At 64.8% G+C, this 54538-nt stretch carries 60 protein-coding genes and 1 tRNA gene (1 of these 61 cut by a window edge); 40 read left to right on the top strand and 21 right to left on the bottom strand.

The window, feature by feature from the left end; genetic code table 11:
• The 3 genes from ribH to DIE12_RS17750 form a co-directional block, all read left to right on the top strand.
• Window positions 1-224, top strand: the 3' portion of a protein-coding gene (ribH, locus tag DIE12_RS17760) for a 6,7-dimethyl-8-ribityllumazine synthase (protein WP_124521635.1). Its footprint begins 295 nt before the window's first position; the window shows 224 of its 519 coding nt (coding positions 296-519); its start codon lies off the left edge, out of view; its stop codon occupies window positions 222-224.
• A complete protein-coding gene (nusB, locus tag DIE12_RS17755; RefSeq protein ID WP_044846225.1) occupies window positions 221-658 on the top strand; it encodes a transcription antitermination factor NusB in 438 nt (145 codons plus the stop codon). The genes ribH and nusB overlap by 4 nt, the downstream gene beginning before the upstream one ends.
• Window positions 659-727: 69 nt before the next feature.
• Window positions 728-1924 carry a pyridoxal phosphate-dependent aminotransferase gene (locus DIE12_RS17750; RefSeq protein WP_124521633.1) on the top strand — a complete coding sequence of 399 codons (1197 nt, stop codon included), beginning with the start codon at window positions 728-730 and terminating at the stop codon, window positions 1922-1924.
• Between the two features lie 119 nt (window positions 1925-2043).
• On the opposite strand, the gene DIE12_RS17745 is transcribed toward DIE12_RS17750, so the two are convergent.
• Complete coding sequence (locus DIE12_RS17745) at window positions 2044-3171, bottom strand: lytic transglycosylase domain-containing protein (RefSeq protein WP_124521631.1); 1128 nt, start codon at window positions 3169-3171, stop codon at window positions 2044-2046.
• A 597-nt stretch (window positions 3172-3768) separates the two neighbouring features.
• Between DIE12_RS17745 and DIE12_RS17740 the strand changes: the two genes are divergently transcribed.
• Together DIE12_RS17740 and DIE12_RS17735 are read left to right on the top strand one after the other, a co-directional pair.
• Window positions 3769-5325, top strand: a complete 1557-nt coding sequence (locus tag DIE12_RS17740; RefSeq protein WP_124487762.1) for a UbiD family decarboxylase — start codon at window positions 3769-3771, stop codon at window positions 5323-5325.
• Window positions 5326-5359: 34 nt separating this feature from the next.
• Window positions 5360-6034 (top strand): LysE family translocator, encoded by a 675-nt coding sequence (locus tag DIE12_RS17735; protein WP_124487761.1) that lies wholly within the window; start codon window positions 5360-5362, stop codon window positions 6032-6034.
• Window positions 6035-6137: 103 nt separating this feature from the next.
• On the opposite strand, the gene DIE12_RS17730 is transcribed toward DIE12_RS17735, so the two are convergent.
• Complete coding sequence (locus tag DIE12_RS17730) at window positions 6138-6431, bottom strand: hypothetical protein (RefSeq protein ID WP_044846230.1); 294 nt, start codon at window positions 6429-6431, stop codon at window positions 6138-6140.
• A 512-nt stretch (window positions 6432-6943) separates the two neighbouring features.
• On the opposite strand from DIE12_RS17730, the gene DIE12_RS17720 reads away from it, so the two are divergent.
• Both DIE12_RS17720 and DIE12_RS17715 read left to right on the top strand, forming a co-directional pair.
• The gene (locus tag DIE12_RS17720) at window positions 6944-7873 is read left to right on the top strand and encodes a Rossmann-like and DUF2520 domain-containing protein (protein ID WP_124521629.1); all 930 of its coding nucleotides are present in this window, start codon (window positions 6944-6946) and stop codon (window positions 7871-7873) included.
• A 76-nt stretch (window positions 7874-7949) separates the two neighbouring features.
• Window positions 7950-8513: a YggT family protein gene (locus DIE12_RS17715; RefSeq protein ID WP_044846232.1), complete on the top strand. Its 564-nt coding sequence runs from the start codon at window positions 7950-7952 to the stop codon at window positions 8511-8513.
• Between the two features lie 14 nt (window positions 8514-8527).
• Here DIE12_RS17715 and DIE12_RS17710 read toward each other — a convergent pair whose 3' ends face one another.
• Window positions 8528-8878 (bottom strand): DUF190 domain-containing protein, encoded by a 351-nt coding sequence (locus DIE12_RS17710; RefSeq protein ID WP_124521627.1) that lies wholly within the window; start codon window positions 8876-8878, stop codon window positions 8528-8530.
• 24 nt (window positions 8879-8902) lie between these two features.
• Window positions 8903-9289: a fluoride efflux transporter CrcB gene (gene crcB / locus DIE12_RS17705; RefSeq protein ID WP_044846234.1), complete on the bottom strand. Its 387-nt coding sequence runs from the start codon at window positions 9287-9289 to the stop codon at window positions 8903-8905.
• A gap of 53 nt (window positions 9290-9342) precedes the next feature.
• Here crcB and DIE12_RS17700 point away from each other — a divergent pair, with 53 nt between their 5' ends.
• Complete coding sequence (locus DIE12_RS17700; protein ID WP_124521625.1) at window positions 9343-9561, top strand: hypothetical protein; 219 nt, start codon at window positions 9343-9345, stop codon at window positions 9559-9561.
• Between the two features lie 137 nt (window positions 9562-9698).
• Window positions 9699-10910, top strand: a complete 1212-nt coding sequence (locus tag DIE12_RS17695) for a S53 family peptidase (RefSeq protein WP_124521623.1) — start codon at window positions 9699-9701, stop codon at window positions 10908-10910.
• Window positions 10911-11038: 128 nt separating this feature from the next.
• On the opposite strand, the gene DIE12_RS17690 is transcribed toward DIE12_RS17695, so the two are convergent.
• Window positions 11039-11923, bottom strand: coding sequence for a Sir2 family NAD-dependent protein deacetylase (locus DIE12_RS17690; RefSeq protein WP_124521621.1), 885 nt, complete (start codon window positions 11921-11923; stop codon window positions 11039-11041).
• A gap of 79 nt (window positions 11924-12002) precedes the next feature.
• Window positions 12003-12608 (bottom strand): NUDIX domain-containing protein, encoded by a 606-nt coding sequence (locus tag DIE12_RS17685; protein WP_124522144.1) that lies wholly within the window; start codon window positions 12606-12608, stop codon window positions 12003-12005.
• A gap of 81 nt (window positions 12609-12689) precedes the next feature.
• Between DIE12_RS17685 and DIE12_RS17680 the strand changes: the two genes are divergently transcribed.
• The 3 genes from DIE12_RS17680 (at window position 12690) to DIE12_RS17670 (ending at window position 14719) form a co-directional block, all read left to right on the top strand.
• Complete coding sequence (locus DIE12_RS17680) at window positions 12690-13445, top strand: DeoR/GlpR family DNA-binding transcription regulator (RefSeq protein WP_044846306.1); 756 nt, start codon at window positions 12690-12692, stop codon at window positions 13443-13445.
• A 129-nt stretch (window positions 13446-13574) separates the two neighbouring features.
• Window positions 13575-14186: a chromate transporter gene (locus DIE12_RS17675; RefSeq protein WP_124521619.1), complete on the top strand. Its 612-nt coding sequence runs from the start codon at window positions 13575-13577 to the stop codon at window positions 14184-14186.
• Entirely contained in the window at window positions 14183-14719 is a 537-nt protein-coding gene (locus DIE12_RS17670) for a chromate transporter (RefSeq protein ID WP_124521610.1), read from the top strand. Before DIE12_RS17675 ends, DIE12_RS17670 begins: the two co-directional genes overlap by 4 nt.
• Before the next feature lie 83 nt (window positions 14720-14802).
• Here DIE12_RS17670 and DIE12_RS17665 read toward each other — a convergent pair whose 3' ends face one another.
• Both DIE12_RS17665 and DIE12_RS17660 read right to left on the bottom strand, forming a co-directional pair.
• On the bottom strand, window positions 14803-15963 hold the full coding sequence (locus tag DIE12_RS17665; RefSeq protein WP_124551319.1) for an enolase C-terminal domain-like protein: 1161 nt from the start codon (window positions 15961-15963) through the stop codon (window positions 14803-14805).
• A gap of 589 nt (window positions 15964-16552) precedes the next feature.
• Window positions 16553-16897 carry a cupin domain-containing protein gene (locus DIE12_RS17660; protein WP_124522149.1) on the bottom strand — a complete coding sequence of 115 codons (345 nt, stop codon included), beginning with the start codon at window positions 16895-16897 and terminating at the stop codon, window positions 16553-16555.
• Window positions 16898-17626: 729 nt separating this feature from the next.
• Here DIE12_RS17660 and DIE12_RS17655 point away from each other — a divergent pair.
• A complete protein-coding gene (locus DIE12_RS17655; RefSeq protein WP_083286579.1) occupies window positions 17627-18679 on the top strand; it encodes a ParA family protein in 1053 nt (350 codons plus the stop codon).
• Window positions 18672-19271 carry a hypothetical protein gene (locus DIE12_RS17650; RefSeq protein WP_124551318.1) on the top strand — a complete coding sequence of 200 codons (600 nt, stop codon included), beginning with the start codon at window positions 18672-18674 and terminating at the stop codon, window positions 19269-19271. The genes DIE12_RS17655 and DIE12_RS17650 overlap by 8 nt, the downstream gene beginning before the upstream one ends.
• A gap of 182 nt (window positions 19272-19453) precedes the next feature.
• Here the strand turns inward: DIE12_RS17650 and DIE12_RS17645 are convergent, their stop codons facing one another.
• Window positions 19454-19762, bottom strand: coding sequence for a hypothetical protein (locus DIE12_RS17645; protein WP_124551317.1), 309 nt, complete (start codon window positions 19760-19762; stop codon window positions 19454-19456).
• Between the two features lie 718 nt (window positions 19763-20480).
• Between DIE12_RS17645 and DIE12_RS17635 the strand changes: the two genes are divergently transcribed.
• The 5 genes from DIE12_RS17635 to DIE12_RS17615 all read left to right on the top strand — a co-directional run bounded on the left by DIE12_RS17635 (window position 20481) and on the right by DIE12_RS17615 (window position 26175).
• Window positions 20481-20957: a hypothetical protein gene (locus DIE12_RS17635; protein WP_124551316.1), complete on the top strand. Its 477-nt coding sequence runs from the start codon at window positions 20481-20483 to the stop codon at window positions 20955-20957.
• A 96-nt stretch (window positions 20958-21053) separates the two neighbouring features.
• The gene (locus tag DIE12_RS17630; RefSeq protein ID WP_059460702.1) at window positions 21054-22598 is read left to right on the top strand and encodes a signal recognition particle; all 1545 of its coding nucleotides are present in this window, start codon (window positions 21054-21056) and stop codon (window positions 22596-22598) included.
• Between the two features lie 67 nt (window positions 22599-22665).
• Complete coding sequence (locus DIE12_RS17625; RefSeq protein ID WP_059460701.1) at window positions 22666-24180, top strand: plasmid replication protein, CyRepA1 family; 1515 nt, start codon at window positions 22666-22668, stop codon at window positions 24178-24180.
• Window positions 24181-24461: 281 nt separating this feature from the next.
• Window positions 24462-24902: a hypothetical protein gene (locus DIE12_RS17620; RefSeq protein WP_124551315.1), complete on the top strand. Its 441-nt coding sequence runs from the start codon at window positions 24462-24464 to the stop codon at window positions 24900-24902.
• A gap of 124 nt (window positions 24903-25026) precedes the next feature.
• Window positions 25027-26175, top strand: coding sequence for a site-specific integrase (locus tag DIE12_RS17615; RefSeq protein WP_059460700.1), 1149 nt, complete (start codon window positions 25027-25029; stop codon window positions 26173-26175).
• 115 nt (window positions 26176-26290) lie between these two features.
• On the opposite strand, the gene DIE12_RS17610 is transcribed toward DIE12_RS17615, so the two are convergent.
• The 3 genes from DIE12_RS17610 to DIE12_RS17600 are packed head-to-tail and all read right to left on the bottom strand — an operon-like array spanning window position 26291 to window position 27570.
• Window positions 26291-26650, bottom strand: coding sequence for a hypothetical protein (locus tag DIE12_RS17610; protein ID WP_124551314.1), 360 nt, complete (start codon window positions 26648-26650; stop codon window positions 26291-26293).
• A 2-nt stretch (window positions 26651-26652) separates the two neighbouring features.
• A complete protein-coding gene (locus DIE12_RS17605; protein ID WP_124551313.1) occupies window positions 26653-27000 on the bottom strand; it encodes a hypothetical protein in 348 nt (115 codons plus the stop codon).
• Between the two features lie 21 nt (window positions 27001-27021).
• Window positions 27022-27570, bottom strand: coding sequence for a MarR family transcriptional regulator (locus DIE12_RS17600; RefSeq protein ID WP_260429027.1), 549 nt, complete (start codon window positions 27568-27570; stop codon window positions 27022-27024).
• Window positions 27571-27699: 129 nt separating this feature from the next.
• On the opposite strand from DIE12_RS17600, the gene DIE12_RS17595 reads away from it, so the two are divergent.
• Complete coding sequence (locus DIE12_RS17595; RefSeq protein ID WP_059460698.1) at window positions 27700-28098, top strand: helix-turn-helix domain-containing protein; 399 nt, start codon at window positions 27700-27702, stop codon at window positions 28096-28098.
• Between the two features lie 107 nt (window positions 28099-28205).
• Window positions 28206-29288 (top strand): HNH endonuclease signature motif containing protein, encoded by a 1083-nt coding sequence (locus DIE12_RS38660; RefSeq protein ID WP_230945359.1) that lies wholly within the window; start codon window positions 28206-28208, stop codon window positions 29286-29288.
• A 5-nt stretch (window positions 29289-29293) separates the two neighbouring features.
• On the opposite strand, the gene DIE12_RS17585 is transcribed toward DIE12_RS38660, so the two are convergent.
• The 3 genes from DIE12_RS17585 to DIE12_RS17575 form a co-directional block, all read right to left on the bottom strand.
• Window positions 29294-29524, bottom strand: coding sequence for a hypothetical protein (locus DIE12_RS17585; RefSeq protein ID WP_081055517.1), 231 nt, complete (start codon window positions 29522-29524; stop codon window positions 29294-29296).
• Between the two features lie 103 nt (window positions 29525-29627).
• Window positions 29628-30191 (bottom strand): YkgJ family cysteine cluster protein, encoded by a 564-nt coding sequence (locus DIE12_RS17580; protein WP_185641245.1) that lies wholly within the window; start codon window positions 30189-30191, stop codon window positions 29628-29630.
• A gap of 19 nt (window positions 30192-30210) precedes the next feature.
• Entirely contained in the window at window positions 30211-31641 is a 1431-nt protein-coding gene (locus tag DIE12_RS17575) for an SIR2 family protein (RefSeq protein WP_059460696.1), read from the bottom strand.
• A gap of 418 nt (window positions 31642-32059) precedes the next feature.
• On the opposite strand from DIE12_RS17575, the gene DIE12_RS17570 reads away from it, so the two are divergent.
• The 3 genes from DIE12_RS17570 to trmB all read left to right on the top strand — a co-directional run bounded on the left by DIE12_RS17570 (window position 32060) and on the right by trmB (window position 33843).
• Window positions 32060-32641, top strand: a complete 582-nt coding sequence (locus DIE12_RS17570; RefSeq protein ID WP_124551312.1) for a hypothetical protein — start codon at window positions 32060-32062, stop codon at window positions 32639-32641.
• Window positions 32642-32858: 217 nt separating this feature from the next.
• Window positions 32859-32933: transfer RNA gene (locus tag DIE12_RS17565), tRNA-Gly, on the top strand.
• Window positions 32934-33075: 142 nt separating this feature from the next.
• Entirely contained in the window at window positions 33076-33843 is a 768-nt protein-coding gene (gene trmB, locus DIE12_RS17560; protein WP_059605632.1) for a tRNA (guanosine(46)-N7)-methyltransferase TrmB, read from the top strand.
• A gap of 124 nt (window positions 33844-33967) precedes the next feature.
• Here the strand turns inward: trmB and DIE12_RS17555 are convergent, their stop codons facing one another.
• The 3 genes from DIE12_RS17555 to DIE12_RS17545 form a co-directional block, all read right to left on the bottom strand.
• Complete coding sequence (locus DIE12_RS17555; RefSeq protein WP_044846253.1) at window positions 33968-34798, bottom strand: undecaprenyl-diphosphate phosphatase; 831 nt, start codon at window positions 34796-34798, stop codon at window positions 33968-33970.
• A gap of 78 nt (window positions 34799-34876) precedes the next feature.
• Window positions 34877-35458: a DUF1439 domain-containing protein gene (locus DIE12_RS17550; RefSeq protein WP_044846254.1), complete on the bottom strand. Its 582-nt coding sequence runs from the start codon at window positions 35456-35458 to the stop codon at window positions 34877-34879.
• 141 nt (window positions 35459-35599) lie between these two features.
• A complete protein-coding gene (locus tag DIE12_RS17545; RefSeq protein WP_044846310.1) occupies window positions 35600-35911 on the bottom strand; it encodes a YkgJ family cysteine cluster protein in 312 nt (103 codons plus the stop codon).
• A 170-nt stretch (window positions 35912-36081) separates the two neighbouring features.
• Between DIE12_RS17545 and hemN the strand changes: the two genes are divergently transcribed.
• The 16 genes from hemN (at window position 36082) to ureG (ending at window position 50884) form a co-directional block, all read left to right on the top strand.
• The gene (gene hemN / locus DIE12_RS17540) at window positions 36082-37473 is read left to right on the top strand and encodes an oxygen-independent coproporphyrinogen III oxidase (RefSeq protein WP_124551311.1); all 1392 of its coding nucleotides are present in this window, start codon (window positions 36082-36084) and stop codon (window positions 37471-37473) included.
• Between the two features lie 72 nt (window positions 37474-37545).
• Window positions 37546-37803, top strand: coding sequence for a hypothetical protein (locus DIE12_RS17535; protein WP_044846256.1), 258 nt, complete (start codon window positions 37546-37548; stop codon window positions 37801-37803).
• Window positions 37804-37907: 104 nt separating this feature from the next.
• On the top strand, window positions 37908-38564 hold the full coding sequence (locus DIE12_RS17530; RefSeq protein ID WP_124487749.1) for a protein-L-isoaspartate O-methyltransferase: 657 nt from the start codon (window positions 37908-37910) through the stop codon (window positions 38562-38564).
• An 11-nt stretch (window positions 38565-38575) separates the two neighbouring features.
• Window positions 38576-38899: a rhodanese-like domain-containing protein gene (locus DIE12_RS17525; protein WP_006758748.1), complete on the top strand. Its 324-nt coding sequence runs from the start codon at window positions 38576-38578 to the stop codon at window positions 38897-38899.
• Between the two features lie 549 nt (window positions 38900-39448).
• Window positions 39449-40756, top strand: a complete 1308-nt coding sequence (gene urtA, locus DIE12_RS17520) for an urea ABC transporter substrate-binding protein (RefSeq protein ID WP_124551310.1) — start codon at window positions 39449-39451, stop codon at window positions 40754-40756.
• 133 nt (window positions 40757-40889) lie between these two features.
• Entirely contained in the window at window positions 40890-42509 is a 1620-nt protein-coding gene (gene urtB / locus DIE12_RS17515) for an urea ABC transporter permease subunit UrtB (RefSeq protein ID WP_124551309.1), read from the top strand.
• Between the two features lies 1 nt (window position 42510).
• On the top strand, window positions 42511-43698 hold the full coding sequence (urtC, locus tag DIE12_RS17510; RefSeq protein WP_044846260.1) for an urea ABC transporter permease subunit UrtC: 1188 nt from the start codon (window positions 42511-42513) through the stop codon (window positions 43696-43698).
• A complete protein-coding gene (gene urtD / locus DIE12_RS17505) occupies window positions 43695-44552 on the top strand; it encodes an urea ABC transporter ATP-binding protein UrtD (protein WP_044846261.1) in 858 nt (285 codons plus the stop codon). The genes urtC and urtD overlap by 4 nt, the downstream gene beginning before the upstream one ends.
• 4 nt (window positions 44553-44556) lie before the next feature.
• On the top strand, window positions 44557-45249 hold the full coding sequence (urtE, locus tag DIE12_RS17500) for an urea ABC transporter ATP-binding subunit UrtE (protein ID WP_124521600.1): 693 nt from the start codon (window positions 44557-44559) through the stop codon (window positions 45247-45249).
• 173 nt (window positions 45250-45422) lie between these two features.
• Window positions 45423-46298, top strand: coding sequence for an urease accessory protein UreD (locus DIE12_RS17495; RefSeq protein WP_124551308.1), 876 nt, complete (start codon window positions 45423-45425; stop codon window positions 46296-46298).
• Between the two features lie 236 nt (window positions 46299-46534).
• Window positions 46535-46837, top strand: coding sequence for an urease subunit gamma (gene ureA, locus DIE12_RS17490; RefSeq protein WP_006406310.1), 303 nt, complete (start codon window positions 46535-46537; stop codon window positions 46835-46837).
• 14 nt (window positions 46838-46851) lie between these two features.
• Window positions 46852-47157, top strand: coding sequence for an urease subunit beta (locus DIE12_RS17485; RefSeq protein ID WP_044846264.1), 306 nt, complete (start codon window positions 46852-46854; stop codon window positions 47155-47157).
• A gap of 28 nt (window positions 47158-47185) precedes the next feature.
• Window positions 47186-48892 carry an urease subunit alpha gene (gene ureC, locus DIE12_RS17480; protein ID WP_044846265.1) on the top strand — a complete coding sequence of 569 codons (1707 nt, stop codon included), beginning with the start codon at window positions 47186-47188 and terminating at the stop codon, window positions 48890-48892.
• Window positions 48893-48910: 18 nt separating this feature from the next.
• The gene (gene ureE / locus DIE12_RS17475; RefSeq protein WP_124551307.1) at window positions 48911-49555 is read left to right on the top strand and encodes an urease accessory protein UreE; all 645 of its coding nucleotides are present in this window, start codon (window positions 48911-48913) and stop codon (window positions 49553-49555) included.
• On the top strand, window positions 49542-50222 hold the full coding sequence (locus DIE12_RS17470) for an urease accessory protein UreF (RefSeq protein WP_124551306.1): 681 nt from the start codon (window positions 49542-49544) through the stop codon (window positions 50220-50222). The genes ureE and DIE12_RS17470 overlap by 14 nt, the downstream gene beginning before the upstream one ends.
• A gap of 14 nt (window positions 50223-50236) precedes the next feature.
• Window positions 50237-50884, top strand: coding sequence for an urease accessory protein UreG (gene ureG, locus DIE12_RS17465; protein WP_124551305.1), 648 nt, complete (start codon window positions 50237-50239; stop codon window positions 50882-50884).
• A 61-nt stretch (window positions 50885-50945) separates the two neighbouring features.
• Here ureG and waaA read toward each other — a convergent pair whose 3' ends face one another.
• Genes waaA through waaC form a run of 3 tightly spaced genes read right to left on the bottom strand, consistent with a single transcriptional unit; the run spans window position 50946 to window position 54271 of the window.
• Window positions 50946-52301: a lipid IV(A) 3-deoxy-D-manno-octulosonic acid transferase gene (waaA, locus tag DIE12_RS17460; protein ID WP_124551304.1), complete on the bottom strand. Its 1356-nt coding sequence runs from the start codon at window positions 52299-52301 to the stop codon at window positions 50946-50948.
• A 37-nt stretch (window positions 52302-52338) separates the two neighbouring features.
• Window positions 52339-53223, bottom strand: coding sequence for a Kdo hydroxylase family protein (locus DIE12_RS17455; protein WP_124551303.1), 885 nt, complete (start codon window positions 53221-53223; stop codon window positions 52339-52341).
• Window positions 53224-53275: 52 nt separating this feature from the next.
• Entirely contained in the window at window positions 53276-54271 is a 996-nt protein-coding gene (gene waaC / locus DIE12_RS17450; RefSeq protein WP_124487740.1) for a lipopolysaccharide heptosyltransferase I, read from the bottom strand.
• Window positions 54272-54538: the final 267 nt, after the last annotated feature.

Here is a 54538-nt window from a genome sequence, read left to right as displayed (position 1 = left end):
GCGCGGGCATCACCCGCATCGGCCTCGACTTCAACCTGCCGATCGCGAACGCGGTCCTGACGACCGAAAACGACGAGCAGGCCGTCGCGCGCATGACCGAAAAGGGTCGTGACGCCGCGCGCGTCGCGGTCGAGATGGCCAACCTGACGATGGCACTCGACCAGCTCGGCGACGATGAGGACGAGGACGAAGAAGACGAAGACGACGAAGAGGAGCGCGCATGAAGAAGAGCGCCCGCCGACAATCGCGCGAGCTGGCGACGCAGGGCCTGTATCAGTGGCTGCTGTCGAACGCGGCCCCCGGCGAGATCGACGCGCAACTGCGCGGCGCGCTCGGTTACGACAAGGCCGACAAGGAGCTGCTCGACGCGATCCTGCACGGCGTGATTCGCGAGCATGCGACGCTCGTCGAAGCCCTCACGCCGTCGCTGGACCGTCCGGTCGACCAGCTGTCGCCGGTCGAACGCGCCGTGCTGCTGATCGCGACGTTCGAGCTCACGCATCATGTCGAAACGCCGTACCGCGTGATCATCAACGAAGCAGTCGAACTCGCGAAGACGTTCGGCGGCTCCGACGGCTACAAGTACGTCAACGGCGTGCTCGACAAGCTCGCCGCGAAGCTGCGCCCCGCCGAAACGCAGGCGCGCCGCAACGGCTGATTCCGCAGGTAGACGGGCGCGCGAGCGCCCGTTTTTCGTTCTCCCTCCCCTCCCCGCTCCGCCCGACCGATGAATACCACTGCCGATTCGCTCGTCACGCTCGCCGCACGCGTCGACGCGATCCAGCCCTTCTACGTGATGGAACTGATGAAGGAGGCACAGCGGCTCGAGTCCTCCGGGCGCGACGTTATCCACATGGGCATCGGCGAGCCGGACTTCACCGCACCGGAGCCCGTCGTCGAGGCGGCGGCGGCCGCGTTGCGCCGCGGCGTCACGCAGTACACGAGCGCGCTCGGCATCGCGCCGCTGCGCGAAGCGATCGCCGCGCACTACGCGCGCGCGTACGGCCTCACGATCAGCCCCGAGCGGATCGTCGTGACGGCCGGCGCGTCGGCCGCGCTGCTGCTCGCGTGCCTCGCGCTCGTGGGCCGCGACGACGAGGTGCTGATGCCCGACCCGTCGTACCCGTGCAACCGGCACTTCGTCGCGGCGGCCGAAGGCCTCCCGGTGCTCGTGCCGAGCGGCCCGGAAGCGCGCTTCCAGCTCACCGCGGACGACGTCCGCACGCGCTGGGGCAGCCGCACGCGCGGCGTGCTGCTCGCGTCGCCGTCGAACCCGACCGGCACGTCGCTCGAGCCGGACGAACTGAAGCGGATCGTCGAAGCCGTGCGCGCACGCGGCGGCTTCACGATCGTCGACGAGATCTACCAGGGGCTCAGCTATGATGCGGCGCCCGTGTCGGCGCTGTCATACGGCGATGATGTCGTCACCGTCAACAGCTTCTCGAAGTACTTCAGCATGACCGGCTGGCGGCTCGGCTGGCTGGTCGTACCGCCCGCGCTCGTGAGCACGTTCGAAAAGCTGTCGCAGAACCTGTTCATCTGCCCGTCCACGCTCGCGCAGCACGCGGCGCTCGCGTGCTTCGAACCGGCGGCGCTCGACATCTACGAGGCGCGTCGCCTCGAATTCAAGCGTCGCCGCGACTTCATCGCGCCGGCGCTCGAACGGCTCGGCTTCACGGTGCCGGTGATGCCGGACGGCGCGTTCTACGTCTATGCGCACTGCGGCGGCGTCGCCCATCCGGCGGCCGGCGACAGCGCGGCGCTCACGCAGGCGATGCTGCACGACGCGGGCGTCGTGCTGGTGCCGGGCATGGATTTCGGCGTGCATGCGCCGCGCGACTATATCCGGCTGTCCTATGCGACCGCCTATTCGCGCCTCGAAGAGGCCGTCGAGCGGCTCGCGACGCTGTTCGGCCAGCACTGACGTCCGAGCGGCCCTCCCGGCCGGCGTGCCGGACGCTACCGTCCACGCCAAAACGAAAAGGCACCCGAACGGGTGCCTTTTTGCTTGAGTCCTGCCGGAACCGCGGGGCGTTGCGTGACTTACGCGCCGAGCTCCGAATGATCGCCGTGCGCCTGCTTCGCGGTGTCGACGCTTGCGTCGTCCTGCTGCGGCGCGCCCTTCGGCGCCGCGGCGGCCTTCGCGGCGATCGGCTGCGCTGCGTCGAGCGTCGCGTGCATGCGCTTCGTGCTGCCTGCCGCCGCCGTCACGGCCGCGGTGACGATCGGCTTCGACGGCTGGGCCGGCGCCTGCGGCGCATTGACCGGCACGCTGCGGCCGTGCGCGACATCGCGCAGGCGGCCGCGCTCGGCCATGACCTTCGAGCCGTACACGGTGTCGTCCGGGTTGGTCGAGCCGTTGTACAGACGCAGGCCGTTCGCAAGCGAGCCGCCGCGGGCGATGCAGTCCTTCAGCACGAGCGCGCCGACCTGCAGGTTCGCGAGCGGCTGCAGTGCGGTGTCGGTACCGCCGAAATATTCGAACTTGTCGGAATGGACCTTCGACATGACCTGCATCAGGCCTTGCGCGCCGACGCCGCTTTCCGCGTACGGGTTGAAGCCCGATTCGATCGCCATCACGGACAGCAGCAGCAGCGGATCGAGGCCGACGTCGTGGCCGGTCTGGAACGCGGCCTTGACGAGCTGGCCGAGCGGCTCCTGGGCGACCCGGTAACGGCGCGACAGGTAGGTGGCGACGAGCGCCTGCTGGCGGTTCGACGCGAGCGCACGGTCGTCGCGCGCATCGGCCGGGACCCGCTGGGACGGGATCAGTTTCGCGAGCGCGACAGGCGACGGGCCGTTGCGGGCCGGATCGGACGCATCGCTCTGCGCGGCGGTTTCCGGTGCCACGTCGAGACCGACGGCGAGCGCATCCGTCTCGGGAGCCTCTTCCTGCTGCGGCTGCGCGCCGGCGGGCGCGAAGTTCGGCAGCGGATGGCCGGTCAGCAGACGGGCCGGACCGGCCTGCACGGCCGCGGATACGACCGGCATCAGCTTCGCGGCGAGGTTCCCGCGCACGGTCGGCAGCAGCCACAGGGCCAGTGCGATCGCGACGGCGAAACAGCCGACGACGCTGAATAAATGGTGACTGACACGCGTCCCGCGACGCAGCATGTTGCGCACGATCTGTGCATGCTGCTCACTGGGACGCCACGATAACCAAGCGTTCATTCAGATCATCTCCCATGAACATGACTCGTGCGACTCGCTCGGCTCGATGGCGAGACAGAAAACGCGCCGCGGAATCACGACGCCGCACGCCTTGGTCGGGGCATGCAGGCATCGGGGAAACGGTATAAGTACCGTTCGAGGCCACGGTATAAGACGGCCGGCACCTTCGCACATTGGGCGAGGCGGGCATACGCGGTGGCACCCACGCAAAAAACCAGCGTCTGGTGGCGCTGGCTGGGACTACGACAAAGGCCGTCGAATACGCCGTGCAGGTTTCGGCGGACGGTGACGCGCTGCGTCAAAGATCGGTGATTGGCGGCTCGAAGCCTTTTACCCTGCAGCCAATGTGAGCGGATTCTAGCAGGGTTTTATAGATCGTCAACACTATAAAACCTTCAAATTATAACAAAAAGTAATTTTGAACCGCCCTTCAGATCGCAAGCCCCCTGCCGTAGGGGCTCTCCGCGCGGTCCACTTTTTTCTCCGCCCGGGCGTGCGCGCGGCGGCCCGGGTAAAATCTGCGCTCGATTCGGGGCCGCAGCCGGCCGCTGCGCCCGCCCATCGCTGCCCGCCTTGCGGGCGGCCCGGACCTTGTTCATGAAATACAAAGACTTACGCGATTTCATCCAGCGCCTCGAGGCGCTCGGCGAACTGCGGCGCGTCACGCAACCCGTGTCGCCCGTGCTCGAAATGACCGAGCTGTGCGACCGCGTGCTGCGCGCCGGCGGCCCGGCGCTGCTGTTCGCCGCGCCGCCCGGCAATGCGTTCCCGGTACTCGGCAACCTGTTCGGCACACCGCGCCGCGTCGCGCTCGGGATGGGCGTCGATGCCGGCGACGACGCCGCGCTCGGCTCGCTGCGCGACCTCGGGCGGCTGCTGTCCGCGCTGAAGGAGCCGGATCCGCCGAAGAGCCTGAAGGACGCCGGCAAGCTGCTGTCGCTCGCGAAGGCCGTATGGGACATGGCGCCGAAATCGGTGTCGTCGCCGCCGTGCCAGGAGATCGTCTGGGAAGGTGCCGACGTCGACCTGCACAAGCTGCCGATCCAGACCTGCTGGCCCGGCGACGCGGGGCCGCTCGTCACGTGGGGCCTCACGGTCACGCGCGGGCCGAACAAGCCGCGCCAGAACCTCGGCATCTATCGCCAGCAGCTGATCGGCCGCAACAAGCTGATCATGCGCTGGCTCGCGCATCGCGGCGGCGCGCTCGACTTCCGCGAATTCGCGTTGAAGAACCCCGGCAAGCCATATCCGGTCGCGGTCGTGCTCGGCGCGGATCCGGCCACGACGCTCGGCGCGGTGACGCCGGTGCCCGATTCGCTGTCCGAGTATCAGTTCGCCGGCCTGCTGCGCGGCAGCCGCACCGAGCTCGCGAAGTGCCTGACGCCCGGCGTCGACACGCTGCAGGTGCCCGCCCGCGCGGAGATCGTGCTCGAAGGTTTCATTTATCCGCAGGAAGGCGCGCCCGCCCCCGCCCCGGCCGGCGCACCGCCGCGGCCGGCCGGCAACGCGTCGGCCGCTTATGAGCATGCGCTCGAAGGCCCGTACGGCGACCACACCGGCTACTACAACGAACAGGAGTGGTTCCCGGTGTTCACCGTCGAGCGCATCACGATGCGTCGCGACGCGATCTATCACTCGACCTATACGGGCAAGCCGCCCGACGAGCCGGCCGTGCTCGGCGTCGCGCTCAACGAGGTGTTCGTGCCGCTGCTGCAGAAGCAGTTCACCGAGATCACCGACTTCTACCTGCCGCCGGAAGGCTGCAGCTACCGGATGGCGATCGTCCAGATGAAGAAGAGCTACGCCGGCCATGCGAAGCGCGTGATGTTCGGCGTGTGGAGCTTCCTGCGGCAGTTCATGTATACGAAGTTCATCGTGGTCGTCGACGAGGACGTGAACATCCGCGACTGGAACGAGGTGATCTGGGCGATCACGACGCGCGTCGACCCCGTGCGCGACACCGTGATGGTCGACAGCACGCCGATCGACTATCTGGATTTCGCGTCGCCCGTCGCGGGCCTCGGCTCGAAGATGGGGCTCGACGCGACCAACAAGTGGCCCGGCGAGACGAACCGCGAATGGGGCCGCCCGATCGAGATGGACGCCGCCGTGAAGGCGCGCGTCGACCGCCTCTGGCAGGAGATCGGACTGTAAGTCCGCGCGCTGAACGCACCCGACAAGAACGACGATGAGCTTTCCTCCCGCCTCGATGCTGTCCGACGGATTCTTCCTGTCGCTTTCGCTATGTCTCGACATCGGCCTCGTCAACGTCGCGATGCTGTCGCTGACGCTGTCGCACGGCTTCCGGCCCGGCTTCTGGCTCGGCGTCGGCTCGTGCGTCGGCGACCTCGTCTACGCGGCGCTCGCGCTCGCCGGCATGGCCGTGCTGCTGCAGTTCGAGACCGTGCGCTGGATCGTCTGGATCGGCGGCGGTGCGGTGCTGCTGTTCCTCACGTGGAAGATGGCGCGTGAAGCGCTCGCGCCGGCCGGCGGCACCGACGACGGCGATGCGGACGACACGCCGCAGCCGCGTGCCAGTGCGCGGCGCAGCTTCATGCGCGGGATGCTGCTCGCGATGTCGTCGCCGAGCGCGATCCTGTGGTTCGCGGCGGTCGGCGGCGCGCTGATCGCGAAAGCCGGCGCGACCACGCCGGCCACGGCGTCGGTGTTCCTGTCCGGCTTCTTCCTCGGCGGCCTCGCGTGGACGCTGTTCATGTGCACGCTCGCGAGCCAGGGCCGCAAGCGCGCGGGCGCGGGGCTGATGCGCGCATGCCACGTCGCGTCGGCGCTGCTGTTCGCGTATTTCTCGTACAGCGTGATCGTCGGCGGCTATCGCGACCTGATCGCGCACGCCGTGTCGTAACCGGCGCGCACCGGATCGCGCGCCCAATGAAAAACGGCGCAACGCCCCACGCGGGACGTTGCGCCGTTTTGCCGCGCGCGGTCAGGCCGCCGCGCGGAATGCGTCAACGACGCCAGTAGCCGTGGTGGCCCCAGCCGCCGTAACCGTGACGCCAGTACGGACGGCCGTAGTAGCCGCCGACGACCACGGGGGGCGGTGCATAGTAGGCCGGCGCCGGCGCGTAATACACGGGCGGGGGCGGCGGTGCGTAGTACACGGGCGGCGGCGCCGCATACACGGGATACGCAGGTGCGATCGGAACCCCGATGCCGACCCCGATCGACACGTGGGCCTGCGCGGCGCTCGCGGCACCCAGGCCCAGCGCGGCGGCGGCGATGAACGGAATGAGCTTTTTCACTTCGATTCTCCTGCTGGAGCGGTAATTTGTGCGCTCCTGTCGGCAACGGCGGGCATGCACGTCGCATGCAAGCAATGTAGCGAAAACCCGCCGCGCGCGTATCGCGCATTTGTTGCAAATTGCAATTCCATCCGGCTGCAAACACCGTGCGGCGTGGCCTTGCGGATCCTTGACATCGCTTGCCGGTCGCGTGATTCCGTCCGACCAGTGAAAGCGCGACACATTGTCCGGTCAGTCTTACCGGATCCGGCAAGCACGGCGGGCACGCTTCCGTAATGAACGATTACAAATTTGAGACAAGACGCCGACAATTCAACGGGGATGTGGCCCCCGCGTGATTCGGGGCCGAATCACGCGATCGTCGCGGGCGGCGAAAACGGCCGCGCGAATTTACCGCTACCCCGTGTCGCACGCGGTCTTCCAGGTCGTCCTCGCCCGACGCCGCCCTTGCGCGGCCGCCCCGTCATTCCTGCGATACTGGCGGCTGCTCCGTTTTCGCTTCGTGACCCACCATGTCCCTTCCCGACACGCCCCGCCTCGGCTTCATCGGCGCCGGCCGCCTGGCGCGCTGCCTTGCCCTGCGTTTCGCGGCGGCCGGCTTTCCGGTCGTCGCGATCGCGAGCCGCACGGCGGAATCGGCCACGGCGCTCGCCGCGCGCATCGACGGCTGCCGCGCGGTCGACACGCCGCAGCAGGTCGTCGACGCCGCCGACCTGATCTTCCTCACCGTGCCCGACGACCATCTCGCGTCGACCGCCGCGGCGTTGCGGTTCGACGCGGCGCGCGCGGCGAGCCAGGCGCTCGTCCACTGCAGCGGTGCGTCGGCGGTCGAGCTGCTCGATCCGGCCAAGCGGCAAGGCGTGGCCACGGGCGGCTTCCATCCGCTCTACCTGTTCGGCGGCACCGACGCCGATCTCGCCCGCATCGACGGCTGCTCGGTCACGCTCGAAGCCGACGGCGCGCTGCACGCGACGCTGCTGCGGCTTGCTGACGCACTCGGCTGCCATCCGCTGTCGATTCCGGCCGGCGGCCGGATGCTCTATCACGCGGCCGCCCATTACGCGGCGAGCTTCGCGCTGTGCGGGCTGTCGGAGGCGGTCGAGCTGTGGCGCGGCCTCGGCTTCGACGAGGAAGCGGCGCTGCGCGCGCTGCTGCCGATGCTCGCCGGCACGATCGAGACCGCGCGCGACAAGGGCCTCGCGAACGCACTCGCGGGCCCGGTATCGCGCGGCGACACCGGCATCGTCGAGCGTCAGCTCGCGCTGCTCGAGGCGCGCGGCGGCGATCACGCGACGCTGTACGCGCTGATGACCCGCCGCGCGGTCGCGCTCGCGGCGAAGCGCGCCGCGCCGCCGGCCGCGCTGCCGGCGCTCACGCAGGCCGTCGAAACGTCGCTCGCGCGCACGACCGGGCACCCCTCCCCGCCGCGGGACGAGGCGTGATAAGGTGTCGGCCGATGCGCCGCCATCCGGCGTTGGCGGCCGCACGCTACTCGACTGTATAAAAAGGATGCCAACGATGTTCGGCGAGATCGCCCGTTTTCTGCTCAATACCGTCTTCACGCTGTTCGGCGCCGCGCTGATCCTGCGCGTCTGGATGCAGGCCGTCCGCGTGCCGCCGTACAACCCCGTCACGCAGGCCGTGCTGCAGGCGACCAACTGGCTCGTGCTGCCGCTGCGCCGCGTGATCGCGGGCGTGCGCGGCATCGACTGGGCAAGCGTCGTCGCAGCGCTGCTCACCGCGCTCGTCTATGTGGTGCTGATGGTCGTGATGGCCGGCTTCGACCCGGCCTCGGTGATCGCGACGCTCGTCGTGGTCGCGCTGCTCACCGTCGTGAAGTGGGCGCTCAATCTCGTGATCTGGATGACGATCCTGATGGCGCTGCTGTCGTGGCTCAATCCGCGCTCGCCGGCGATGCCGATCCTCTACCAGCTCACCGCACCGTTCCTGAACCCGCTGCGCCGTGTGATCCCGAACCTCGGCGGCATCGACCTGTCGCCGATCCTGCTGTTCGTGATCGTGCAGGTGCTGCTGATGATCGTCACGCGCGCCGCCGTGTCGCTGACGATCTTCGGCATCTGATCCGACGTGTCGCGCTACGCTGCCGGCCCCTGCGCCGGCGGCGCCTCGAGCGTGTCGATCACGCCGAAATTCGCCGGAATCATCGCGTAGCACACGCGCACTTTCTCGCGCGACACGCGCTCGAGCAGCCGCTTCGCCTCGTCGTCGGTGACGATGAACTCGACCTCGACCGCGAGCGAACCCTGCAGTTCGAAAAAGCGGTCCTCGTGCAGCACCCGATGCCGGCCGAAGCCGGCCATCGCGCGAAACGCCGAACCGCCCGCGACCCCCATCCGGTTTCCCTCCTCCAGCAACCACTCCCACAGCGGCTTCCAGTGCAGCCGGTGCTGCTCGTGCACGTAGAAGCGCAAGAAGACCCTGTCCATCGCGTCCTCCCGGTGCCGGCGCGCTCAGGCCGCCGCGAACCACGCGCGCGCGGTCCACATGCCGAGCGCCGTCAGCGTGAACGATCCAGTCAAGTGTAGGGCAGCCACCGCGAACGCCCATCCGAATTCGCCCTGCACCGCGTGCGTCATCACTTCGACCGAATAGGTCGAGAACGTCGTGAGGCCGCCGAGGAAGCCGGTGATCACGAACAGCCGCCACTCGGGCGGCAGCCCGACGCGGGTGGTAAAAACGACGGCGGCAACGCCGATCACGTAGCCGCCGATCAGGTTCGCGGCGAGCGTGCCGAGCGGCACGGCGGGAAAGAACGCGTTGAGCGCAAGGCTCAGAAACCAGCGCAGCAATGCGCCGAGCCCGGCGCCGACGAAGATCGCGACCATCGAATAGAACAAGGGAGCTCCTCGCTGACGAGCCCGCATCGCGGATGCGGCCTACGCCGAACTGTATGCGCAATCGCGCCGCGACGGCAATGCCGGAGGACCGGCGGACGGGGCCCGCATCGCGTCGCACCGGCATCACGCATTTCATTGTTCCGGCATCCGTGCCGCAATCGATTTTTTCCAATCGATTACGCCGGACATTACAAATCAAACCGGCGTCGATTATTTATCAGATTTTTAATACCGGAAAGATCAGCTTCGTCGGGCGGCACGCCAGCGCTTGAACGCCGCATTCCATTGGTATTTCACGTATTTACCCTCATCAGATATTCCCGTATTCGTTCGATATCCGATGCAATTTACGCAGCCGATTTCGTAGAATTGTTTCGCCCGCTACTCCATCGACATGGAGATTCGAAGAATGAACAATATCCGCCTGTCTTCCATGTTGATACCGGCGCTGTGCGCGTCGCTGCTCGCGTCGAGCGTCGCGCTCGCCGCGGACAACGGGCCGCCGCCCTACGTCGAGGGCGCCCGTGCACCCAAGGGATTCGCCCGTCCGCCGTTCCATACGAAACCGCGCGCAAGCACGGCCACGGTGGCCGGCCTCACGCCGGCGCTCACCCGGCACGCGTACGGATTCGACACGATCGCCAACCAGGGCGACGGGATGGTCGTTGCGATCGTCGACGCATACGACGACCCGCGGATCGAGTCCGATCTCGGCGTGTTCAGCAACGCGTTCTCGTTGCCGGCCTGCACCACGGCGAACGGCTGCTTCACCAAGGTATATGCACGCGGCGCGCGGCCCAGGGCCGATTCGGGCTGGGCGCTCGAGATATCGCTCGACGTCGAATGGGTGCATGCGATCGCACCGAAGGCGAGAATCGTGCTCGTCGAGGCCGCGTCGGCCAGCTTCAACGACCTGATGGCCGCGGTCGACGTCGCGGTCAAGCGCGGCGCGTCGGTCGTGTCGATGAGCTTCGGCGGCAACGAGTTCAACAGCGAAACCGGCTTCGACAGCCACTTCAACGTATCGGGTGTCACGTTCGTCGCGTCGTCCGGCGACAGCGGCACCGGCACCGAGTACCCGGCGGCGTCGCCGTACGTGGTGGCGGTGGGCGGCACGACGTTGTCCACCGACGTATCCGGCGCCTACGTCGGCGAGGCCGCGTGGAGCGGCAGCGGCGGCGGCGTGAGTTCCGTCGAGGGCGAACCGGCCGGCCAGACCGCCTGGCCGGTGCCGGTCGCCGGCAAGCGCGGCGTGCCCGACGTCAGCTACGACGCGAACCCGTCCAGCGGTTTCGCGGTGTACGACTCGGTCACCTACCAGGGGCAGGCGGGCTGGTTCCAGGTCGGCGGCACCAGCGCAGGCGCGCCGCAATGGTCGGCACTCGTCGCGATCGCGAATTCGCTGCGCGCGGCGGCCGGCAAAAGCCCGTTGAGCGGTACCTACAACACGCTCTATACGGTCGGGAAAAACGCCTACGGCAGCGACTATCACGACGTCACGACCGGGTCCAACGGCAGCTGCGGCAGCATCTGCAACGCCGCGGGCGGCTACGACTACGTGACCGGCCTCGGTTCGCCGCAAGCACCGGCACTCGTGCAGGCGCTCGTCGGCCAGCCGTAACGGGTGAACGCAGGCCGTGCCGGGGTGCGGCGTTCAATCGCCGTGCCGTGCGACAAGCCCCGGCACTCGTGCAGGCGCTCGTCGGCCAACCGCAACGGGCGAACGCAGCCCGTACCGGGGTGCGGCGTTCAACCCCCGTGCCACGCGCGGTCGAGCGCGGCGAGCGTCGCGAGCGCGCCGCCCTTCAGCCCGATCACGTCCGCGCGGCGCGCATGGGCTTCGCGTGCGTTGATGCGGATCACGTCGGCGCCGAGCCGTTCGCTCAGCAGCCGCACGGTCGGAATCGCGGTGCCCGCGCCGATCTCGACGACGCTCACCCGTCCTGCCTGCGCGATCCAGTCGTGCAGCGCCCGCTCCTGCGCGTCGTAGCGTTCGCCGAGCCAGCCGTGGTCGCCGAACATCAGGATGTTCGGCCGCGCGAGGCCGCCGCACCGCGGGCAGCGCGGCAACTCGCCGACCAGCCGACACGCGGCTGCGTCGACGTCGGGCGTGAACGGCGCGGCGTCCCACGTGTCGTCCGAGCAGGGTCGCAGGCATTGCATCGAATGAATCGAACCGTGAATCTCGACGACACGCGCCGGATCGAAGCCGGCCTTCTGGAACTGGCCGTCGACATTGCTCGTCAGCACGAAGCCGCCGTTCGGCATCGCGTCCATCCAGCGCCGCAGGATCGCGAAGCCCGCGTGCGGCACCGTCCGACGGTAGAGTTCGAGACGGTGCCCGTAGAAGCCCCACGCAAGCTGCGGATGCGCGCGGAACGCCTGCGGCGACGCGATCTCGTGGAATTCGAAACGCTCGTGGCGCAGCGCCGGATACGCGCGCCAGAAGCCGTCCGTGCCGCGGAAATCGGGCAGCCCCGAATCGACGCCGATGCCGGCGCCGGCCGTCACGAGCAGCGCATCGGCCCGCGCGAGCGCCTCGACGGCGGACGCGACCAGATGCGCCGGCAGTGGCGCGGCAGCGGCATTGGAATCGGCGGAACCGATGGAGTCGGGCGAATCGGAAATCGGCATGATGGCGCAGCGGTAGCGTCGAACGGTGTACGAATGGCGTCGCGCGATCATACGCCCGTTCGAGTGCCGCGCCGCGGCCTCATCCCGTCGTTGCGCGCCCGCCCGCGGGTTCACGCAGCGCGACGTACTGCAGCAGCATGATCGTCTTCGCGTCGACGATCTCGCCGCGCTCGACGGCATCCAGCGCCGTGTGCAGCGGCATCTCGACGACCTCGAGATCCTCGCCCTCCTCCGCGATCCCGCCGCCGTCGCCCGTGCGCAGCGACGCATCGTATTCGCCGACGAAGAAATGCAGCTTCTCCGTCACCGAGCCCGGGCTCATGAACGCCTCGAACACCTTGCGCACGCCGCGCACGCGATAGCCGGTTTCCTCTTCGGCCTCGGCACGGATGCGTGCGTCGGGCGTCGCGTCGTCGAGCAGGCCCGCGGCGGCTTCGAGCAGCATCCCGTCGTGTCCGTTGACGAACGCCGGCATCCGGAACTGCCGCGTGAGCAGCACGTCGCCCGTCGCCGCGTTGCGCAGCAGGATGGTCGCGCCGTTGCCGCGATCGTAGGTTTCGCGGCTGAGGCGCTGCCACGTGCCGTCGCGGCGCAGGAAATCGAACGTGACCTTCTTCAGCACATACCAGTCATCGGACAGCACCGTCGTATCGACGATGCGGACGCGGTCCCGCGTTGCGGCCATGGCGGCCTCCCATTCGACAAGTGATGGCACTCATGGTAACGTGCATATTCGTGCAATTTCAAGAAATTTCGTGCAAACACGATGCTGACGACCCAACGCAAGAAAGCGATCCTCGACGCGCTCGCCCGCGACGGCCAGGTGCTGGCTGTCGAACTGAGCGCGCAATTCGGCGTGTCCGAGGACACCGTGCGCCGCGACCTGCGCGAGCTGGCGGCCGAAGGCCTGCTGCAACGCGTGCACGGCGGCGCGCTGCCGGCGTCGCCGGCCGTCGCGCCGTTCGCGCAGCGCGAGACGCTCGACACGGCGGAAAAGCGGCGTATCGCACGCCGCGCCGCGCAGATGATCGCGCCCGGACAGGTCGTGATCGTCGACGGCGGCACGACCTCGGCCTTGCTCGTCAGCCAGTTGCCGCCCGACCTGCGCGCGACGATCGTCACGCACAGCCCGAGCGTCGCCGTCGCGCTGGCCGCGCATCCGTCGATCGACGTGATCCTGATCGGCGGACGGTTGTACAAGCATTCGATCGTCGCGGTGGGCGCCGCGGCGATGGAAGGCATCGCGCGCATCCACGCCGACCTGTATTTCATGGGCGTCACGGGCGTTCATCCGGTCGCGGGGCTCAGCACCGGCGACTTCGAGGAAGCGGCGATCAAGCGCGCGCTGGCCGCGCGAGCCGGCGAGACGATCGTGCTGGCGTCGCAATCCAAGTTGCGTGCGGCGTCGCAGTTCGTGATCGGCGAGCTCGCGCTCGCACAGGCCATCGTGGTCGAACGGGAAACCGATGCGGCGCTGACCGAGCCGATCGAGGCCGCGGGCGTGACGGTCGTGCGGGCCTAGCCGCGCGCCGGTTTCGGCGGGCGCGCCGACGTCGTTGCGCAAGCATCCTCGCCGGCCCGATGTCAGCGTGCTGACAGGCACCGCTTGCTACCATGGGCGACTGCCCACCCGCCGCGCCTTGTCCGTCCGATGTCTTCGCCCGCCACCCCGATCGCACCCGCGCCGCCCGACGGCGCTGCCCCGCCCCCCGGCGTCCTCGCGCTGTTCATCGCGTTCGCGCAAATCGGCCTCACCAGCTTCGGCGGCGGGCTGAGCGGGCGCATGATGCGCGACTTCGTGCACGAGCGGCGCTGGCTCGACGAAGAGGCGTTCCTCAACGGCCTCGCGCTGTCGCAGGCGCTGCCGGGCGTCAACGTGAAGAACCTCTCAATCTGGATCGGCTACCGGCTGGCCGGATGGCGCGGCGCGGTGGCCGGCTTCACCGGCATCATCGCACCGCCGGCCGTGCTGATCGTGCTGTTCGGCGTCGCGTTCTCGACGCTCACGCGTTTTCCGCTCACGCATGTCGCACTCGCGGGCGCGGCCGCCGCGGCGATCGGGCTGTCGATCTCGATGGCGATCACCGCGGTGCGCCGGCTGCCGCGCCGCGCGCTGCCGTTCGCGGTGACGACGCTCACGTTCGTGTCGGTGGCGGTGCTGCACTGGCCGCTCGTCTGGACCGTGCTGATCGGCGGCACGCTGAGCGTCGCGCTCGAATACCGCCGTGCGGGCGCCGCCACCGGCGGGAGCGCCGAACGATGACTGCCCCGTCACGCTACGCCGCCCTGTTCGGCGTATTCGCGCCGCTGTCGATCGCGACGATCGGCGGCGGACAGGCGATCATCGCCGACATCCAGCGGCAGGTCGTCGACGTGCATCACTGGATGACGGCCACGCAGTTCGTGAACGACTTCGCGATCGCGCGGATGGCACCCGGCCCCGGCTCGCTGCTCGCGACGCTGATCGGCTGGCAGGTGGCGGGCTTCTGGGGCGCGGTGATCGCGACGCTCGCGCTGTTCGGGCCGACCGCGTTCCTGATCTACGGCGTCGCGCATCTGTGGCGGCGGCACCAGGGCGCACGCTGGCAGATCGCACTCGAAGCCGGCCTGCGCCCGGTCGCGGCCGGCATGATCCTCGCGTCGGTCTGGGTGCTGCTGCGCGCGCTCGACGGCGGCTGGGCCGCGCGGGCGATCGCGGTCGGGTCGACCGTGTGCGTGATGGGCACGCGCATTCATGCGTTGCTGCTGATCGTCGTCGGCGCGTTGCTGCTGGTCGGCGTGCACGCGATCGGCTGACGGCGGCATCCGCGCCAAGCCGGCCCGCCAAAGCATGCACGGCCCGCTTCGCGATCGACGCGCGCTGACACCGGCGGCGCCGGTCAGCGGCCCGCGACCGAGCGAAACGCGCGACAGGCATCGGCATGCAGCTCGAAACCGATGCCCGGCGCCTGCGGCACGGGCGTGTAGCCGGCGTCGACCGTTGCGCCGTCCGCCAGCCCGCTGAACGGATGGAACGCGAACGGGCTGACTTCCGCGCCGCCAAGCCCGAGCGCCGACACGACGTGCAGCGAGAACAGATGACCGCCATGCGGCCAGAACGCATCGCGCCGCCAGCCGTTCGACACGAAATGGTCGACGATCTGCAGGTAGCCCGGCAGGCCATAGCAATGCACCGGATCGAACACGAGGACGTCGCGGTCCGGGCGCAGGCCGCCGTAGCGCTCGAGCAGCTTCGCTTCCGCGAGCGAGAACAACGCCTCGCCGGCCGCGACCGGCGGCGTGTATTGCGCAGTCAGGTCCGCGTGAAGCGGCAGGTCGAGCGGGTCGCACAGATCCTCGAACCACCAGAGTTCGAACGGGGCCAGCCGCGCGGCGGCAGCGGGGCCGCTCGTCGCGTCGTACGCGTTCATCGCGTCGACCGCGAGATGCGAGCTGTCGGCAAGGCAGGCCGCGGCGGTTTCGACGCGGCGTGTGTCCTGGTCGATATCCGGGCCGCCGATCTTGATCTTCGCGTGCGTGTAGCCGAGATCGGCGATGCGGCGCATCTCGTCCGACAGGTGCGGGAGATCGTCGTGCGGATAGCGGTAGCCGCCGCCCGCGTAGACGCGCACGCGGGGCGCCGCGTGGCGCGCGAGCCGGTCGGCGACGAAGCGATGGAGCGGCAGGCCCGCGATCTTCGCGGCGGCATCCCAGATCGCCATGTCGAGCACGCCGACCGCGACACAGCGTTCGCCGTGCCCGCCGGGCTTCTCGCCCGCCATCATCGCGCGCCATGCGCGAAACGGATCGAGGTTCGTGCCGGCGTCGTCGGCGATGGCGTGCGCGGCGGCCAGCAGACGCGGCGCGAACCGTTCGCGAATCAGCCCGCCCTGCGCATGGCGGCCGACCGACGCGTAGCCATAGCCCGTGACCGGCCGGCCATCGCGCACGACATCGGTGACGATCGCGACGACGCTCGTCGTCAGGCCGCCCGACGGAATCGCCGGATCGGCATAGCGGGAAACCGGGATCGCCTGCTCGCGGATGTCGGTGATGCGCATGGTCGGGGTTCCGGGAAAACGTTCGGCGTTCGCGGGCCATGCACGCGCGGCAGCCGGCGTGACGGGCGGATCGCTGCATCATAGGCGCTTGCGCGATGCCCTGCATGCTCGCGATCGTCGCGATGCCGTGAAGTCATGCGACTTGAGCGACAGCGTCCGAATCGTGCCGTACTGCATCGGTGCGCGCATGCGTGCTCCGTCATGCGCGAGGCGCGTGACACGTGCACTTGCGCGTCGGCCATGCGCGGCCTCGGCAACGTGCGCCGAGATCCAATGGCGCCCCCGCGATTTACGCTTGTACCGCGGCACCGCCGCGCCGATCGGCATCGCATGCGAAACATGTCGCTGCCGGTGAACAGGCGGGTGAACAGCGCGTCACCCGGCGCGATCCGCGCGATAGTGGAACCGGCCGGGCGTGCGACCACGCTCGGGAGCTGTTTCCGACCCGGAACGCGTTTTATTTTGTTGGGCCGGGGTTCGCTGCTGGCGATCCCCGGCTGAATCCGCTGTTCGTCGGTATCGGCTGAAGGTGCGGCTCAACGCGTCGGTGCGACCGGCGCGTTGGCGCAGCCCGAACCGATCCACACGCTCAGGCGAAGACGAAGTACTTGCGCACCGTCTCCACCACTTCCCACGTTCCTTTCATGCCGGGTTCGATCACGAACACGTCGCCGGCCCTCAGGTGCACAGGCTCCTCGCCTTCCGGCGTGATGATGCAGTAGCCGTCGAGGAAGTGGCAGTACTCCCATTTCTCGTAGTTCACCTCGAACTTGCCCGGCGTGCAGATCCAGGTGCCCATGATCTTGCTGCCGTCCTTGGAGACGTAGGCGTTGAGGTTCACGGTGTGCGGATCGCCGCCGATGCGCTTCCACTTGGTCGCGTCGACGACCGGGGTCGGGCAGGTTTTGCGCAGAACGGTGATGAAATCGGACATGTCAGCTCCAGACTAACGATCGGGTAAGAGGTCTGTCACGTTAGTTCGAAAGCTGCACCGCAGCTTGTATGCGTCCGACACCGACTCGTCCATTTTCGACACGGGCCCGCATGCAGGCGCGCCGCCAGCGCATTTTCCGGACGGCCTTGCGTTGACGGACCGCTGCAGACCGATCCTTGACGCTCGTTACCGGCGATCGATCGCACCGCCACCGGGCCACGCCGGTTTCAAGGCCGGCGGCCAAAACGCCTCAAAACGCCTCGCTTGCAACATCCGCGCCAAACCCTGTAGAATTACCCGTTCTGCGGGCGTCGTATAATGGCCATTACCTCAGCTTCCCAAGCCCCAGCGCGTTAATTAGAACCACTATTCATGCGCGTTTTCACGTCACGCTTTCTCGCTGCTCCACGCAAAACCACTGTTCATGTGGGATTCACTGCGATGCCAGTTTTCACGCCAGCACCGACATCAAGAAGCTGACGATATAGGTTCAGTATTGAATCGAATCCGACGTCCGACCACGATCAATCGTAACGCGACACTCAACTCCAAACACGCCCTAGACGTTTGGATCGCCGATCCTGCCTGCAACGCAGGCATCGCGGACCGGCCGCCGGCCCGAGGTAGCTTTTGTAAGCCGCGGAGGATTCGGTATCTCACAGTCTTCCGCTGAGGCATAATTCTTACCTGTACCGCTTCGCCCCCGTGGATGTCAAAAAAGGATCTGCTATGACTGCCAGAATTTCGCTATTCAATCATAAGGGCGGGGTCAGCAAGACGACGACTACGTTCAATCTCGGGTGGAAACTAGGGCAGATGGGGCACCGAGTACTGCTTGTCGATGCTGATCCACAATGCAATCTGAGTGGACTAATTCTAGGAGCCCCCGACGATGAGCAGCTAGTGACGTTCTATCGTGGTGACTCATCTCAACGCAATATCCGCGCAGGGCTGGCCCCTGCTTTCGAGTCTCAGCCACGGCCGATTCAAGCCGTCGAGTGTGTCGATGTCCCAGGACAAGCAAACATGTTTTTGCTTCCCGGGCATATTCGACTGTCTGAGTACGAAGTAACGCTTGGGATCGCTCAGGAATTGTCGGGCTCCATACAAACCCTGCAAAATCTCCCCGGAGCTCTCAGTCACCTGATTGATGCTACTGCGGAACGCTACAACGCTGATTTCGTTCTCATTGATATGAACCCCGGCCTCGGCTCAATCAATCAGAATCTGTTAATGACGAGTGATTTTTTTATCGTGCCAACAACCCCGGATTATTTCTCCGTAATGGCACTTGAATCTCTAACGTCAATTCTTCCCCGTTGGCGCGCTTGGTCGATCCGTGCTCAACAGAATAATGTTCTGCAATCGGCGGCATACCCGTATCCAACTAGAACGCCCAAGTTCCTTGGCACAGTCGTTCAAAAATATCGACCACGCGGCGGGGCGCCGACAGCGGGATTCCAGCGCTGGATAGACGATATTAACAGAATGGTTTCAGGCCCTTTTCAGACAGAACTCTCCAACGCTGGAATGATGCTGCCGTTACCGAGATATCAAGAAGCATATGGTACAGACACTAGCCTATGCCTTTGCCAGATCGCGGACTTCAATACACTAATAGCAAAGTCACAAGACAAACGCACACCGGTTTTCGCTCTCACCGATGAACAGTTCGAAACGGAAGGTGTAGTCCTAGAGAGTTACAAACGTCAGGCGCGTGATTTCGATGAAGTCTTCACTCAACTCGCAAACCGGATATGTCAGTTGACTAGAGATGAATGATGCACTGAGTAATTTTAAAGCGAACCTCAATCGTGCACGAGACCTCCTAGCATTGGCGGACCGTATCTCACTGTTGACCACGAGTGCCGTGGATGTGAGCGATTGCCTTCGTGCGGCGTTAGTCCAAGGAGTAAGCGCCCTAGACCACTTCGTCCACGAAGTCGTTCGAATTGGCATGCTTGAAGTTCAGCGAGGGGTTCGGCTACCTACTCCGGCACATCTCTCATTCAAGGTACCGATATCAGCAACAAGACGTGCCGTAGCGGACGCCACAGATGTCGGGTGGCTAAATGAGGCGATCCGCGAAACACACGGATGGCTGTCTTTTCAACATCCCGATAAAATCGCCGATGCTATCCGGTTAATGTCATCCGTCGCATTCTGGGATGCACTTAGCGCCCATCTCGGCGTACCAAAGCGCGAGCTTAAGGCGGAATTGATTTTAATTGTTGACCGCCGCAACAAAATTGCTCACGAAGCCGATGTAGACCCTACGAATCCACCAACGCGATGGCCTATCGACACCGCCATGGTGCGTGAGGCGCTAGATTATCTCGACCGCCTGGGTTCCGCTATGATCGTCATCATCTAGACGAAGCGCACGGATAACTCGTCTTAGCAGACTCGCCCACTAGGCACCGGATTACATCACTCAATCCGTCAGGACCAGCTTATGGCGGGAATTACACCCGCCGGAATGCGTTCATGCCGAGCGTACAGACAAAAAGAGGCTTCCGGGGAAGCCTCTCATCGAAAGATGCATCCAACTGCAGGTCACTTCTTGCTCATCGGTTCGTGCTTGTCCTTGATCAGTTGATAGTAGGTACTCGCGCCGGCCTTCGTCAGCTTCACCTCCGCGATGAATTTCTCTATGACGTCCTTCCGGGTCACATCCTTGACGGCCCGCATCCGCTTGTAAATTTCCGTCGCCAACTCCATCTTCGTCGGCGTAGCCGGTACCGCCGTCGCTGCGGGATCATTTCCCGTCGAGCTGGCCGTCGGGGTCGCCTGCTTCTGGTCCACGGCAACCGGCTTGCTCGCTTTCTCGTCCTTGCTCGTTACGCCCTGCTTTTGATCGACCATGATCGCACTCCATTCGTTGAAAGTGCGGCCAGCGTCCAGCGGATCGCCCTTCAGGGCAACGGCGAGCGAGCAATCACGACCGACACGACGGCAACCATCGCGAAATCCGACGAGGAACAGTGACAGTTTTCACGTCACCCTCGTCTGCATCTCTCCTATCCCCTTGATCTACCGGGGATTTCCGGGGCAGATCATCAGCTTTCCTAGATTCTGCCGTAGGGCCAACTCGTGGTTCGATCCGACAAGTCCGCTCTTTTTCAATCTTCAAAAAAACAATCTCAACAGTTGTCGCTTGTCGCCAAAAACGGACCAGCGAAAAGTCGAACACGAACATATTGTGTTGTTGTTTTGGCACATCGGATTTTTGTCCCCGCTGAACCGCGATTTGACACCCGACCTCGATTCATGGAAAGATTCATCCCGTTGAGGAAGCAAACTCAATCAAGGAAGCAAGCTCAGATTTCGCGAAAGCGGAGATTGGGGCGAAGTACAACTACCTGAAAGAAATCGAGCCGGGTAGTTGGGTCGTAGTCGCAACAACTACGATCGTCGATTTCGATCGATTGCTTGGCCTGTATAACCTTGGACTAGGCTTTTATAAGAATTCGTTCTATCGAGTCCTTATAAAAGTTTGGTTCAAGCGCGTTATACAGGCCAGAACCAGACTTTGATCGTCCTGTATAGCAAATTTCAATTTTTGCCCTTACAGGAGATCATAATGTATCAGACCACCTCTACCACGACCACCCACGATCAGGGCGGCTATCTCTATCCGGCGACTCGCCCGGAATCTCCCGAATATATCTTCGCTATGGATGCCGTTCATCTTGAACGCGCATCGCATCCCAAGCGCAAGAAAGGCAAACTGCCGGAAATTCCCTCCGGCTATAGCGCCTCTTTCACGCTTCATCCCAATGCCTACATTCACACCGCAAGGCCGGATGGAACACCGCTGGGTCGTCATCGCATCAACACACTGCCTGCCGGAGTTTTGACGCTGTGCCCCATTATTCACAAGCGCGCTCGTCATCGCGTAGGTTATACGGTTGGTCGTGAAGGCGGCCATGCAGAGGGCGTTCTTTGCCCGATGTGCAAACACATCTACTACTTCATGTCACTGGCCCCGGCCAATAACCCGAGGTTCTCAAACATCGGCGAATATTACGAGGACATTCGCAAACAATTGGGCCTGTGATATAGCCGCCACAAGCTAACTAACGTTCTGCACTAACTCGGGAGATAGTCTTCGTCCGCCAGCTTCTCCCGGGCATTCAATATGGATTCCTAAATTATGACGCTCAATTCCATCCAAAAACATCCTGACTATTCGCCGGAAATGACTAGCCAGATATCGGTCGAGAATGATGCACGTGAACCGTCCGTTTCGCTCAAGCAGTCTCCGTCGGACGCAATGAAGCTCGCCGTCAATCGCCAGGTCAAAAACAAGGCCCGCCCCGGCACGGATGATTTCAAACTTCTCGCGACAGAATTCGAGAACGTCACTTTCACGCTGAATGAAATCGCGGTCGCAATCGCGGCTGGCTTTAGCTGGTGCGCACAGCACGTTGACCGTCGTAAGGCCGTGAACTTCGTCTGCACCGACGTTCTCGGCGTCGATCTCGATGAGGGTTGGACCTTCGATTCGCTGCTGGCACATGATCTTGTGGCGAACCATGGGCTTCTGATCTACGAAACCTACAGTTCCACACCCGAACGTCCGCGTCTGCGGGCTATGTTCCGCAGCCCGTACACGATCATCGACGCTGACGAAATGCGGAAGATCCTCCGTGGGCTTGTGCGTATGTTCGGTTCGGATGAATCCTGCGTCGATCCTTGCCGCATGTTCTACGGCAACGAAGGATGCGAACCGTACATCATCGACAAGACCCTGACCGCCGAACAGATCGAATACCTCAAGGAACTCGGCGCGACGCAAGGGGATGATGACCGGCAAGACGGCGGCAATCGGAACGCGAACAACTTCGTCCGCTCGTCCCTGCATGTCGCCGAAGATCAATTGTTGCGCGCCCGTGACGGGAAACACGTTCCCCTCTCTGTCCTCGCGAGCGGAACCCCGGTGCATTGCCCACACCACGCCGACCGGAACCCGAGCGCTTTCGTAACGATGTCGTCTCAGGGCATCCGGGGCGTCCATTGCAGCAAGTGCCAGCAAACGTTCTGGCCGGAGACCATGCGCCGCAGCGATCTCAAGCAGCACGACTTCGAGCAATTCGACCGGGCGCTTTTCGCGGGCGAATTGTCGGACGCCTCGCATAACGTCGTCGTCAAGGAACTGGACGCCCAGTATCTTTCGCCTGAACTGATTGCCTTCCATCCTGGCGTACATCTCATCAAAAGTCCGAAAGGCAGCGGGAAAACCCACCTCCTGCGCCCGTTCGTCCAGCACTGCATTGACGTCGGCGAATCCGTCCTGCTCGTCTCGCACCGGATCGCTCTCGCGTCAGCCAGCGCAAATCGCCTCGGGATGTTTTGCTATCTCGACAAGTACGACCGGGAAATCGGAAACGACCGGTACATGGCCTATGCCGTCTGCCTCGATAGCCTGCGCAAAAAATTGAGGCCGGGCGTTCACTCCTTCGATCACGTCATCATCGATGAGTCGGAACAGCTCTTCTCGCACTTCCTGTCCTCAACGCTGGACGGCAAACGCGCAACGGTGTTTCACACACTGAGCTTCTACGTGCGCGAGGCGAAAACCGTCGTCGTCTGCGATGCCGATCTCGGCCGGCTGACGTTCGAGGCAATCAAGTGCTGCCGCGACGGCATGGGCATCAGGGGCCATCTCCGCGAAGACGAATCCGAACTTCAAGACTGAACAAATCTCACCACACAACCGGGTGCGAATCCGCGCCCGGAAAATTTACCAAAATTCTCAATTTATTATGGATAACTACTTTTTCTACGTGAACAATTACACGCCAACCGGTCGCGCCATCGATCTCTATCAGTCCAAGAATCATTTGCTCAAAGACATGATGGGCACGATGCGCAAAGGCGGCAAGCACTATGTCGCCTGCAACTCGAAATCCGAGGCTGAGAACATCGCCGAGATGAGTCGGGTTGAAACCGGTCTGCGCGTCATGTGCATCACGTCTGCAAACTCCCAAGATCCCGAAATCAAGGACTTCATCAACAACATCATCGACCGCATTCGCGACTACGATGTACTGGTCGCATCCCCTTCCCTCGGCACGGGCATCGACATTACCTTCCCTGATCAGGAGCGGTGGATCGATTATGTCTGGGGCATCTTCTCGGACAAGATCAACACGCACTTCGACATGGATCAGCAGCTCTGCCGCGTGCGGCATCCCAAGCACGTCAAGGCGTGGGTCGCCGAATCCAGCCTGCAATATGAAACCGAGCCATCGGCCATCAAGCGGGTAGTCGTGGATCTCGATGAGCTCCCGGAAGCAATTCGGGCATACGGTCCCCACGGGATGCCGGTTATCGATGACGATGATCCCTTGCTGCATGTCTATGCCCACGCGGTGTCGATGCAAAACGCGTCGAAGAACGATTTGCGTGGAAACTTCATCAAGCTCAAGGAACGCAACGGGTGGGAGGTCAAACACGTCGCTCCGCCGAAACCCGGTTGCGGCTCGTCTGACGGGGCGGGCCCGAATATCGGGATGCAGGCGACGGAAGCGCGGAAACGGCTCGAAGAAATGCACGCAGCCGATGTGTGTGGCGCTGAACCGCTCACCGAGGAAGAGTATAAGGCCATGAACGACGCCATGATGCTGACATCCGACGAACAGCTTCGCCGCGACCGTTACGCAATCGAGAAATTCTATGGGCAGGAGATCACGCCGGAACTGGTGCTGATGGACAACCACGGACGCTACCGCACCCAGATCACCGCCATGTGCGAATTGCTGGAATCCGAGACGGTCGCGCTCGTCCGGACCTACGCGAATGCGAAGACCCACGCGCTCGATAAGGATATGGCAGCTCGGCGGCAAGCAACCCTGAAAGAGGTGCTGATGGCGTCCTGCATCTACGACGGAAAGCGGTCGTTCGACACATCTCACCGGATGCATAAGGACAACATGCGGGGCTTCGTTGATTGCTGCCTGAACTACAGGGCGCAAATCGCCCACTTGTTCGACATGGCGCTGCGCAGGGACATCGAAGAAAAGCCGTTGGCCCAGTTCAAGGAATTCCTCAACCTGATCGGCCTCGACACCATGACGGACGGAAAGAGCGATGCAGGCGGCAAGCGCACACACTTCTACCGGCTCGACTCGGACCTGCTTGAGCGTACGATGGGCTTCGCGAAATATCGGCTCAAGACGCGGACACGCCCCTCCGTTTATTCATACATCGGGACACCCTACCTGCTGAACCCGGACGGCGAGAAAGTGTATCTGACCGAGCCCACCTTCGAGGAATAAAGGTACGGGACCGATGATGGACAGCGCGGGACGCGAATCGACTGCCCGCGCAGTACCGAACTGACCTCGAGCCGACAAGTGCGCATCTTTTCAACTTCAAAAAGAAATATACGGTCACTTGTCGGCTTTGTTATTTCCTCATATCTGCCCATCGAGATCCATGCGATCGCGGTTTACTATGCATTCACATTTTTCTTGATCGTCCATTAAACGACCGTTATTATTTTTTTTGATCGGCGACGGGACTGTCGCCTGCAACAATCAATCTCTCACAAATCTCGATGACTACCAACTTCGATATCCGCGGAAAGCGGATTCCACTTAACCGCAAACTTTTTGCCTGCATCGATAAGGAACTTTACGCGCCTATCGATATGCCGGGCTCAGTCTACTTCGCCGACGACGCGCTTTTCAAAGACGAACATGGAAATGAGCACGATATGGCGTTCTTTTATAGCGAACATATCCCGCTCGCGTGCCCGAATCATGGTGGCGAAAATATTTTCTGCCGCCCATATATCGAATATTCCAGTTCGCTTGGATTCTATTGCAAGGAATGCGACATTAGTTATTGGTCGCTATCCGAACAGGAAATTCCATGCAGGGAATGTGGAGTTCCAGTCAGCCATGGCTCGCTTGGTCTGTACGGAATTTGTTGCCAATGCGATTATTCCAGCGAATCAACTGGCATTGACCTGAGCAAAGCAGATCTCATTCTTTAAGTTACCGATTCATTGTGGATGCCGGTCGCAAATATTGCTACTGGCATGGGCGAAAGCTGTTGTCACACCTCTCATCAGCCCGGATGGTGTTGCTCATTGATTACGTTTTTCAAGGAGCAACGCCATGACACTCATCCGTCGAAACAACAGCAAGAACTGGTATTACCAGTTCCAGATTCAGGGCAAGAAATTCTTCGGTTCCACCGGGACGCCGAACAAGACGAAGGCCGCTCAGGTCGAACGTGAGATGCGCAATCGCGCCCACGCCGAGCAGTACCTCGGGGATGCGCAGCCCATCACGCTCAAAGATGCGCTGGAACAATATGTCGAGGCACGAAGCGAAACGTCCTATCACCGGAACATGTGCTCAATCGTTCGGAAGACGCTTGGCTATAAGCTTCATCCGCGAACGAAGGCCAAGCTCCCCTGCTATGGCATGTCGCCCGATACGCTGCTTCATGAACTGACGACGCGGGATTTCGATCTTCTCGTCGCGAAGCGCAAGGCCGAAGGCGACAAGCCTGCGACGATCAAGCATGAGATCGGATTGCTGCGTGCAACCATCAACGAGATGGCGAAGCTCGGATTCAAAGTCAGTCGTGAGATCGTTTTTCCAGAGCTTAGGACTTCGTATAGGCTTCGATATCTGGATTCTAACGACGAGTCGGCGTTATTGCGCGAACTCGACCCGGAACGGCTTAGAGCGCGTATAAACGCGTCTAAACCCCTAACACCCGAGATGACGCGAAATATGCAGGACAACTACGACATCACGGTCTTCCTGCTCGATACGGGGTGTCGCTACTCCGAGGTCGCAAATATTCCGTGGTCGGCAATCAACCTCGATGCCTGCACGATCAGTCTCTATCGGAGCAAGGTGCGGAACGAGGACGTGCTGCACATGACATCCCGGCTCGAAGCTATTCTTCGTCGTCGGTGGGAAGAACGCCGGACTGGGCAGCGATACGTTTTCGAAGACCGCACTGGCAATGAACGCGGCTACAGCACGAAGTCGATCAAGAAGGCAATCGAGCGCGCTGGGCTCAACGATCCGGCTCTGGTCAAGGAACGCGGCGGCCGCGTTACGCTACACACGCTCCGGCACACGTTCGCGAGCAAGCTGGTCAAAGCGGGCGTCAGTCTCTATGAGGTGTCGGTGCTGCTCGGCCACAGCGATCCGAAGATGACGCAGCGTTACGCGCACCTCAGCCCGAACGACGCGAGCCGGAAGGCCGTAAAAGTCATCGACTCGCTACTGCTCAATCCCGCGTGAATCGTGGGGTGTGCCGCCCTCAGCGCACCCCGAATTTAGGGCACTTTCCATGTCTTATTAAAGGCGTACAAAACCGAGATTCCCGAGGCCGGGGATCCCGGAAGCGGGCACCCGATTATTTGTGCCCGTTCCACTCGGGATCGGGATCATCTTCCCATGCTGGTGCCCATTTCCGGTTTGCCCATCGGGGATGCGTCAAATTGAACGGTTTGCCGAGCCCTTGGCGCGGAAGTTGCTGGTTGTAGATGAAACCCGAGACGCCCGCGCCTGACAACCGCTCCTGCACCTCATGGAATTGCGCCGTGCAGTAGCGTGGGCCATGCTCGAAGAACTCCGGACCTTCGAGCGGCGAGTCCGGCGTCCATATGTGCCAGACGTATTTGTACCAGCGCGGATTCGGATGTAGGTAGGTTCCGAAGAACGCAAACCCGGTCCCGCTCCATCGTTGAAAGTCTTCCCTCGTCGGTCGAAGCATTATCAGTCGCCGTCCCGCTGGATGCCGCAAATATTGCCAGACATCAACTCGCGGAGGCGCCGGGCATAACGTAGCTCGTCAGCCGCATCGGCATACCAGAACTCGTAGTGACGAAGCTCACTGTTTTCAATCTGGGCGCGCACGAGGACTTCGATGCAGTACTTGCCGTCGTCGCGCTTGCACATGCGTCCCAGCAATGCAGCTTCACCGTCCCTCGACTTCGCGACGAGATAGCCGCATTCGTCGGCAACAAGCACCCATTGCCGGTCGAGCGAGTCGACCGATATGATGCCGATCCGCTCCGTCGTCGCAGGCCACGGCTTCTCTTCGAACAATCTCTCGAATTCCATGTTCGAAACCTCAGCACGCGATTACGCGACCCGCGCTAGTATCCGCCGTTGTGCCTGACACTGGACGTTCTGCGCGTCGCCCTGCAATTCTTCCAGCGCTTTCATCAAGACGTCCTGGTATAGGGCCAGCAATGCTTCCAATTGATCGGCAAGCCCGGCCTCCGCAGCCAGATTATTCACGAGCCGCTGATACCCGTCGAAGCCGAACATCCTGTCCCGGATAGGCCGGAGCACGCACCGCCGATTATCGTTTTGCTCATCGGTCATGTCGATGTAGCCGAAGTGCTTGAGGTCGAATGCCGCCCCGATCACTTGCCCCTGACTACCACCGAGAATGCAACTCAACTCGTGCAGGGTCATGCCGGGAAATGCATTAATCAGGCCGAGTGCTCGCGCGGCCATCGGCGTTACTTGCAACGCGTTTGCGAGTGCCGAAGCACGACAACCGTCATAGGCTGCCATGAAGGCGTGAAACCGGGACAGCGAATCGTTTGTGGTCATAGTTCGTTGATTTTTCTGGAACCGACAAGGCCGCGCCCCACTTGCGGCCACCTGCCTGACGGTGCTCATGAACATCCCCGACGGCTCTGGCATCCCCCGCACGATACGGCAAAGCCCTTACAAATTCAACCATATTGGAATATTTTATTCCAATATGGTTGTTCATCGCAATCGGAATGAAGACGACCATATCGGTCTATGACGACTCGCCCTATCCCACCGTCCGAAGACGCTCAAGACGCGCTGCTTGCCGCGCGCGTTGGGACCGCCATTGCCGAACAACGACGCGCACGCGGCCTCACCCAAGCTAAGCTCGCAGAGATGATCGATCTGGAACAAGAGGCGATTAGTCGATGGGAGCGCGGCACGAGGATGCCGACCTTGCATCGGCTCCAGCAGCTTAGTGACGCGTTAGACTGCTCCGTAGATCAGCTATTGCAGCGTGGATCGAAGCGGCCAGACGACCAACTGGCTATGATTGCGGACGCGCTCCATGGATTAGATAGCGACGAACGAGAACTCGTCGTGAATTTCGTTCAGCAGTTCGCCGACATGCTGAAGGCCAAACATGCGACCAAGAGCAAACGGCGCAAATAAGACAGCCCGCCCAAATATCAGAACGAGCGGGACCCCTTTATCCCCTGAGATCTATTTGCTCCATGCCTACAAACAACTACGGGGACGCCCAGCCAAATGCATTCGCCATGAACCTCATCCGCGCACTACAAGCGGAGGGCTTTGAGGTCACTGCCACAACGCAGGGCCCTAATGACAAGCGAAAAACTCTGCGTATCACGTGGCGCGGCGTCTACATCGGATTGATGGAGGCGAAACTTTGGGGGCGAAAACTGCCATATGCCTGTTTGTACAGGTTCGCGGAGAATAGTGCCAAGGCTCCCGAAGGCTTCGATAAGAAAGCGTTCGCTGAACGCCATGGTTGCGACCCGGATCTGCTGCACGTCAATAGTGACAACAGCGGTTCGTATCTTTGGGTCAAAGACGAGGCGACGAGTCTGCTCCTGATGCGAGACTGGGCGAGGAGGATCGACGAAAAAATCCAGAGCGACTCGCGCGCCAACTTGGGGGAGCCAACCGAGTTGCTCCAAAATCGGCTCGAATCGGATTGGTCCGAGTCAGAGTTAAAAGTCTCCGTCGCTGCATACCTCGACATGGCACGTCGTTTCCGGGATGGGCAACCGGTCGTAAAAAAGCAGATCTACAGAGAGCTTTCCAACCAGATTGGGCGGTCCGAACAATCGTGTGAATTCAGGATGAGGAACATTTCCCATGTCTTAGCTCTCATGGGACGAGACTGGATACCCGGCCTCCCACCAGCAAAGAATGTCGGAGTGAGGGTCGCTGGGCAGATAGAAGCTCTCATTTGCGAATTGGAAGGCCGGCACGAATCGCCTCGTGCTGCCGAAGCCGTGGTCGTAGCCAAGCTTCGCAATACGCTGAGGCAACGCCCCGATGGAAGCAAAACTCCTGAGAAGAGCACGTCAACAACTAGCAGCTTCGTTCGGAATCTCCAGGTCAAAGCTTGGGTACTTGAACGTGCGAACGGGACATGCGAGGCTTGCGACCAACCCGCTCCGTTTCTCGGAGCAGACGATTTTCCGTTTCTGGAAGTTCATCATCTCCGCAAGCTCGCGGATGACGGATCGGACACTGTTACGAATGCCGTGGCCGTTTGCCCGAACTGCCATCGGCGACTGCACTTCTCCAAGGATGCACTTGCATACCGAGAAACGCTCTATGGAAAGGTGGCTGAGCTGGTGCGCGAGTAGAAATCTCAGGAATTGGCTGGGCGACCGCTGTACGTCGCCCATGCCGATTCGATGAGCCTCGTATCCACTTCACTCGCCTCGAACCCCGGAACGTCTTCGAGAAGTATCAGCAGACTTTCGGTGAAATCTGCTCGCGAGAGGCCGGAGCCGAAATCTTCGCGCACTGCCGTAGACAGCTCGCGAATCTGTTCGATGGTCAGCGGTGGAAATTCGTCGGAGTGTCGGATGGTGTTCATGACGCCACCATCCCTCTAATACGCGAGCCGAACAACGCAGCATACCGGTCACCACAGCACGTTCGCTATACTTGCTTGACGGCAGGGATCTCTTTCCCGCGCATCAATCGACGCTAAGAGCAGCATTCATAACGACCCGCATTTCCACGGCCTCGCGGACACGAGCCAGCAAAGGGTGCAATGCATTGATTGCTTGAAGATGTATGAACTTCTGCTGCACTACAGCCCCGCGTGCGGGCCAAATTTCAACAAACCCAGGCTTTATCGATACAACTCGATCATCTTTCTCGATTGCCGAAAAATTACAGTTTGCATCTCGAATTTTCCCCGTCCATGGGCCATCCCCATTGAAGAATGCAGTATAAGGCGTCCACCTACAGAGAATCGGGCGTACACCGTGAATCAAACATTGATTCGCGCTCGGATCATGGAAGTAGCAGTCCTTCCCTCGTGAAAAGCGGCTTTTTGCGTATGCCAGTTTTTCTGGGTGCGCCCTCAGGTACTGAACTATCGCGGTCGCCTCCTCTGGAAAGACAAGATTAATGCGAGCGTTATCGCAGCACTTCCCTGAGTGCGGACAGGCCCTACAGTTCCGCCAAGAAGGTTCCATCGATTCGAGCTCGGCCGTCGCCGCGTCAAGAATCGGGATTGCATCCATTGCTTTCATTGCGAGAATCCCCAATGGCCTATGCAACGCACTTTGCCGCTGTGACGAGAGCAGCCTTGTCAATATCAACGGCGCCGGTGTCGAGTTCGTAAGGTTCTCCATTGACAACCTTGCGGAAGAGATCGACCGCGGCGTCTGTATAGCGGTGAGTTAGCTGCGGCGACTTGTGGCCGAGCTTTAGCGCGATGTGATACTTGTTGTCCGTGGCGGTAATGTCGAAACCCTTCTCTTCTTTGATGTGGTTGATGATCTTCCTCACCTCGTGCCACGTGTCGTAGCCGAGCTGCTGGCCAACCCCTGTCGCAGCATACTTATAGTCGAGATTGACCTTTGATGGGTCGGCGAGCGATGTGACGCCGAACAGCTTCGCGAAGCTCTCGCCCGACTCTACGGCATGCTCCAACTGCTCGAAGTTGATCTCTACGTGCCTCTTTGGAATATCTGAACGGATTAGTTCGACCGAGCGAGCCATCAGGGCCCGCAGGAGCTTCGTGTTGATTTTCTCCAGGTTTCCCGCTTGCCCAAACGCTCTGAACACCCACTCGAAAGAGTTCGCCGTAATGCTTTTAATCCGAATGTTGATGTCCGGTGCGACCGAAATCACGTATTCGCGAGCAGGATTCGACGCCTCATTGATCGTGTCATCCCACTGCAGGATGTAGATATTTGGGACGACGTCCGTCGTCGTGGCACGCACCATGCGGTATACGTCATACAGGATCGCCTTGATGTTCGGATCGTCCGCGCGATAACCGACGAAGATAAGGGGGTGTTCGATAAAGTATGTCAGCAGCTTTGCGCTGAGGTACTTGTGATCTTCGTCAAACCGCTGATAGTCGGCTTCATTTACAACGAGCGACTGCGGTATCGTCCGACAGCCGTGGATCTTGAAAATCTCGCCGATCGCGAGGTAGCCCTTCCTCATGATCTGCTGTCCAATGACCGTCTCGTATTCCGGGAACAGCGGCTCAATCACCTCATCGTAGTTGGTCGTGATGATCGCGTGCGCACTGATGTTCTTCAACGCCTCTATTTCGGCGTCGAGCTCCGGCGAGCCGTACGACCCCTTCGCGTTCGGGCCAAGCCCGCTGACCGACTCCGCAATCGCGTGTTTTATGAAAATGTCGGCCGGCGCACTCGCGCTGAAGTAATCTGCAGGAAATTCGTGTTTGCCCTTACCCCACGCCCACTCGCGATAAAGGTCGGTGAAGACCGAGCCGATCTTTTTGAAATCGCCGTTATAGGTTTGCTTGTAGTAGGCAAAATCTTTGTCGATCTGCGGGCACTTCTTTGCCAGGACCGTCAGCAATTCCTCCCAATTCGGCCCACCTGCGTACCGCTTTGAGAATCCGGATCCGACGAACAGGATTGGTTGGCACTCGGCATCTGCGAGAACCTTCGCGACATCAGCGGTGACTTCTTCCTGGTATTGCTTGTAGTCGAGCGGCATGGGCTAGCCCTTTTTTTGTTACTCGCCAATTAGTATGCCCATCCAGCCCTTGCTGTGCCACCCAATTCCCATTCGATCCGCTAAGAAAGGCTGCGGCACAACGTTCCGCCGCTGGCTGGGTCTTGCTTTGGCCCGATCCCAAGCCGCAATTCATCACTGCCTGCGCCGCTACCACACTCCCCCGTGCGGCTCCCGCTTGGATACGAGCAGCAGGAACCGCCGGTTGCTCCACCTCTGCTCTTGACACGAACAGACGTTTCTGCCATAGTAAAAATTGGTTCCCGCGAGAGAGCCAGCTGGCCCGCGCTGCGAAGCAATGCATCTCGCTTACGTCTTTCTGACACTGGTTATTCCCTTGAGCGCCACCGGGGACTGCGGGTCGTACCTAAGTAAATCCGTGCGCTCGGAGGATAAACTAATGTCATCACGCCATCAAAATCACGGCGCGCCGTCGAATCGCGTCACTCTCATTGAACTCCTGAAACGGGTCGCGAAGCGGGAAAAGACGCGACTGCGCGACGATGAGTTCGAAACTGTACAGCTGTCGACCCTGCTCGATCAAATCGCCGTATCGCTGGGCTACCGCAACTGGTCGCTGCTCCATAAGGATGTAATCCGCATGCCGGAGAATCGCTTTTCAGATCTGGCAACGCGAGTATCTAATTCTCCTGAAGTCCAAGACTTCCAGCGTTATGAGTCGCTGGACAAGGAGGCCGCTCGCTCAGAGATGCGTGAATACGTCGAAGGCAGCTTCACTCGCCTGATCGAGTTCGCGTTTTACGATTCAGAGTCGGAAAACGGCTTCGCTTGGCCTAGTGTGGATCTGCACGAAGAGTTGGAGGCCGAATTTGGCGACCGCTTTCCGTCTGAATTGATCGCCGAAGTTGCATCCGACATGGAGGTAAGCGACGGACCGTGGGGAGTCGAAGATTACGGCGACGATGACGACCGTGACGACCACGAGCCTAGCGACTCGCCCCAAACCGCACTGCCAGACTGAGCACTAGCGCAATGAAAAAGGCGGTCGCCACGAAGTCTGCGCGATCGCCTGCAGGAAGCGGCTCCCACGTACAACAACGGTCGCAACACGTCCCGCCAAATAGGTGTCTCACCAGTCAGGCCAGCGGGAACCGCCGCAGTGGCGCCACTTTTCACGCCAGCCGCCGAATCCACCCGCTTGCCATCCCCACCCAAACCCCTGTAGAATCACCCGTTCTGCGGGCGTCGTATAATGGCCATTACCTCAGCTTCCCAAGCTGATGACGTGGGTTCGATTCCCATCGCCCGCTCCACCTTCGGCTGCTCGGCAGCCTGCGCAAGAGCCGCCTCGTCGAAGGCGGCTTTTTTGTACCATCTGCCTGTCCATCCGGCAGCACCGCTGCGCGTAGCGGGCGTAACGGGCCCGCGCCCGAACCAAGCCTTTCTCTGTCACCGATGATGCACGACGATCCGAACGAAGCCGGCCTGCCGCCGGACGACGCCGCCCTTCCCGACGAAGCCGCCGACGGCGCCGACGAAGTCAATCCGCTGCACCGACGCCGCATCCGCAGCTTCGTGACGCGCGCCGGCCGCGTGTCGACCGGCCAGCGTCGCGCGCTCGACGATCTGGGCCCGCGCTTCGTCGTGCCGTACGCCGCTGAAATCCCCGACTGGGACGCCGTGTTCGGCCGCCGCGCGCCGCGCATCCTGGAAATCGGCTTCGGGATGGGCGCGTCGACCGCGGAAATCGCCGCGCATCGCCCGGGCGACGACTTCCTCGGCGTCGAGGTGCACGAGCCGGGCGTCGGCGCGCTGCTGAAGCTGATCGGCGAGCAGGACCTGCCGAACATCCGCATCATCCAGCACGACGCGGTCGAAGTGCTCGAGCACATGCTCGCGCCGGAAAGCCTCGACGGCGTGCACATCTTCTTCCCGGATCCGTGGCACAAGGCGCGTCACCACAAGCGCCGGCTGATCCAGCCGCCGCTCGTCGCGCACCTCGCATCGCGCCTGAAACCAGGTGCGTACCTGCATTGCGCGACCGACTGGCAGAACTACGCGGAACAGATGCTGGAAGTGCTCGGCGCCGAACCGACGCTCGAGAACACGGCCGCCGACTACGCGCCGCGCCCCGACTACCGCCCCGTCACGAAGTTCGAACGGCGCGGGCTGCGGCTCGGCCACGGCGTGTGGGACCTGGTGTTCCGCAAGCGCGCCGGCTGAACACGGCTCGCGGCGGCATGGCGCACGCTGCGCGCCGCGCCATGAAAAACGGCCCGACCGGCATCTTGCCGATCGGGCCGTTCTTCATCCATCTGTCGGGAGCACCTGCGCCCCCGCACCGGCATCACGCCCAGTTCAGCCACCCGCTGTAGCCCACCAGCAGCACGAACAGGCCGAACGCGATCCGGTACCACGCGAACACGGTGAAGTCGTGCGTCGCGACGAAGCGCAGCAGCCAGCGCACGCACACGAACGCGCTGACGAACGCGGCAACCAGCCCGAGCGCGAACAGGCCGAGCGAGTCGACCGTGAATGCCTGCCAGTCCTTGACGGTTTCATAGAGCGTCGCGCCGAAGATGATCGGAATCGCGAGGAAGAACGAGAATTCGGTCGCGACGCGCCGGTCGAGGCCGAACAGCATCCCGCCGATGATCGTCGAGCCGGAGCGCGACATGCCCGGCACCAGCGCGAAGCATTGCGCGAGGCCGACCTTCAGCGCATCGAGCGGCGTGAGCGCATCGACCGACTGCACGCGCGGCGGCTCGCTGCGTTCGCGCTGCCGCGCCTCGGCCCACAGGATGATCGCGCCGCCGACGACGAGCGCGAATGCGACCGGCACCGGCGAGAACAGCACGGCCTTGATCTTCTTCTCGAACAGCAGGCCGAGCGCGATCGCGGGAATGGTCGCGATCACGACGTTCAGCGTGAAGCGCTGCGCGTCGGGCCGGCTCGGCAGCCCGGACACGATGGACACGATCCGCTGCCGGTATTCCCAGCAGACCGCGAGAATCGCGCCGAACTGGATCACGACGTCGAAGGTCTTCGCGTGCGCATCGTTGAAATTCAGGAAACTGCCCGCGACGATCAGGTGGCCGGTGCTCGACACCGGGAGGAATTCCGTCAGCCCCTCGACGACGCCGAGGATCAATGCCTTGCAGATCAGGATCCAGTCCATCCGTGGCCCAACTCCGAAGTAGTCGAAAGAAAGGGCCGCGTCACCGCCGCGGCCCGCCCGGCCGCGCGCGGTGCGCCGTCACTTTTCGACGATCGCCACGCGTATGCCGTTTGTAAGAATCGTAATTGTACCGGGTTCGTAGTTCACGCCGGCAAATTGCAGTTGCTCGGGCTTGAACGTATAGATCGGATAGTTGGTCAGCACCTGCGTCGCGAGCAGGCCGGCGGCCGCGCCGACCTGTTGCGCGTACATCTGCGCGTTGCCGTCGAGCACGAGGCTGTCGACGGCCGGCGCCTTCAGCACGACCGAGCGGCTCGGCGCGTCGTAGGCCAGCTGGCCCGACACGGTGAACTTGCCGCTCACCGGTTCGCTCAGGAACGGACTCGCGAAATGCGCATCGAGCTGCACCGCGACGCGGTTCTGGTCGGGCAGCAGGTTGACGGCCGGATTCGCCAGCGACACGTCGACGACCTGCGCGACCGTCTTCTGGTACGGAAACTTGCGCGCGACGGCCTTCTGCACGTCGCCGCGCGAGAACGTGTAGTGATCGGGAATGAACGGAAACGTCGACGCGCAGGCGGCGAGCGATACCGACACGCCGATGGCGCCGGCGCAAGCGGCGAGGAAGCGGCGCCGGCCAGGCGTGCAAGATGCGGTCATGCTGAACAATCTCCTGTATCGGGCGAAGCGGCAGTCCGGTTATCGGCTCCGCCCCATGTGGCGCCGGGGACCCAAGTTAGTGCTTCGACGCGCGTCGCCGGTTCCATGCGCGTGCCGGCAAACGACAGCGCGGGCAGCGCGTCAGCGGGCCGCGCCGGGCGACGGCTGCGTCGCGATCTCGAGGCGCGTCAGCCACGCGAGCGCGTCGTCGCGCGACGCACCGCACATCTCGGCGGACGGCTGCAGCCCGGAACAGCACGCGGGCCGCTCGGGCCGGCCGAAGATCCGGCAGCGCAGGTCGTCGCCGAGCTGCACGCAGCGCACGCCGGCCGGCTTGCCGTCGGGCATTCCCGGAATCGGCGAGGAAATCGACGGCGCGATGCAGCATGCGCCGCACCCCTCGCGGCACGCATGCGGCGGCGGGACCTCGGCGGGCGCCGGACGGACAGGCATTTCGACGGACACTCGGCTCTCTCACGAACAACAAAAAACGGTGCGGCAACCGGACGCAGCGTGCGGCAGCCCACCGCGCATTGTGCCACCGCCGGCTGCGACGTTATTACACAATGCAGCCGGAACGCGCGTTCATATACTCCAAAGCATCCAAAAAGCGCGAGACCATCATGAGTTCCGGTTCTGCCGACACACTGTTCCGTCCCGATTTGCTCGCGAAGTACGGTGCGAACGGGCCGCGCTATACGTCCTACCCCACCGCGCTGCAGTTCCGCGACGAATTCGACCCGGCCGACTACGTGCGCGCCGCGGGCGATCCCGGCGCGTCGGCCAGCGACCTGTCGCTGTACTTTCACATCCCGTTCTGCAATACGGCCTGCTTCTATTGCGGCTGCAACAAGATCGCGACCAACAACCGCCGCCGCGCGCGCCCGTATCTCGAGCAACTGAAGCGCGAACTGGCGCTGCAGGCCGCGCTGTTCGATCCCGCGCGCCCGGTCACGCAGCTTCACTGGGGCGGCGGCACGCCGACCTTCCTGTCCGACGACGAAACGGCCGAGCTGATGGCGGCCACCCGCGAACATTTCGCGCTCGCGCCGGACGCCGACGCCGAGTTCTCGATCGAGATCGACCCGCGCACGGTCACGCCCGCGACGCTCGTCCACCTGCGCAACATCGGCTTCAACCGGCTGAGCCTCGGCGTGCAGGATTTCGATCCGGTCGTGCAGCAGGCGATCAACCGGGTCCAGCCGCTCGCGATGACGGCCGACCTGCTGTCGGCCGCGCGCACGACGGGCTTCCAATCGGTCAGCGTCGACCTGATCTACGGGCTGCCGCACCAGACGGTCGCCGTGTTCGCGCGCACGCTCGAGACGATCATCGAGCTCGCGCCGGACCGCCTGTCGGTATTCGGCTACGCGCACATGCCGCACCTGTTCAAGATGCAGCGGCAGATCGACGACGCGACGCTGCCGCCGCCCGCAACGCGCATCGCACTGCTCGGCCTCGCGATCGACATGCTGACGCAGGCCGGCTACGTGTACATCGGGATGGACCACTTCGCGCGGCCTTCCGACGAACTCGTGCGCGCGCAGCGCAACGGCACGCTGCAACGCAATTTCCAGGGCTACAGCACGCGCGCGGATACCGACCTGATCGGCTTCGGCGTGTCGTCGATCGGCAAGGTCGGCGACGTCTACGCACAGAACGCGAAGGACCTGCCGGCCTATGGCGCCGCGCTCGACGCGGGCCAGCTGCCGATCGCGCGCGGCGTGCGGCTCACGCCCGACGACCGGCTGCGCCGCGACGTGATCACGCAGCTGATGTGCAACCTCGAACTGCCGTTCTCGCATATCGAGGCGGCGCACGGGATCCGCTTCGCCGATCACTTCGCGCGCGAGCTCGACGCGCTGCGCGGGTTCGAGCAGGACGGCCTGCTGACCGTCGCCGGCGACCGCCTGACGATCCATGCGGCCGGCCGGATGGTCGTGCGCAACATCGCGATGGCGTTCGACGCGTACCTCGGCCAGACGCCGCATCAGCGCTACTCGCGCACCGTCTGACACCGCACGGCCGCATGCGGGCGGCCGGTTTGATAAAGTAAGGGGCTCCACGCCCCTGCAAGAACCCGCACGATGCGCACCACCAAAGCAACCCACGCGGTCGAACGCCTCAAGACCCGTTCCGGCAACCCGCAGTTCGCCGCCGTCGCGATGGCGGGCGGCCTGTTCTACCTGGTCGACCGCTCCGGCGGCACCGCCGAGAAACGCAGCGAGCCGCTGCCGCTCGACGAATTCGTCAGGTTCGTCGACGAATTCGGCCCCAAAAAGCCGCGCAAGGCGAGCAAGCTCGACCTCGCGTTCGAGGCGCAGATCAAGAAGAGCAAGGCGTAAAGGTCTGTTGCAGGCCGTCTGAAGGCTTCGCCGCCGCCCCGTTTGGTACAATCACGAAGTTTCTCTATCCCCGCTGATGGCCGACCTGGCTGCGTGACCACACCATGAATATCGAAAACGCGCGTTTCAACATGATCGAACAACAGATCCGGCCGTGGGACGTGCTGGATCTGGACGTCCTGGGCCTGCTGTCGATCGTCAAGCGTGAACACTACGTGTCGCCCGAACACCGCGATCTCGCGTTCGCCGACCTCGAGCTGCCGCTGCCCGGCGGCCGCAGCAAGATGCTGTTCCCGCGCGTCGAAGCGCGCGTGCTGCAGGAACTGGCGGTCAAGAAGCACGAGAACGTGCTCGTGATCGGCGCGGGTTCGGGCTACCTGGCCGCGCTGTTCGCGCATCGCGCGCAGCACGTGACGGCCGTCGAGATCGATCCGGCCATCGCGAAGTTCGCGGCCGACAACCTGCGCAACGACGGCGTGACGAACGCGGAAGTCGCACTCGGCGACGGTTCGCTCGGCTGGCCCGACAAGGCGCCGTACGACGTGATCTGCGTCGCGGGCGGCCTGCCGGTCGTGCCGCAGCAGATGCTCGAACAGCTGAAGATCGGCGGCCGCCTGTCGGCGTTCGTCGGCGGCCGTCCGGTGATGAAGGCGCAGGTCATCACGCGCATCGACGAGAAGCAGTACCGCGTCGCCGACGTATTCGAAACCTACGTCGACCACCTCGTCAACGCGATCGAACCGTCGCGTTTCAAGTTCTGAGCGGCGGCCCCATGCAGATCCTGACGCCCGCGATGCTTGCGGAATGGCTTCGCGATCCGGCGCGCCCCGCGCCGGTCGTGCTCGACGTGCGCGAGCCGTGGGAAATCTCGACCGCGCAGATCGCCGGCAGCGTGTCGATCCCGATGCAGCAGATCCCCGCGCGCAGCGAGGAGCTCGACGACGAAGCGGAAATCGTCTGCGTGTGCCATCACGGGATGCGCAGCGCGCAAGTCGCGATGTTCCTCGAATCGCGCGGCTTCACGAAGCTGTACAACCTGCAGGGCGGCATCGACGCGTGGTCGCGTGACGTCGATCCGTCCGTACCGCGTTACTGACCTTCCCGGCGGCGCATCGCGCGCCGCCACGGCGACCGGCGAGTAATAGCCGATCGCTCCAGTCCCGCCGAACGGGCGCGCATCGCGCGCCCGTTTGCGTTTCTGCTGCACCGTTCCATCCTCTTCCGTTTGTTTCCGCACGCCGGCCATCCGCGTCCGCTCGATGACGCGAGGCGGCGAGAACCCGGGCAACGCACCCGTCGAGCGGAGCGCCTCGCCCTTCCCCTGGCACTTCATGACCAAGCCGTGTGCACGCGACGCCGACACGACACGGCCGGATGCGTGCGCATCAATCCCGCGCCGCCCCCCTTCGACGTGTGACGCACGCGCTCGAACACGGGCGCCCGCCGTGCACCATTTGCGCCCGTGCGAGCGCACCGCAACGGATCGCGCATGCTGCACGACGCGTCATGCGCACCGCGCCGGCGCCCCGCGCCGCCCCGCACAGGCACGCCCGGCGTGCATCGGCGCGACTGGCACATGCCTTGCGTTACTCCGATGCCGGCGCCGCCACGGCGCACGCACATCCAACATGACAAGGGGATCCCGATGAAACGTCGCAGTCTGTTGAAGTTCGGTTCGATGGCCGGTGCACTCGCGCTGGCAGGCAAGAGTCCGTTCGCTCACGCGGCCGATGCGGGCACGGGCCCGATCAAGGTCGGCATCCTGCATTCGCTGTCGGGCACGATGGCAATCTCCGAAACGTCGCTGAAGGACACGGCGCTGATGACGATCGCCGAGATCAACAAGAACGGCGGCGTGATGGGCCGCAAGCTCGAGCCGGTGGTCGTCGATCCCGCATCGAACTGGCCGCTGTTCGCGGAGAAGGCGCGCCAGCTGCTCACGCAGGACAAGGTCGCGTGCGTGTTCGGCTGCTGGACGTCGGTGTCGCGCAAGTCGGTGCTGCCGGTGTTCGAGGAGCTGAACGGCCTGCTCTACTACCCGGTGCAATACGAAGGCGAGGAAATGTCGCGCAACGTGTTCTACACGGGCGCCGCGCCGAACCAGCAGGCGATCCCCGCCGTCGAGTACCTGATGAGCGCGGAAGGCGGCGGCGCGAAGCGCTTCTTCCTGCTCGGCACCGACTACGTGTATCCGCGCACGACCAACAAGATCCTGCGCGCGTTCCTGAAATCGAAGGGCGTGAAGGACGCCGACATTCAGGAGGTCTACACGCCGTTCGGCCACAGCGATTACCAGACGATCGTCGCGAACATCAAGAACTTCGCCCAGGGCGGCAAGACGACCGTGGTCTCGACGATCAACGGCGATTCGAACGTGCCGTTCTACAAGGAGCTCGGCAACCAGGGAATCAAGGCGACCGACGTGCCGGTGGTCGCGTTCTCGGTCGGCGAGGAAGAGCTGCGCGGGATCGACACGAAGCCGCTCGTCGGCCATCTCGCCGCGTGGAACTACTTCATGTCGGTGAAGAACCCGACCAACACGAAGTTCAAGGACCAGTTTGCCGCGTGGGTGAAGGCGAACAACCTGCCGGGCGGCGCGAAGCGCGTGACGAACGATCCGATGGAGGCGACCTACGTGGGCATCCACATGTGGAAGCAGGCCGTCGAAAAGGCGAAGAGCACCGACGTCGACAAGGTGCGCGTCGCGATGATCGGCCAGACCGTTGCCGGCCCCTCGGGCTTCACGCTCACGATGGACGGCAACCATCACCTGCACAAGCCGGTGATGATCGGCGAGATCCGCGGCGACGGGCAATTCAACGTCGTGTGGAAGACGAAGACCGCGGTGCGCGCGCAGCCGTGGAGCCCGTTCATCGCAGGCAACCAGGGCAAGCCGGACATCGTCAGCTCGATCCCGGCGTTCCTGCGCCGGCAGCGCGCGACGCTGGCCTGATGCGATGCGGGGCGCGGCGCACCGGCGTGGCGCTCCGCTTGCAGGCCGGTGCGCGAATGCCGGTACTCACCGTAACGCATCGCACGCGCACCGCCGCACGAACCCGCTTTCCCACGCCCGACAGGATCTCCCGATGCCTACACGCTTTCGCCGCGCCGCCGTCGCGGTCGTCGCCTGTGCCGCGCTGGCGGGCGCACTGCCGCGCGCCGCGTTCGCCCTGACGGCCGCCGATACCGCCGCGCTCGCCGGCGACGACTTCGACGCGAAGACGGCCGCGGTCGACCGTCTCGCCGCCGATGCCGACCCGCGCGCCGTCGCGTTGCTCAATGCGCTGTCGAGCGGCGACGCGCTCGCGACCGGCGACGGCCGCCTGCTGATCCAGACGGGCGACACCGCGCGCGACGCGCTCACGCAAGCCGCGACGCCGGCCGGCGACGCGCAGCCCGTGATGCTGAACAACCTGCTGCGCACGAAGATCGCCGGCGCGCTGTCGGGCCTCGCCCTCGCGTCGCCCGACGTCGCCGCGCGCCGCGACGCGATCGATGCGCTGCTGAAGTCGCCCGACCCGGCGCTCAAGCCGATGATCGATCGCGCGCGCGCGAAGGAAACCGATCCCGCGCTGAAACGCCGCCTCGACGCACTGTGGGCCATCGCCGCGCTGCACGACGCCGATCCGGCGAAGCGTCTCGATGCCGTGCAGGTGGTGGCCGCGCGCCGCGACCTCGACATGATCGAGCAATTGCGCCCCCTCGTCGCGAAGAATGCCGACGGCAGCTACACGGAACCCGACGCGCGCGTGCGCGACGCCGCGCAGCAAGGCCTCGACGCATTGCACGCGCTGCAGCGCCGCGGCGAAATCGCCGGCACCGTGTTCGCGGGCCTGTCGCTCGGCAGCGTGCTGCTGCTCGCGGCGCTCGGGCTCGCGATCACGTACGGGCTGATCGGCGTGATCAACATGGCGCACGGTGAATTCCTGATGATCGGTGCGTACGCAACCTATGTCGTGCAGACGCTGATCCAGCGCTACGCGCCGGCCGCGTTCGACTGGTATCCGCTCGTCGCGGTGCCCGTTTCGTTCGCGGCGGCCGCGCTGGTCGGCGTCGTGCTGGAGCGGCTCGTGCTGCGGCACCTGTACGGCCGCCCGCTCGAGACGCTGCTCGCGACCTTCGGCGTGAGCCTGATCCTGATCCAGGCGACGCGCATGCTGTTCGGCGCGCAGAACGTGCAGGTCGTGAACCCGTCGTGGATGAGCGGCGGCGTCACCGTGATGCAGAACCTGATCCTGCCGTACAACCGGCTCGCGATCCTCGCGTTCGCGCTCGCGGTCGTGTGCGTCGCGTGGGGCGTGCTGACGAAGACGCGGCTCGGCCTGTTCGTGCGCGCGGTCACGCAGAACCGCCGGATGGCCGCGTGCGTCGGCGTGAAGACCGCGCGCGTCGACGCGTATGCGTTCGCGTTCGGCGCGGGCATCGCGGGCCTCGGCGGCTGCGCGCTGTCGCAGATCGGCAACGTGGGCCCCGACCTCGGGCAGAACTACATCATCGATTCGTTCATGGCGGTCGTGCTCGGCGGGGTCGGCCAGATCGCCGGCACCGTGCTCGGCGGCTTCGGGCTCGGCCTCGTCAGCAAGGCGATCGAGCCGTTCTGGGGCGCCGTGCTCGCGAAGATCGCGGTGCTCGTGATGATCGTGCTGTTCATCCAGAAACGTCCGCAGGGCATGTTCGCCCCGAAGGGACGCAGCGCGGAGGCCTGACATGACTTCAATCACCGATTCGTTGTCGAAGCCGATCGCCGACGCGCCGAAGCCCGCTGCCGCCGCGCGTGCGGAAGAAAAATTCGCGCTCGGCCTGCCGCCCCGCCCCGCGCTGCTGTCGCGTCGCGCATGGCTCGCGCTCGTCGCGCTGTGCGTCGCGATCGGCATCGGCGTGCCGCTCGCCGCGCTGGTCGCGCCCGAGTCGAGCGCGTTCCATCTGTCCGCGTATGCGATGACGCTCGCCGGCAAGCTGATGTGCTACGCGATCGCCGCGCTCGCGCTCGATCTCGTGTGGGGCTACTGCGGCATTCTCAGCCTCGGCCACGGCCTCTTCTTCGCGCTCGGCGGTTATGCGATCGGCATGTACCTGATGCGCGAGATCGGCCGCGACGGCAAGTACGGCAGCGACCTGCCCGACTTCATGGTGTTTCTCGACTGGCATCAACTGCCGTGGTACTGGAGCGGCACGCAGCATCTCGCGTGGGCGCTCGCGCTGGTCGTGCTCGTGCCGGCCGTGCTCGCGTGGGTGTTCGGCTTCTTCACGTTCCGCTCGCGCGTGAAGGGCGTGTACCTGTCGATCATCACGCAGGCGCTGACGTTCGCGGCGATGCTGCTGTTCTTTCGCAACGAGACGGGCTTCGGCGGCAACAACGGCTTCACCGACTTCAAGCGCATCGCCGGGTTTCCGATCACGTCGCCCGGCACGCGCACGGTGCTGCTGCTGCTGACCTTCGCGACGCTCGTGCTCGCGTTCATCGTCGCGCGCGCAATCGTCACCAGCAAGCTCGGGCGCGTGGTCACCGCGGTGCGCGACGGCGAGACGCGGCTGATGTTCCTCGGCTACAGCCCACTCGCGTACAAGCTGTTCGTGTGGACGCTGTCGGCCGTGCTGTGCGGGATCGCGGGCGCGTTGTACGTGCCGCAGGTCGGCATCATCAACCCCGGCGAGATGTCGCCCGGCAACTCGATCGAAATGGCGATCTGGGTCGCGGTGGGCGGGCGCGGCACGCTGATCGGGCCGATCGTCGGCGCGTTCGCGGTGAACGGCGCGAAGAGCCTCTTTACCGCGTACTTCGCCGAATACTGGCTGTTCTTTCTCGGCCTGATCTTCGTGCTCGTGCCGCTCCTGTTGCCGCGCGGCATCATGGGCCTCGTCGACACGCTGCTCGCAAAGGGGAAACGCGGATGAACGGCACCGCCCTCTACCAGTTCACGCCACCGCCCGAGGACGAGCTGCTGGCCGTCAGCGGCAGCGCATCGATGGGCCGCGTGGCACCGCCCGGCATCGACACGTCGCACGGCACGATCCTCTACCTCGAGGACATCGAGGTAAGCTTCGACGGCTTTCGCGCGCTGAACAAGCTGTCGCTCGCGATCGATGCGGGCGAGCTGCGCTGCGTGATCGGCCCGAACGGCGCGGGCAAGACGACGATGATGGACGTGATCACCGGCAAGACGCGGCCCGATGCGGGCAAGGTGTTTCTCGGCCAGACCATCGACCTCGCGCGGATGAATGAACCCGCGATCGCGCGCGCGGGGATCGGCCGCAAGTTCCAGAAGCCGACCGTGTTCGAACAGCATCCGGTGTGGGAAAACCTCGAACTGGCGATGCAGACCGACAAGGGCTGGCTCGCGTCGCTGCGCGCGCGGCTCGACCGCGCGGCGCAGGCGAAGATCGAGGAGACGCTCGCGCTGATCGGCCTCGAAAGCGACGCGTATCGCGCGGCCGGCGAGTTGTCGCACGGGCAGAAGCAGCGGCTCGAGATCGGCATGCTGCTGATGCAGCGCCCCGCCCTGCTGCTGCTCGACGAGCCGGCGGCCGGGATGACCGACCACGAGACGATGGAGCTCGCGAAGCTGCTGAACACGCTGCGCGGCACCTGCTCGATGATGGTCGTCGAGCACGACATGGAGTTCGTCGCGGCGCTCGCGGGCGACACGGGCCGCGTGACGGTGATGGCCGAAGGCGCGGTGCTCGCGCAAGGCACGCTCGACCAGGTCAAGCGCGACGACGCGGTGATCGAGTCTTACCTCGGACGGTGACGCAATGCTGAAGATCGATGCACTGAACCAGTACTACGGCGGCAGCCACATCCTGCGCAACGTGACGCTGGCCGCCGACGACGGCAAGCTCACCGTGCTGCTCGGCCGCAACGGCGTCGGCAAGAGCACGCTGCTGCGCTGCCTGATGGGCGTCGTCGCCGCGAAGAGCGGCAGCGTGTCGTGGCGCGGCACCGCGCTCGGCGCACTGCCGCCGTATGCGCGCGTCGCGGCCGGGCTCGCGTACGTGCCGCAGGGCCGCGACATCTTTCCGCGGCTCACCGTCGAGGAGAACCTGCTCGTCGGCGCGGCAAGCCGCAAGGCGCCATCGAAAGTGCCCGACCGCATCTACGATCTGTTCCCGGTGCTGAAGGACATGCGCGCCCGGCGCGGCGGCGACCTGTCGGGCGGCCAGCAGCAGCAGCTCGCGATCGGCCGCGCGCTGATGAGCGAGCCGCAGTTGCTGATCCTCGACGAGCCGACCGAGGGTATCCAGCCGTCGATCATCCAGGACATCGGCCGCACGCTGCGCCAGCTCGTCGACGAATCGAAGATGACCGTGCTGCTCGTCGAGCAGTATTACGACTTCGCGCGCTCGATCGCAGACCATTACTGGGTGATGAGCCGCGGCGAGGTCATCGCCGGCGGCGATGCGCGGGACATGGAAACGAACGGCGTGCGCGAGCTGATCGCGGTGTAGCGCGCCACGCAGCGCATGATTGCGCCGACGCGTGGCGCCGACGGTCGACGCATGTCACGCGATGGCCGGCGCCGTCGCCGCTCCCCTTCGCCACGTTCGGCAACCCGAACACCCAAGCGTATAGTGTTGCGGTAGCATCCTCGATCACCGCGCCCGTTCCCTGCTTCCCGCCGATGTCCGCCCTCGATTCCCACGCCCCGCTGTCCCGCCCCGCCGTCGCCAAGTCGTGGCGCGGCCGTCTCGAACTCGGCTTCGAACGGCACGGCGCGCGCACGACGCTCGTCCATCGGCTGCACGACGGCCCGCTGCGCGTGCAGCGGCCGCTGTATCCGGAAGGCGACGCGATCTGCCACGCGGTCATCGTCCACCCGCCGGGCGGTGTCGCGGGCGGCGACCGGCTCGACATCGACATCGCGCTCGGCGACGGCACGCACGCGGTGCTGACGACGCCCGGCGCGACCAAGTGGTACAAGTCGAACGGCCTCGACGCGACGCAACGCATCGGCATCACGGTCGGCGCGCACGCGAAGCTCGACTGGCTGCCGCAGAACAACCTGTTCTTCGACGCGGCCCACGCCGCGCTCGACTTCACGGTCACGCTCGGCGCGGGCGCGAGCGCGATCGGCTGGGACGCGACGCAGCTCGGCCGGCAGGCGGCCGGCGAAACGTGGTCGGCGGGCCGCATCGTGTCGGGTTCGGCACTCGTCGATGCCGACGGCCGGCCGCTGTGGACCGAGCGCGCGCTGCTCGACGCGCACGATCCGCTGCGCGGCTCGCTGCAGGGCCTCGCCGGCTTTCCCGTGTACGGCACGCTGTGGGCGGCCGGCGCCGCGTGCGATGCCGCGCTCGCCGAAATGCTTGCCGCGCGGATGCCGTTCGACGACACGCTGCGCGCGGGCGCGACCTGCGTGACGCCGGGCGTCGTGCTGGTGCGCGCGGTGTCGACGTCGATGGAAGCGCTGCAGCGTCACTTCGCCGGCTGCTGGCTCCACCTGCGCCCGCTCGTGCACGGTGTCGACGCGCGACCGCTGCGCCTCTGGCAGACCTGAGCACGCGGCCCGGCACGCACCGTTTCGGCGCAGCAGCGCCGCCCGTGCTGCCCACGATCCATGCATCGCGCACCACGATCGCGCATCGCCGCACGCCGCACCGACATGGCACGTACCTTGCTGCTTACATATCGGATACACGACGCGGGAACAACGGCGCGGTGCTACGATGAACCGCGCCCCCGCCGGCATCCCGCGCACCGATAAAAATTACGTTTTCCTGAACGACTGCCTTCATGAAACTGACTCCCCGAGAAAAGGACAAGCTGCTGATCTTCACGGCAGCGCTGCTGGCCGAGCGCCGCCGCGCGCGCGGGCTGAAGCTCAACTATCCGGAAGCGGTCGCGTTCATCACCGCCGCGCTGATGGAAGCCGCGCGCGACGGCAAGACCGTCGCCGAGGTGATGCACTACGGCACGACGCTGCTCACGCGCGACGACGTGATGGACGGCGTGCCGGAGATGATCCCCGACATCCAGGTCGAGGCGACCTTCCCGGACGGCACCAAGCTCGTCACCGTCCACCACCCGATTCCGTGACCGAGGTAGCACGCATGATCCCCGGCGAAATCCTCACCGACGACGGCGAGCACGAACTGAACGCGGGCCGCGCGACGATCTCGCTCGTCGTCGCGAACACCGGCGACCGCCCGGTGCAGGTCGGCTCGCACTACCACTTCTTCGAAGTCAACGACGCGCTGTCGTTCGATCGCGCGGCCGCGCGCGGCTTCCGGCTCAACATCGCGGCCGGCACGGCCGTGCGCTTCGAGCCGGGCCAGACGCGCACCGTCGAGCTCGTCGAGCTGGCCGGCGAACGCGCCGTCTATGGTTTTCAGGGCAAGGTGATGGGGCCGCTGTAAGCCGCGCCCCGCTCTTCAGGAACAGCACATGACACTACGCTTGAGCCGCCGCGCGTACGCGGAAATGTTCGGGCCGACGACGGGCGACCGCGTGCGGCTCGCCGATACCGAACTGCTGATCGAGATCGAACGCGACTTCACGACCTACGGCGAGGAGGTGAAATTCGGCGGCGGGAAGGTGATCCGCGACGGGATGGGCCAGTCGCAGCGCGTGGCCGCCGACGTGCCCGACACGATCATCACGAACGCGGTGATCCTCGATCACTGGGGCATCGTGAAGGCCGACATCGCGATCAAGCACGGCCGGATCGCCGCGATCGGCAAGGCCGGCAATCCCGACATCCAGCCCGGCGTGACGATCGCGATCGGCGCGGCGACCGAAGTGATCGCCGGCGAAGGGCTGATCGTGACGGCCGGCGGCATCGATACGCACATCCACTTCATCAGCCCGCAGCAGATCGACGAAGCGCTCGCGTCGGGCGTCACGACGATGCTCGGCGGCGGCACGGGGCCGGCCACCGGCACCAACGCAACGACCTGCACGCCGGGCCCGTGGCACATGGAGCGGATGCTGCAGGCGGCCGACGGCTGGCCGATCAACCTCGGCTTCCTCGGCAAGGGCAACGCGAGCCTGCCGCAGCCGCTCGTCGAGCAGATCGCGGCCGGCGCGATCGGCCTGAAGCTGCATGAAGACTGGGGCACGACGCCCGCCGCGATCGACAACTGCCTGTCGGTCGCCGACGATACCGACACGCAGGTCGCGATCCACACCGACACGCTGAACGAAGGCGGCTTCGTCGAATCGACCGTCGCCGCGTTCAAGGGCCGCACGATCCACACGTACCACACCGAAGGCGCGGGCGGCGGCCATGCGCCGGACATCCTGAAGGTGTGCGGCGAAGCGAACGTGCTGCCGTCGTCGACCAACCCGACGCGCCCGTACACGATCAACACGCTCGACGAGCATCTCGACATGCTGATGGTGTGTCACCACCTCGATCCGTCGATCGCCGAGGATCTCGCGTTCGCCGAATCGCGGATCCGCCGCGAGACGATCGCGGCCGAAGATATCCTGCACGATCTCGGCGCGCTGTCGATGCTGTCGTCCGACTCGCAGGCGATGGGCCGCGTCGGCGAAGTGATCATCCGTACCTGGCAGACCGCGCACAAGATGAAGGTGCAGCGCGGCGCGCTGCCCGAGGACGGCGCGCGCAACGACAACTTCCGCGCGAAACGCTACGTCGCGAAGTACACGATCAACCCGGCGATCACGCACGGCATCGCGCACGAAGTCGGTTCGATCGAACCCGGCAAGTGGGCCGACCTCGTGCTGTGGGAGCCCGCATTCTTCGGGATCAAGCCGTCGATGATCCTGAAGGGCGGGATGATCGCGATGGCGCAGATGGGCGACCCGAACGCGTCGATCCCGACGCCGCAGCCGGTCCACTACCGCGAGATGTTCGCCACGCGCGGCGGTGCGCTCGCGCGCACGTCGCTGACCTTCGTGTCGCAGATGGCGGCCGACGCGGGCATCGCCGAACGCTACGGGCTCGCGAAGCGCGTCGTGCCCGTGCGCAACTGCCGCAACGTGACGAAGGCCGACATGATCCACAACGCATGGCGCCCGTCGATCAGCGTCGATCCCGAAACCTACGACGTGATCGCCGACGGCCAGCTGCTCACCTGCGAGCCGGCGACGGTGCTGCCGATGGCGCAGCGCTATTTCCTGTTCTGATTTCCGGTTTTCCGTTCCATGCGCACCCTCGACAAACGCATTGCCCCGAACGTGAAGCTCGCCGCGTCGCTCGTCGCGCGCGCGCCGACGCTCACGCTCGCCTATGACGCCCGCTGCAAGAGCCGCCTCGCGGCCACGCTCGACACCGGCGAGGACGTCGCGGTCCTGCTGCCGCGCGGCACCGTGCTGCGCGACGGCGACGTGCTCGTCGCCGACGACGGCGCGCTCGTGCGCGTCGCAGCTGCCTCCGAGACCGTGCTGCTCGTGCGCGCGGCCGACCCGCTCACGCTGATGCGCGCCGCGTATCACCTCGGCAACCGTCACACGCCGGTCGAGATCGGCGACGGTTACCTGAAGCTCGAAGCCGATCCGGTGCTCGCTGACATGCTGCGCCGGCTCGGCACGCAGGTCGAAGAAACGAGCGCACCGTTCCAGCCGGAAGCCGGCGCGTACGGCGGCGGCCACAAGCACGGGCACGATGCGACGTTCGCCGAGGACTACGCGCTCGCGCAGCAGGTCTTCGGCGAACACCACGGCCACTCGCACTCGCACTCGCACTCGCACTCGCACTCGAACGATCACGATCACGATCACGATCACGATCACGATCATCAGCATGGTCCCGGCTGCTCGCACGGCCACCACGGTCATGACCACCACTGAGCTCGTCGCGCTGCTGCATCTCGCGTCGCCCGCATTGCCGATCGGCGCGTTCAGCTATTCGCAGGGACTCGAAGCCGCGCTCGACGCGAACCTGATCCGCGACGCCGACACCGCGTGCGACTGGATCGCGAGCGGGCTGACCGACGTGCTCGCACACGGCGAGCTGCCGTTCCTCGCGCACCAGCTCGCGCGCTGGCACGCGCACGACGCCGACGCGCTGGCGCGCGAGAACGCATGGTTCGTCGCAAGCCGCGAATCGGCGGAGCTGCGCCGCGAGACCGAACAGATGGGCTGGTCGCTCGCGCAACTGTGCGCGTCGCTCGAATGGGGCGATGCCGCACGCCGCGCGACGCTCGCATCGCTCACGCCGATCGCGCTGCCGACCGCATTCGCATACGCGGCCGCCGCACACGACGCCAGTGCCGACGCCACGCTCGCCGCGTACGCATTCGGCTGGGTCGAGAACCAGACGTCGGCCGCGCTGAAAGCGGTGCCGCTCGGCCAGCTCGCCGGCCAGCGCATCATCGTCGCGCTGCGCGGCGCGATCGACGCGGCCGTGCGCCGCGCGCTCGCGACGCCGCCCGACGCCATCAACACGTTCGCGCCGCAGCTCGGCATCCTGTCCGCGCGGCACGAAACCCAGTATTCGCGGTTGTTCCGCTCCTGAACCCGATCCACGCCATGAACGCACCCGCAACCTCCTCCGCCCGCCGCACCAAGAAACTGCCGCCGCTGCGCGTCGGCATCGGCGGCCCGGTCGGCTCCGGCAAGACCACGCTGCTCGAAATGCTGTGCAAGGCGATGCGCGAGCGCTACGACCTCGTCGCGATCACGAACGACATCTATACGAAGGAAGACCAGCGCCTGCTGACGGTCGCGGGCGCGCTGCCCGAGGAACGCATCATGGGCGTCGAGACAGGCGGCTGCCCGCACACGGCGATCCGCGAGGATGCGTCGATCAACCTGGAGGCCGTCGACCGCATGCTGTCGCGCTTCCCCGACGCCGACATCGTGTTCATCGAATCGGGCGGCGACAATCTCGCGGCGACCTTCAGCCCCGAGCTGTCTGACCTGACGATCTACGTGATCGACGTGGCCGGCGGCGAGAAGATTCCGCGCAAGGGCGGGCCCGGCATCACGAAGTCCGACCTGCTCGTGATCAACAAGACGGATCTCGCGCCGCTCGTCGGCGCGAACCTCGACGTGATGGCGTCCGACACGCAGAAGATGCGCGGCGAGCGGCCTTACGTGATGACGAACCTGAAAGCGCTCGAGGGCGTCGCCGATGTCGTCGCGTTCATCGAAAGGAAAGGCTTGCTGACGGTGTGAGCGACGCGGCGGCGACATGCCGCCGCCACGTCGGTCCGGGGGACGGCCTTGCGCCGCCCGCTCAGTCGTCGGATGCGTCGGCCGCGCCGTGCATCGCACGCCCGCCGCGCTCGACGGGCGGCAGCAGCGCCGCGAGCACGTCCACCGAGCGCGCGGTCGCGCCGCGATGGCGCGACGCGAACGCGGCGCCGGCCGCGCCCATCGCGACGCGCCGCGCGTGGTCGGCGAACAGCGCATCGAGCACGTGCGCGAGATCGAGCGGATCCGCGACCTGCATCGCCGCGCCGGCCGCGACCGCATCGGCGGTCGCCTGCGTGAAGTTGAACACGTGCGGGCCGATCAGCACCGGCACGCCGACCGCACACGCCTCGATCAGGTTCTGCCCGCCGAGCGGCAGCAGGCTGCCGCCGATGAACGCGACGTCGGCGGCCGCATAGTACGCGCCGAGTTCCCCCATCGAATCGCCGAGCAGCACCGTCACGTCGGCCGGCAACGGTTCGGCGGCCGGTCGGCCGGCCGCGAGCGCCGCGGCGTCGGCGGCCCACACCGAACGCCGCACGCACTTGAGCCCATTGCGCGCGACCAGCGCTTCGACTTCGGCGAAGCGCTGCGGATGACGCGGCACGAGAATCAGCAGCGCGCCGGCCGTCTTCATCGCGGCGAACGCCTGCAGCACCAGCGCCTCCTCGTTCTCGCGCGTGCTGGCCGCGACCCACACCGGCCGCGTGCCGATCGCGTCGCGCCATGCGTGGCCGCGCGCCGCCAGCTCCGGCGGCGTCGTCATGTCGAACTTCAGGTTGCCGAGCACCGCCACGTTGCGTGCACCGAGCGACGTCAGCCGCTCCGCATCAGCCGGGCTCTGCGCGAGCACGCGCGAGAATCCGCCGAACACGTCGCGCGTCGCCGCGCCGAACTTCGCCGCGCGCCGATGCGAGCGCGCGGACATCCGCGCGTTGGTCAGCACGAGCGGCACGTCCGCGCGGCGGCACTCGTCGATCAGCGTCGGCCACACCTCGGTTTCCATCACGAGGCCGAGCGTCGGCCGCCAGGCGCGCAGGAAGCGCCGCACCGCGCCCGGCATGTCGTACGGCAGGTAGCAGCGCAGCACGCGCTCGCCGAAGATCTGCTCGCCGGTCGCGCGGCCGCTCGGCGTCATGTGCGTGAGCAGGATGCGCGCGTCGGGCCGCGCGCGCATCAGCGCGTCGATCAGCGGCTGCGCGGCGCGCGTCTCGCCGACCGACACCGCATGCACCCAGATCAGCGGCGCGCGATCGTCCGGCGAACGGCCGGCGACGTGGCCGAAGCGCTCGCCGATGTGCTCGCGATAACCGCGCTCCTTGCGCGAGCGCACGAGGAGCCGGATCACCGCGATCGGCGCGACGAGCCACCACAGCGCGCGATAGATCGCCCTCAGCATGCAGCAGCCCTCGTATTGCGTCGGTGAAAAGTCGAGCTCAAACCAGCGCCCTGCCCTGCAGGCGCTCGAGAATCCCGAGCGGCGCGCATTCGCGACGCACCATCGCGTCGACCGGCAGGAAGAAGGTCTGCTCGAGCATGAACTGGCCGGACATCACAGCGTGCGAAGTCTGATCGGAGAAACATATCCACACGCTGCCTGGCGGAAACGGCATCGTCTGCTGTGGACAAGTCTTCTGGTAGTCGAGATCGGCCTTCATCCCGTCGTGCAGGTTCAGCATCAGGTGGTCGTACGCGCTGCGTGGCGACTTCGTCACGTGCAGCAGGTTCAACAGCCACGCCGAGCCCGGCAACTGCGGCCGGATCTTCGGCAGGAAGCGTTTCGCGACGTCCTCGAACGGCTCGCCGACACGCCACACGCGCGGCACGCCGGCCGGGTTCACGTTCGTGAACACGCGCAGGATCCGCTCGCCGTAGTTCGGCCGCGACGGGAACGCGTCGACGTGCAGCCGGCTGTCGTCCTTGCGCCAGGATGTCTGGCGCGTCTCGACCTGCATCAGCCGCAGGCTCGTCGGCGCGACGCGCAGCTTGCCGCGGTATTCGGGAAACAGGCCGTCGACGAGCGTGCCGGCCTGCTGCTGGAAGCGCGCGACCAGCGCGCGCACGGCCGATTGCGTGACGCTGTCGCCGAGCACGCCGACGAGCGCGCCGCCGTTCGGCGCGAGGCTGATGTTCTTGCGTTTCGGGTCGGCGAGCGCCGGATCGAGCAACGCTTCCTCGCCGCCTTCGATCGCGAAGCGCAGGTGCGGGAAATACAGCACCTTGCCTTCCTCGACCGCGGCGAGCAGCTGCTCGCGCGGCGTCGACAGGTTGTATCCGCTCCAGTCGGCGGACGGGACTTCGATGATCTGGGATTCGCTCATGATCGGTTCGCGTGCGTGACAGGCAAGGCAGGCAGGACAGGCATGACGGGCATCACAGCAGGCCGAAGCCCGCGAGTGCCGCCTTCACCTGCGCGATCGACGGCGGCTGCCCCGCCGTGCCGAGATTGACGACGTTCGGCGACCAGTATCCGCCGGTGCGCCAGGCCGTCGCGAAATTGTACAGTTCGACCGTCGGACGCTTCAGCGCGGCCGCGATGTGAACCAGACCTGTATCAACCCCGACCGTCGCGGCCGCGCCGTCGATCAGGCCGACGACGGCCGGCAGCGACAGCTTCGGCGGCACGATCGCCGCCGCGCCGAACGACTGAGCGAGCCGCTCGCTGGTCGCGCGCTCCGCGTCGTTGCCCCACGGCAGCACGAGCGACGCGCCGCGCCGCACGAGCGCCTGGCCGAGCTCGATCCAAGCGGCATCCGGCCACTGCTTGTCGGCGCGCGACGTCGCATGCACGAACACCACGTACGGCACCGGCAGGTTCAGGCCGAGCGTCGCGACCGCGCGCGCCGCCGCGCGCGTATCGAGGCCGAAGTCGACCGGATCGGCCGGCGTTGGTGCCGGGTCGCCCAGCGCGGCCGCGACCAGCTGGCGCGAACGCTCGACCACGTGCGTGCGCGGCGCGATCGGCACGCGCTTGCGATAGAAGAAGCGCACCGGCCATTCGTAGCCGGCGCCGTCGGTGCGATTGCCGAGGCCGGCGAGCGGGCCGCGCGCCCAGCTCGCGACCCAGGCCGTCTTGATGAGCCCCTGGCAGTCGATCACGAGGTCGTACTGCTCGGCCGCGAGGCGCTTGCGGAACGCGCGGATCTCGCGCCACGTCGCGCCCGAGAACGGCTTCTTGCGCCAGCGGCGCAACGAGAACGGCAGCACGTCGCGCACGCCGTCGACGAGCCGCACGAGGTCGACGAAGCTCTCCTCGACGAGCCAGTCGATCTGCGCGTCGGGATGGCGACGCCGGATATCGGCGATCACCGGCATGTTGTGCACGACGTCGCCCAGCGACGACACGCGCACGATCAGGATCTTTTGCACGCTGAAAAAACGCCGGCGGACAGCCGGCGACAGGCATAAAGACGCGATTTTATCGCGCCCGGGGAGGCACACAGGCAAAAAGCGGCCGCACGCCGTCAGCGTGCGCCGCTTTTCGGGAATGGCGCGACGATCCTTCTACCGTCGTCGCACCGGCGGCGGCCCGCAGGCCGCCGGGGTTCAGAACGGCAGCTCGACGTCCGGCTTCGCGGCCGTCAGCACGCGGCGGAAGTCCGCCTGGATGCGCTCGAGCCCTTCCTTGGTCTCCGC

It is taken from the genome of Burkholderia sp. Bp9015 (assembly GCF_003853505.1).
Classification (GTDB): domain Bacteria; phylum Pseudomonadota; class Gammaproteobacteria; order Burkholderiales; family Burkholderiaceae; genus Burkholderia.
Note: the sequence above shows the minus strand (reverse complement) of the source record. Positions and strands in the feature narration are given on the sequence as shown.

Excerpts from the sequence above, each read along its gene's own strand:
- ureG (WP_124551305.1), top strand. The coding sequence starts at position 50,237 with ATGAACGCACCCGCAACCTCCTCCGCCCGCCGCACCAAGAAACTGCCG.
- DIE12_RS17735 (WP_124487761.1), top strand. The coding sequence starts at position 5,360 with ATGAGCTTTCCTCCCGCCTCGATGCTGTCCGACGGATTCTTCCTGTCG.
- DIE12_RS17620 (WP_124551315.1), top strand. The coding sequence starts at position 24,462 with ATGACTACCAACTTCGATATCCGCGGAAAGCGGATTCCACTTAACCGC.
- DIE12_RS17550 (WP_044846254.1), bottom strand. The coding sequence starts at position 35,458 with ATGACCGCATCTTGCACGCCTGGCCGGCGCCGCTTCCTCGCCGCTTGC.
- DIE12_RS17630 (WP_059460702.1), top strand. The coding sequence starts at position 21,054 with ATGACGCTCAATTCCATCCAAAAACATCCTGACTATTCGCCGGAAATG.
- DIE12_RS17600 (WP_260429027.1), bottom strand. The coding sequence starts at position 27,570 with ATGAGCACCGTCAGGCAGGTGGCCGCAAGTGGGGCGCGGCCTTGTCGG.
- DIE12_RS17680 (WP_044846306.1), top strand. The coding sequence starts at position 12,690 with ATGCTGACGACCCAACGCAAGAAAGCGATCCTCGACGCGCTCGCCCGC.
- DIE12_RS17580 (WP_185641245.1), bottom strand. The coding sequence starts at position 30,191 with ATGAAAGCAATGGATGCAATCCCGATTCTTGACGCGGCGACGGCCGAG.
- DIE12_RS17720 (WP_124521629.1), top strand. The coding sequence starts at position 6,944 with ATGTCCCTTCCCGACACGCCCCGCCTCGGCTTCATCGGCGCCGGCCGC.
- DIE12_RS17585 (WP_081055517.1), bottom strand. The coding sequence starts at position 29,524 with ATGAACACCATCCGACACTCCGACGAATTTCCACCGCTGACCATCGAA.
- DIE12_RS17495 (WP_124551308.1), top strand. The coding sequence starts at position 45,423 with ATGTCCGCCCTCGATTCCCACGCCCCGCTGTCCCGCCCCGCCGTCGCC.
- nusB (WP_044846225.1), top strand. The coding sequence starts at position 221 with ATGAAGAAGAGCGCCCGCCGACAATCGCGCGAGCTGGCGACGCAGGGC.
- DIE12_RS17595 (WP_059460698.1), top strand. The coding sequence starts at position 27,700 with ATGACGACTCGCCCTATCCCACCGTCCGAAGACGCTCAAGACGCGCTG.
- DIE12_RS38660 (WP_230945359.1), top strand. The coding sequence starts at position 28,206 with ATGAACCTCATCCGCGCACTACAAGCGGAGGGCTTTGAGGTCACTGCC.
- urtA (WP_124551310.1), top strand. The coding sequence starts at position 39,449 with ATGAAACGTCGCAGTCTGTTGAAGTTCGGTTCGATGGCCGGTGCACTC.
- DIE12_RS17645 (WP_124551317.1), bottom strand. The coding sequence starts at position 19,762 with ATGGTCGATCAAAAGCAGGGCGTAACGAGCAAGGACGAGAAAGCGAGC.
- urtC (WP_044846260.1), top strand. The coding sequence starts at position 42,511 with ATGACTTCAATCACCGATTCGTTGTCGAAGCCGATCGCCGACGCGCCG.
- urtB (WP_124551309.1), top strand. The coding sequence starts at position 40,890 with ATGCCTACACGCTTTCGCCGCGCCGCCGTCGCGGTCGTCGCCTGTGCC.
- hemN (WP_124551311.1), top strand. The coding sequence starts at position 36,082 with ATGAGTTCCGGTTCTGCCGACACACTGTTCCGTCCCGATTTGCTCGCG.
- ureC (WP_044846265.1), top strand. The coding sequence starts at position 47,186 with ATGACACTACGCTTGAGCCGCCGCGCGTACGCGGAAATGTTCGGGCCG.
- DIE12_RS17750 (WP_124521633.1), top strand. The coding sequence starts at position 728 with ATGAATACCACTGCCGATTCGCTCGTCACGCTCGCCGCACGCGTCGAC.
- DIE12_RS17740 (WP_124487762.1), top strand. The coding sequence starts at position 3,769 with ATGAAATACAAAGACTTACGCGATTTCATCCAGCGCCTCGAGGCGCTC.
- DIE12_RS17610 (WP_124551314.1), bottom strand. The coding sequence starts at position 26,650 with ATGCTTCGACCGACGAGGGAAGACTTTCAACGATGGAGCGGGACCGGG.
- DIE12_RS17530 (WP_124487749.1), top strand. The coding sequence starts at position 37,908 with ATGAATATCGAAAACGCGCGTTTCAACATGATCGAACAACAGATCCGG.
- waaA (WP_124551304.1), bottom strand. The coding sequence starts at position 52,301 with ATGCTGAGGGCGATCTATCGCGCGCTGTGGTGGCTCGTCGCGCCGATC.
- DIE12_RS17545 (WP_044846310.1), bottom strand. The coding sequence starts at position 35,911 with ATGCCTGTCCGTCCGGCGCCCGCCGAGGTCCCGCCGCCGCATGCGTGC.
- DIE12_RS17625 (WP_059460701.1), top strand. The coding sequence starts at position 22,666 with ATGGATAACTACTTTTTCTACGTGAACAATTACACGCCAACCGGTCGC.
- DIE12_RS17525 (WP_006758748.1), top strand. The coding sequence starts at position 38,576 with ATGCAGATCCTGACGCCCGCGATGCTTGCGGAATGGCTTCGCGATCCG.
- DIE12_RS17710 (WP_124521627.1), bottom strand. The coding sequence starts at position 8,878 with ATGGACAGGGTCTTCTTGCGCTTCTACGTGCACGAGCAGCACCGGCTG.
- ureA (WP_006406310.1), top strand. The coding sequence starts at position 46,535 with ATGAAACTGACTCCCCGAGAAAAGGACAAGCTGCTGATCTTCACGGCA.
- DIE12_RS17535 (WP_044846256.1), top strand. The coding sequence starts at position 37,546 with ATGCGCACCACCAAAGCAACCCACGCGGTCGAACGCCTCAAGACCCGT.
- DIE12_RS17655 (WP_083286579.1), top strand. The coding sequence starts at position 17,627 with ATGACTGCCAGAATTTCGCTATTCAATCATAAGGGCGGGGTCAGCAAG.
- urtE (WP_124521600.1), top strand. The coding sequence starts at position 44,557 with ATGCTGAAGATCGATGCACTGAACCAGTACTACGGCGGCAGCCACATC.
- DIE12_RS17685 (WP_124522144.1), bottom strand. The coding sequence starts at position 12,608 with ATGGCCGCAACGCGGGACCGCGTCCGCATCGTCGATACGACGGTGCTG.
- DIE12_RS17670 (WP_124521610.1), top strand. The coding sequence starts at position 14,183 with ATGACTGCCCCGTCACGCTACGCCGCCCTGTTCGGCGTATTCGCGCCG.
- DIE12_RS17470 (WP_124551306.1), top strand. The coding sequence starts at position 49,542 with ATGACCACCACTGAGCTCGTCGCGCTGCTGCATCTCGCGTCGCCCGCA.
- DIE12_RS17665 (WP_124551319.1), bottom strand. The coding sequence starts at position 15,963 with ATGCGCATCACCGACATCCGCGAGCAGGCGATCCCGGTTTCCCGCTAT.
- DIE12_RS17695 (WP_124521623.1), top strand. The coding sequence starts at position 9,699 with ATGAACAATATCCGCCTGTCTTCCATGTTGATACCGGCGCTGTGCGCG.
- DIE12_RS17715 (WP_044846232.1), top strand. The coding sequence starts at position 7,950 with ATGTTCGGCGAGATCGCCCGTTTTCTGCTCAATACCGTCTTCACGCTG.
- DIE12_RS17635 (WP_124551316.1), top strand. The coding sequence starts at position 20,481 with ATGTATCAGACCACCTCTACCACGACCACCCACGATCAGGGCGGCTAT.
- DIE12_RS17455 (WP_124551303.1), bottom strand. The coding sequence starts at position 53,223 with ATGAGCGAATCCCAGATCATCGAAGTCCCGTCCGCCGACTGGAGCGGA.
- DIE12_RS17660 (WP_124522149.1), bottom strand. The coding sequence starts at position 16,897 with ATGTCCGATTTCATCACCGTTCTGCGCAAAACCTGCCCGACCCCGGTC.
- DIE12_RS17650 (WP_124551318.1), top strand. The coding sequence starts at position 18,672 with ATGAATGATGCACTGAGTAATTTTAAAGCGAACCTCAATCGTGCACGA.
- trmB (WP_059605632.1), top strand. The coding sequence starts at position 33,076 with ATGATGCACGACGATCCGAACGAAGCCGGCCTGCCGCCGGACGACGCC.
- DIE12_RS17700 (WP_124521625.1), top strand. The coding sequence starts at position 9,343 with ATGCGCAATCGCGCCGCGACGGCAATGCCGGAGGACCGGCGGACGGGG.
- DIE12_RS17690 (WP_124521621.1), bottom strand. The coding sequence starts at position 11,923 with ATGCCGATTTCCGATTCGCCCGACTCCATCGGTTCCGCCGATTCCAAT.
- urtD (WP_044846261.1), top strand. The coding sequence starts at position 43,695 with ATGAACGGCACCGCCCTCTACCAGTTCACGCCACCGCCCGAGGACGAG.
- DIE12_RS17575 (WP_059460696.1), bottom strand. The coding sequence starts at position 31,641 with ATGCCGCTCGACTACAAGCAATACCAGGAAGAAGTCACCGCTGATGTC.
- DIE12_RS17485 (WP_044846264.1), top strand. The coding sequence starts at position 46,852 with ATGATCCCCGGCGAAATCCTCACCGACGACGGCGAGCACGAACTGAAC.
- DIE12_RS17570 (WP_124551312.1), top strand. The coding sequence starts at position 32,060 with ATGTCATCACGCCATCAAAATCACGGCGCGCCGTCGAATCGCGTCACT.
- DIE12_RS17745 (WP_124521631.1), bottom strand. The coding sequence starts at position 3,171 with ATGAACGCTTGGTTATCGTGGCGTCCCAGTGAGCAGCATGCACAGATC.
- ureE (WP_124551307.1), top strand. The coding sequence starts at position 48,911 with ATGCGCACCCTCGACAAACGCATTGCCCCGAACGTGAAGCTCGCCGCG.
- DIE12_RS17615 (WP_059460700.1), top strand. The coding sequence starts at position 25,027 with ATGACACTCATCCGTCGAAACAACAGCAAGAACTGGTATTACCAGTTC.
- DIE12_RS17555 (WP_044846253.1), bottom strand. The coding sequence starts at position 34,798 with ATGGACTGGATCCTGATCTGCAAGGCATTGATCCTCGGCGTCGTCGAG.
- DIE12_RS17605 (WP_124551313.1), bottom strand. The coding sequence starts at position 27,000 with ATGGAATTCGAGAGATTGTTCGAAGAGAAGCCGTGGCCTGCGACGACG.
- DIE12_RS17675 (WP_124521619.1), top strand. The coding sequence starts at position 13,575 with ATGTCTTCGCCCGCCACCCCGATCGCACCCGCGCCGCCCGACGGCGCT.